The organism is Devosia sp. XK-2, from assembly GCF_037113415.1.
Classification (GTDB): domain Bacteria; phylum Pseudomonadota; class Alphaproteobacteria; order Rhizobiales; family Devosiaceae; genus Devosia.
This window is the reverse complement of record NZ_CP146608.1, coordinates 1,016,883-1,073,639: the sequence shown is the minus strand read 5'-3', so window position 1 is coordinate 1,073,639 and position 56,757 is coordinate 1,016,883. Positions and strand designations below refer to the sequence as shown.

The following is a 56,757-nucleotide window of genomic DNA, read 5'->3' as shown; positions in this document are numbered from 1 at the left end:
TGGCTGGTTGAAGATGATCCAACTTGCCGCAGCGAGGAAGAATATCTGGAAATATGAAAACGGCGCCAGAACCGTGGCCGGTGCGAGGCTGGATGCTACGGTGATGAGCTGGTGTCCGACGAAACCGAAGACGCCGATGGAGAAGAAGACGAACCAGCCATCGGGCGTGGTTGGAAACGACCAGAAAAAGGGCACCACCGGCAACAGGAAAACCGTTGCGAAAATGCCGACGTAAAACTGGCTCGTCGCCGCGCTGTCATAGCTCGAAACCTTGCGCGTCAGCAGCATGTAAAAAGCGGTACTGAGCGCCGCTGCAAGCGACAGAAGCGTGGCGGGATGGAACGCGTCCGTGCCGGGGCGCACGATCACCAGCACACCCAGAAAGCCGACCGCGATTGCGCTCCAGCGGCGCCAGCCTACCTGCTCACCCAGCAGCGGCACCGACAGCGCGCAGATCAGCAATGGCACGGTGAAGGCTATGGAGCCGGTGACAGTCAGCGGCAGATATTGCACCGCCAGGAAATTGCACCCTGTGGCGCCCAGCAAAGCGAGGGCCCGAAAGAATTGCAGCTTCAGATTGGCGGAGCGGACCATGGACCGGCCATGGCGTGGCAGATGGATGGTGGCGACCAGAACCAGGTGGATGGCGTAGCGCAGGAAAACGATCTGGACGAAGGAGATGCCGACCATGCCCAGCCATTTGGCGGAGGAGTCGATGCCGGTGAACATGAAATAGGCGGCAAGGGCCAGGCCGATGCCCAGCAAACGCTGTTCGGCGGGCGGCGCATAGGGACGAGACATTCATAGATCCAGAGGCCACGAGGATGTGCGGCCGCCGAACAAGCTGAACAAGAGCGCCGCCCAAGTCAATGACCGGGCGGCATATTCTTGTATGGAAGCCTATTAAAACGTCTCGGCTAGATGCCGCAGCTTCAGCGATCCCGTCAGGTCTGCGGCACTGACCGAAGCGCCATGGCGCGGGATGAAGGTCAGCTCCACCGGCCGGCCCGGCAGCAGGGTGATGGAATTGTCCGAGAAATAGCCGGGCACATCAACGCTGGCCGTGGCGAAGAAAGCCGGTTTATCCGACTGCACCGTCAGCACCGCCCGACCGTCGCGATCGGACCATTTGGCGTCAATGTCGGCGCCGACCAGTTCATAGGCCTTGTAGGGTTTGGGGAAATAATCGTTTTCGCCCAAGATATTGCCCTGCGCGTCCTTCCAGATGAAATAGAGGAACTCATCTTCGCCCAATTCGCCGAAGGCGATCTCGGTGACGGTGATGGCGGCATCTGGACCGACGGCCGAGTTGCCTGAGAAAACGGTACGGCTTTGACCGGTTACCTTCACCGCCAGAACTTCCAGCGCGATCGACACCGGCTTGCCCGTATCGTTGATGGCCCGCAGGGCGATCTGGTCGGGCAGCTGACCTTCGACGGGCGTGCCGCGCGAATTGGTCTGCACCGTCGTGATCTGCGGCACTGCGACGACATTGACCGGCAGGAAGAAGCGCCGCGCCATATAGTGCATCAGCTTCCATTGCCCGCCATAGTCCAGGCTCGACCAGCTTGCCACCGGCCAGATGTCGTTGATCTGCCAATAGAGCGTGCCCATGCAGCGCGGCTTGGTGGAGCGCCAATATTCGATGGCCGTCTTGATGGCGAGACCCTGCTGGATCTGGGAGAGGAACACCATCTGGTCGAAATCGCGCGGGAAGCGGAAATAGCGCGTCATGGTTTCGAGGATGCGCGCATTGCCACCGGCATTGCGCTGGTGGTTTTCCATAACCGGCGAAGACGGATTGCGATCCTTTGCCTCGGCAAAGGTTTCGATGACATTCATCGAGGTGAAGGACTGGAAGCCGAATTCGGAGGCAAAGCGCGGATTGACCGTGCGGTAAGCTTCAAAGCTCTTGGCCGAGTGCCAGACATCCCAGTAATGCAGGTCGCCGCGCGTGTCCGAGTGCCAGCCATCGGAGAAATCCATATAGCCCAGCGAGGGTGAGGACGGCCAGAAACGGCGGGCCGGGTCCTCATCCTCGACGATGCGGTGCAGCATCGAGTTCAGCCGGTCATAATTGGCGATATAGCGTTCCTTGTCGGCTTTGGTCTCGGGATACCAATCGAGGGAACCGATAACCTCGTTATCGCCGCACCAGAGCGCGATGCAGGCGTGATGGCTGAGGCGCCGCACCTGCTGGGTGATTTCGGTCTCGACGCTTTTGAGGAATGTCCGGTCCGATGGATAGCTCATGCAGGCGAACATGAAGTCGTGCCAGATCAGAATGCCCAGTTCGTCGCACAGATCGTAGAACCAGTCCGGCTCGTACTGCCCGCCGCCCCAGATGCGCAGCATGTTCATGTTCGCCGCCTTGGCGCTTTCGAGCAGGTCCCGCACCACAGCCGGCGTGGCGCGGCTGGGAATGGCATCGGCTGGGATCCAATTGGCGCCCATCATGGTAATGTCGCGGCCATTGATGCGGCATTTGAAGGAGTGGTCGATTTCGTCTTTCTCTACGACCCAGTTGAGATCGCGCAGGCCGATCTTGCGGGTGGTGATCTCTCCCTCGACATTGGTCACGAGGTCATAGAGCGGCTGCTCGCCCTGCCCCGCCGGCCACCAGATGCGGGGGCTGTGAATGGTAACGTTGCGGGTGAAGACGTTCTCGCCCTTTTGCACCACGACCTTGTCGGTGATGACCTGGCCGTCAATGCTGTGCTCGAGTTCAACCTCCCCATGAGCAAAGGCGAAAAGGCGAGTCTTTATCGAGAGTTCGACCGCGTTCTGGCCATGAGCCTGATCGACCTGGATGCTTTCCTGGCGTGCCAGGCGCGACTTCCTGAGGCTCATGGTGCCATAGACGCCGATCGGCATCAGGCAGATGCCCCAATCCCATCCCGCATGGCAGGCCGCCTTGCGGATGAAGTTCATGTGGATGCCCTCCAGACCATTGGTCTGGTAGTTTTTGGTGAACGGGATCGGGAAGGGATGCGCGTCGGCGCGCGCCTTGGCGACATCGGGGGCGATGTCGAAGTCGATACGCAGCGTGTTTTCGCCCGCATGCACCTTGCCGGTGACGTCAATGTCGTTGCGCACAAAGCTATTGTCGGTGCGGGCGATTTCCTCGCCATTGAGGAAGATCGTGGCGATGCAGTCGACCTCAGCCAGTGTCAGGGTCAGATAGCCATCGATGTCCGCGCTGGAGGCCGTGAAGCGGCGCTCGACGCTCCAGGCCGTCTCATTGACCCACATGACCATCTTTTCGTTTTCACCGAAATAGGGATCGGGGATCAGGTCTGCGGCCAATAGGGCGTGATGCACATCGCCGGGCAGAACCATGCTCGTCTCGATGCCGTGCGCCTTCGCGGTCAAGGTGAATTCCCCGCCCAGATCGAGGGCGGAATTGTGAACGGCGATGGCCATGGACGTCTCCTCCGAATTCGGCGAAAGCCGAAGCGCAATGGCCAATAGCAGCGCCTGCAATCGATTTCAATGCAACGTTGCAGGGCAAATCGCCCCTGGCGCCGTTGAAATCAGGCCCACGCGCGAGCATGCGTGACGGCCCTTGCCGGACCAGCCGCCGCCGAAAACGTTTTTACAAATAAATTAGTATTTGCCCGACTAGTCTCGCTGCACGAAACGCGAGCGCGATGTCGATGATCCGACGCATCTTCAAAATAGTGTCGACGCCGGCCGAAACGCCTGAACTCGTCCTCGCCCAGTGGCGCGCGCTCAGCGGCCAGGTGCCTCTGATGTATATCATGCTGGTGTCCAATACGCTGATCGTGGCGTGGACGCATCTGGCCGTAGCGCCGGTGGAACTGACCCTTTATATCCCCGGTGTATTGGCCACATTTTGCGCAGTGCGCATGGTCCTGTGGTGGCGCGGACGACACAGGGTCCTGGACCTGGACAAGGCGCGCATCCATCTGCGCGCAATGATCTGGATCGGCGCGGCGCTGGCCATTGGTTTTACGGCGTGGAGCTTCGCCCTGTTTCCCTATGGGGATGCCTATCTCCAATCGCAGATCGCCTTTTATATGGGCGTCACCACAATCGGCTGCATGTTCTGCCTGATGCATGTACGCGTCGCGGCCTTGGCCGTGGGTCTTTGCGTGCTTGGCCCATTCACCGTGTTCTTCATCGGATCGGGACAGGAAACGCTGGTGGCCGTCGCGATCAACATGATCATCGTGGTGGCCGTGCTGCTGATGATCCTGCTGGGCAATTCGCGCGATTTTGCCGATCTGGTCGCGTCGCGCAGCGCCATTGTGCAACGCCAGTTGGAGACGCAAAGGTTGGGCGAGGAGAACCATCGCCTGGCCACTCGCGATGCTCTGACCGGCCTGCCCAACCGCCGCAGCTTCGACCGCCATCTCAGCGACGCGCTTCTCAGGGCCGAGGCCGAAGGGCGCGAGATTGCAGTTGCGCGGATCGATCTGGATCGCTTCAAGTCGATCAACCAGATCTTTGGGCAATTGGCCGGCGACCGCGTTCTGGTAGAAGCGGCGCGGCGGCTGGACTCGTTGCGGCGGCCGGATACGCTCGTGGCCCGGCTGGAAAGCAATACATTCGGCCTGATCTTTGAAGGCCCGGTGGATCGCCAGACGCTGGCCCATGCCGGTGACGTTCTCTGCGGTGCGATGCGCCTGTCTTTCGAACAGCCCGGCGGTGTCATTCACCTGACCGCTTCGGCAGGTTTTGCCGTGTCCAAGCTTGGAGACAAGGCCGAGTGCCTGTTTGATCGCGCCGATTATGCCCTGTCGGCGGCCAAGCGGGAGGCGCGCGGCAGCGCCGTCGTCTTCTCCGAGGTACATGCCAGGGAGATCAACAGAGTGCGCCATATGGAGCACCTGTTGCATTCGGCCAATCTCGATGATGAAATCTATGTGGTGTTGCAGCCGCAATATGACGTATCGCTCGGAGCCACGACGGGCTTTGAGGTGCTGGCGCGTTGGCGCAGCCCGGAATTGGGTGAGGTCTCGCCGGGCGATTTCATTCCCATGGCCGAACGGACGGGGCGCATCAGCAAGATCACCCAATGCGTCCTGCGCCAGGCGCTGGCGATCAGCCAAATCCTGCCGCCCAGCATTCGCCTGTCGGTCAATCTTTCGGCCAACGATATCGGGTCGACCACCGCCATAGAGCAGATCGTGGCCCTGATCGACCGCAAGGCCGGGCCTTGCCGGATCGATTTCGAAATTACCGAGACGGCCGCCATGCGCGACCTTCAGCAGGCCAATCAGTCGCTCCTGACACTGCTTGGCCTGGGCGCCCGGATCGCGCTGGACGATTTCGGCACCGGACATTCCAGCCTCACCCATGTGCAGCAGCTTCCATTGCACCGGATCAAGATCGACCGCAGCTTTGTAGCCGAGGTGCCCAACGACATAGCGAGCCGCGCCATCGTCAAAACAATGATCGACCTTTGCCGCAATCTGGGCATTTCCTGCGTCTTTGAGGGCATCGAAACCGAGGAGCAATTGCGGACGCTGGTGTCGCTGGGCGGCTCGGTCATGCAGGGATATTTCTTCGGCCGCCCCATGGCCGTCGCCGAGCTGGACGACTATCTGAGGCGCGAGCGCTCGCTGAGCCGCCTGGAAGGACGCTCGGTCGGCTAAGGGGCGGAACCGAAGTTCCGCCCCTTTTTTTTGAACTATTGCGCCGCCTCCACGGACTGCTCGGCATCGAGGAAACCGCCCGACTGGCGCGCCCAGAGCTGGCTATAGATGCCACCGCTGTCGACCAGTTCGGCATGGGTCCCCTGCTCCACGATCTCGCCTTTGTCGAGCACGACGAGTCTGTCCATCATGGCGATGGTGGACAGGCGATGGGCGATGGCAATGACGGTCTTGCCCTCCATGAGCATCTGCAGCTGCCCCTGGATGGCGGCCTCAACCTCGGAATCGAGCGCCGAGGTCGCCTCGTCCAGCACGAGGATGGGCGCATTCTTGAGCAGCACCCGGGCGATCGCGATGCGCTGGCGCTGGCCGCCGGAGAGCTTGACGCCCCGCTCGCCCACATGCGCGTCGTAGCCCTTGCGGCCCTGTGGATCGGTGAGGGTCTCGATGAAGTCCGCCGCCTCGGCCTGTTCGGCGGCCTGACGCATCATCTCCTCGGTCGCGTCTGGGCGACCATAGAGGATGTTTTCACGAACCGAGCGGTGCAGCAGCGATGTATCCTGGGTCACAACGCCAATATTGGCGCGCAGACTGTCCTGCGTCACGCCGCCGATGTCGTGACCGTCGATGAGGATACGGCCATCGGCCCGGTCGTAGAAGCGCAACAGCAGGTTGACGATGGTCGATTTGCCCGCGCCCGAGCGGCCCACAAGGCCGATTTTCTCGCCCGGGCGGACATGCAGGTTCAGCCCGGAAATGACGCCGGAACTCTTGCCATAGTGGAAGGCGACATTTTCGAAGCGGATGTCGCCGTTCACCCGGGGCAAAGGCTGGGCCTCGGCCTTGTCCTGCACGACACGCGGCAACGAGATGGAATTGATGCCGTCCTTGACCGTTCCGATATTCTCAAACAGCGAGGACATCTCCCACATCACCCACTGGCTCATGCCCTGAAAGCGCATGACCAGGCCCAGCGAAACGGCTAGCGAACCGGGGGTCATGAAGCCACCCATCCAGAGCCAGATACCCACCGCTCCAACCGAAAACAGCAGAAGCGCATTGGACCAGAGCACCAGCATGTTGAGCACGGTGAACAGGCGCATCTGCCGGTAGACAGTGTCGAGGAAGCCGTCCATGGCCTCCTTGGCATAGGTCTCTTCCCGGTTGGAATGGCTGAACAGCTTGACCGTGGCGATATTGGTATAGCTGTCCACGATGCGGCCGGTCATCATGGAGCGCGCATCGGCCTGCGCCTGGGAAATCTTGCCCATGCGCGGGATGAAATAGATCATCATCGACACATAGGCCGCCAGCCAGGCGATGAAGGGGATGGCCAGGCGCCAATCGGACGAGGCCGCCAGGATCACTGCGCCGGTGAAGTAGACGACGACATAGACCAGCATGTCGAGCAGCTTCATCACCACTTCGCGCACGGCGAGGGAGGTCTGCATCAGCTTGGCGCCGATGCGGCCGGCAAATTCGTCCTGGAAATAGCTCATCGACTGCCGGATGAGATATCGGTGGGCCATCCAGCGGATGCGCTGGGGGAAATTGCCCAGCAAGGTCTGATGCATTGTGAGCGTCGAGACCAGCATGATCGCGGGCAGGACGATGACGATCATCGCCCCCATCAGCGCCAGCTTCCAGCCGTCGGTTTGAATGAACGTGGCCGGATCGGCGCCGGCAAGCCAATTCACCACATCGCCGATAAAACCGAAGACGATGATTTCGCCAATGGCCACCAGGGCCGCGGAAAACGCCATCAATGCCAGCCAGCGCTTGGCGCCGTGGCTATAGTGCAGACAGAACTCAAGCAGACCCTTGGGGGGCTCGACCGGATCGCCTTTCGGATAGGGATCGAGTCGTGATTCAAACCAGCGCAACATGTTTCAAGACCATTCTTTGTTCGCGACATCCGAACTGTTCGCCCACACCCTTGCGACCTCAACCGCGGTTGAGGTCAAGGCATATATGGCCGACGGCTCGAACCGTGCGGAAATTTTGGAACCATCGCTCGTGCAACCGAAACGTGCAGAGGAGCGACGTGCAGGCGACCTTCTAGCATCATCCTCCCCAATGCCGTCCCAATTGAAGGCAAAGAGCATGCTATGCAGCCGAGAGCCGCATAGGATACACGATAACGACGAGTCGACTGTCACCAGACAGACACAGGCCCCACCATAACCAACGTCATATTTGGACCGTTTCATGCGTATCGAGAGCGAGCAGACCGTTTACCTCAAGGACTATGCCCCCACGCCGTACCGGATCGTGTCAGTAGAGCTTGATTTCAAGATTCTCGAGGAGAGTACCCGCGTCCGGGCGCAATTGACCATCGAGCCGCGGAAAAAGACCGCGCCGGGCACGCCGCTTGTGCTTAACGGCGATGAACTCAAGCTCGATTCAGTGGCGCTGGATGGCGCGCCGCTGAAGCAGTCCGCTTATGCGAGTGATCCCAATTCGCTAACGCTGGTAGAGCCGCCGCACCGCCGCTTCGTTCTCGAAACCGAAGTGACGCTGAAGCCGGAGGCCAATACCAAGCTGATGGGGCTCTATCGCTCCGGTGGAACCTGGTGCACGCAGTGTGAGCCCGAAGGGTTCCGCCGCATTACCTATTATCTCGACCGCCCCGACATTCTGGCTCCTTTCAAAGTCCGCATGAGTGCACCCAAGGCGGTGGCGCCGGTTCTGCTGGCCAATGGCAATCTGGTGGATCAGGGCGAATTGGGCGACGGCACTCATTTTGCAGTCTGGGAAGATCCCTTCCTCAAGCCCGCCTATCTCTTCGCTCTGGTCGCAGGCGATCTGGGATCGATCAAGGACAGCTTCACCACCATGAGCGGGCGCGAGGTCGAACTGGGCATCTATTGCGCCCATGGCAAGGAAGCGGAATGCACCTATGCCATGGACAGCCTTAAGCGCTCCATGGCCTGGGACGAGCGCCGCTTTGGGCGCGAATATGATCTGGACGTGTTCAACATCGTCGCCGTTTCCGACTTCAATTTCGGGGCGATGGAGAACAAGGGTCTCAATATCTTCAATGACAGACTGGTCTTTGCCAAGCCCGAGACCGCGACGGACGCCAATTACCACGGCATTGAGCGGGTCATTGCGCACGAATATTTCCACAATTGGACCGGCAATCGCATCACCTGCCGCGACTGGTTCCAGCTCTGTCTCAAGGAAGGCCTGACCGTTTTCCGCGATCAGGAGTTCACCAGCGACGAGCGCAGCCGCCCCGTGCAGCGCATTCATGACGTGCAGAACTTGAGGACCAGCCAGTTCCCCGAGGATGGCGGCCCCCTCGCCCACCCGCCGCGCCCGGACAGTTTCCGCGAAATCAACAACTTCTATACCACCACGGTCTATGAGAAGGGTGCCGAGATTGTCCGCATGCTGGCTACGCTTTTGGGCGAAGCTGGATTCCGCAAGGCCATGGATCTCTATTTCGAGCGCCATGATGGCGATGCCACGACGATTGAAGCCTTTATCAAAGTGTTCGAGGACTCCAGCGGCCGTGATCTCAGCCAGTTTGTGACCTGGTATTTGCAGGCCGGGACGCCACAGATCGGCGTTTCCGACAATTATGACGCGGCGAGCCAGACCTATACGCTGACGCTGACGCAGAAGGTCGACCCGACCCCTGGCGAGCCAACCAAGAAGCCACTTTTGATCCCGGTCCGCTTCGGGCTGATCGGCCCCAACGGCAGCCCCATGGGTTGGAATGGGGTTTCCGGCGGTACCGTCGAAGGCGACCTGATCCTACTTGAGGGCGACAGCGCCACCCTGACCTTTACCGGCGTCGCCAATAAGCCGGTGCCTTCGCTGTTCCGGGGCTTTTCCGCGCCGGTCAAGGTCAGCACCAATCTCGGACAGGCCGAATTGCTGTTCCTTGCGCGCCATGACAGCGATCCCTTCAATCGCTGGGATGCCCTGCAAACGGCCTCCATAGCGCTGATCGCCAATGCGGCACAGGGCAAGGCCTGGTCCGATGCCGAGGTAGACGCCTTGCGCGCGGCGCTGGTCGATACGCTGGACAATCCGGACCTCGACGACGCCTTCAAGGCTCAGGCGTTGAGCATTCCCGCTGAGACCGTGGTCAGCCGAAACATCGGCAGAGATGTCGATCCAGATGCCGTATCGGAGGCCCGCAAGGCCCTAATTGCCGCATTGGTTTCGCCGGTAAGCGACAAGCTCGCTGCCGCCTATGCCGCGCTTGGTACAAATGCCCCCTATAGCCCTGATGCCGGACAGGCCGGCCGGCGCTCGCTGCGCAACGGCCTTCTGTCCTTGCTGGTGGCCGGGTCGGCGCAGGGCGCAGCGCTGGCCGCGCAACAATTCCATGATGCCACCAATATGACCGATCGATATGCGGCCATGGCCATTTCTGCGCATCATTGGACCGCGGATGCGCCCGCGCTGCTCGGCGAGTTCCGCACCCGCTTTGCCGGCGACCCGCTGGTGTTCGACAAGTGGCTCACGGCCTCGGCCCAGGCTCCCGATCACGAGGTGATAGAGCGGATGCGCGCCATTCTGGCGGCCCCAGACTTTCCAAAGACCAACCCCAATCGCCTGCGCTCGCTATTGGGCAGTTTCGTCATGAGCAATCCGACGCAGTTTGCGCGCGTAGACGGTGCCGGCTTCCGGTTCATTACCGAAGCGGTTGTCGAGATCGACAAGGTAAACCCGCAGGTGGCCTCGCGCATTCTGACCGGCTTCCGCATCCTGCCCATATTGGAAACGTCGCGCCGCGAAGCCGGCCTCGAAGCGCTGCGCGCGCTCAAGGAGCAGCACAGTCTCAGCCGCAATGTGGGTGAGATTCTGGACCGCATTCTGGCCGGCTAGGCACAATCCGGGGGACGGCAAGGCCCTCCCCCGGGGCACCTCCCATGCCGAAATCCATGCGATCGCTCTTTGGAAGATTTTTTCTTTCGGCTAAGTGATTCAGCTGACTCCGCTTTTTCCAATTCCGCCCAAAACGGCCCAGGCGACGCTCTGGACAAGCGATGCCGACCTGATTCATACCTTGTTAAGGGCAAGGTTGGTTTGGGTCTAAACCCCTTCAAAGGATGGAGAATTTTATGCGGTCGTCGGAAGCATCCGGCGCCGGCGCACTTGGATTCCGCGCTGGCTCCAGGAAAAGACCTTCAAGCGCCCCGCATCTTATCGGCACCCTTTTCGCCTGGCATTTTTCTCGCACCTCAGCTGCGGTTGCGGCTACCGCGTTCCTCGCCGCCAGCCTCTTTATCGTCTATGACGTCACCCGCACCTTTGCCGGCATGCAACATGAGCTGGCGGCGATCGGGGAAATGCTGGCGGCCGATATCGCCCTGCGCTCCCCGGCCGATGCGCAAGCGGTGCTCGATACGGCCGCCTATCGCAGCGGCGGCCTGATCAAAGCCAGCCTTGCCAGCGACGCTAAGCCCGGGCCTCTCGCCCACGCCGTCCCAGCCGGCGACCATGGCCTGCTCGGATTGGAACTGGACCAACTCGCGGCACTTTCCGGCATCACCGGGCGCGGCGCGGCGGCATTCGCGCTGGCTGGGCTCTTGACGCTAGCATCGTCGCGCCGCCGCAAAGGCATGCCGGCACCCGAGGAGCGCGAGAGCTATAGCCAATTGGCTTCGGCCATTCCCATGGGATTGGCCTGCTGGACCGGTACCGGGCAACTGATCGTCTGCAATGACCAATATCGCAGCCGTCTCGACCTCGATGACACCAGGGTCACCTATCACCAGGCCGTCAGCCGGTTGATTGCCGGCGGCTATATGAAACTGGTGCGCGAAGACCATAATCTCCGCCTGCTCGAGCTGCATTGCGGGGACGGGACATGCCTGCAAATCGACGAGCGCCCGCTGGGTGATGGCGCTTTCATGACGCTGGTCTCGGACATTACCGAGGTCAAGCGCACCGATGCCATGCTACAGGCCGTCCGCGAGGAACAAAGACTGCTGGCCCGCCGCTATCACGAAGAAAAGCTCAAGGCCGAGGCGGCAAGCCGCGCAAAGACCAATTTCCTGGCGCATCTCAGCCACGACATCCGCACGCCGCTCAACCACATTATCGGCTTTGCCGAACTGATGCAGCACGAGACCTATGGGCCGCTAGGCGACAGTCGCTATGTGGACTATGTCGAAACCATCAAATCCTCAGGTGAACATCTGCTCACCTCGTTCGCTGCCATTCTCGACCTGGCCGAACTCGAGGGCGGACGCAAGGCATTGCGGCAGGAGCCGGTGTTGCTTGATGAGGTCCTGAATGCGGTCGCGGCCCGTTTCCATGGCCAGGCCCAGCGCGCCGGCATCAGCCTGCTGACCGGACGCGAGACCGGCGCCGTCCTGCGTGGCGATCGCCTTGGGCTGATCCGCATGATCGGCAATATCATGGACAATGCACTCCGGTTCACGCAGGCTGGCGGACAGGTGACGCTGGCCGGCTACGCCGCAGACGATGGCGTGGTGATCGAAATCAGCGATACCGGCATAGGCATGGACGAGGGCCGCCTGGCCAGCCTCAGCCAACCCTTTGCACTGGGCGATGCCAGTTTTACCCGCGATGGCGTCGGCCCGGGCCTGGGTATTTCAATCGCGCGGGCCATTGCCGAACTCAGCGGCGGAAACCTGGCCATCGATTCCAGCCCGATGATCGGAACGACCGTGGCGATTTCCCTGCCGATCGAGCCGGCCGCGGTTCATCTGGCTGCCTAGAGCACCCGCGCTCGCTCATACCACTGCTCGGCCGCTGCCTGCACGGTTGCCTGCATCTGCGCGACATCCAGTTCAAGACGCACAAAATCGGGATAATTGGCCAGGTGGGCGAGCAATTCCCTGAAAGCGGGAGTCCAAGCCTCTTCCTTGAAGGGGCTGACCAAGGCCGAACTCATGACCTGCAGGATCGTCGAATAGACCGCATGGATTTCGGCCAGCCGCTGGCCCTCGGGCACGAGTTCAAGCTCGCCGAGCCGCGCCAGGACGCGGGCCGTTGTGTCCTGCGGAAGGGCAATATTGGCTCCGGCAACCAATTGCGCCGATTGAGCGATAAATTCGAGATCGACCAGCCCGCCGCTGACCAGCTTGAGGTCGAATGGGTGGCGCGGCTTGCGCTCCCGGGCCATCAGGGCTCGCATGGACACGACATCATCGATGGTTTTGGCATTGTCGCGCGGCCGAGCCATGATCCCGGCGATTTCCGCGTCGACCTTGCGGCCGAGGTCGCCAGTGGAGGCCACCACACGGGCCCGGCTGAGGGCGAGGTGCTCCCAGGTCCAGGCATTGTCCTTGTGATAGGCGCGAAAGCCCGCAAGGCTGGTGGCCAGGGGCCCCGAATTGCCCGAGGGACGCAAGCGCATATCAGCCTCGTAGAGCACACCTTCCGCCGTTGGCGCAGACACCGCCGCCACCAGTCGCTGGGTCAGGCGGGCAAAGTAGTGCGGTGTCGACAATTGCCGCTCGCCATCGGATTCGGTGTCGGGCGCGTCGTAGAGCAGGATAAAGTCCAGGTCGGAAGCGAAAGTCATTTCCCGGCTGGCCATCTTGCCAAAAGCCAGCAAGGCGACTTCTGCGCCCTGGATGCGCCCGTGACGGGTCGCAAATTCGTCCTGGACCTTGTCGAACAGCCGATGCAGCAGGGTTTCGGCCAAAGCGGTGAACTGCTCCCCTGCCCCATGCGCGCTGACTGTGCCGGATAGCAGACCTGCGGCCACCAGGAATTTCTGCTCCTGACCAATGATGCGGGCCCGGTCGATCAGTTCCTCATAGGAACGTGCGTCCGCCAGAAAGGCATCCACCTTGGCTACCAGCACATCGCGATGGGTCACGTCATTGGCAAAGGCCGGATCAATAAGGCCGTCCATGACATGGGCGCGATGAATGACGGCCTCGGCCATGCGCGGCGCCGAGGCCATGAATTGCACCAGCAAGGTGCGCAATTGGGCGTGGTTGCGCAGCAGGGCGAATAGCTGCACCCCCGCAGGCAGGCGTCCCAGGAAATCGTCCATGCGGGCCAGAGCCTCATCGGCATTGCCGGCGCGCCCCAGGGTCAGCAGCAGGGCCGGCAGCAATTCGGTCAGGTGCGCCCGGGCCGCTGAGGTCCGCGTGGCGGCATAGCTGCCATAGTGCCATTTGCGAATGGTCTCGATGGCCTTATGGGCATCGGCAAACCCCATCACCGTCAGCGTCTCAAGCGTTTCAGGATCGTCATCGCTGCCGGTGAAGACCAGATTGCCCTCACCCGATCCGAGCGTCTCGCCCTCGGTAAACAGCTCCGCATAATAGCGGGCGACGCGTTCAAGGGCCGTGCGATAGGCCGTTTCGAAGGTTTCAAGGTCGGCCTCACCCATCAGCCTGCCAATAAGGGCCACCGCCTCGGGCGTATCGGGCATGACATGGGTCTGTTCGTCGCGCAGCATTTGCAGGCGGTTCTCGATGGCGCGCAGATACCAATAGGTCTGGGTCAGCTCGTCGGCCGTCTGCTGGCTGATCCAATCTGCTTGTGCCAACGCCGCCAGGGCTTGCGCGGTGGGACGCACCCGCAGGGTCTGGTCGCGCCCGCCCGCGATCAGCTGTTGGGTCTGGGCGAAGAATTCGATCTCACGAATGCCGCCGCGGCCGAGTTTGACATTGTGCCCTTCCACCCGGATATCGCCGACCTTTTTGGATATGTTGATCTGGCGTTTCATTGCCTGGATGTCGGCAATGGTGGCGAAGTCGAGATGCTTGCGCCAGACATAGGGCGCCAAATCCTTGAGGAAGGCCTCGCCGACGGCCTTGTCGCCTGCGCAGGCCCGGGCCTTGATCCAGGCGGCGCGCTCCCAGTTTTGGCCGCGCACTTCGTAATAGGCGAGCGCGGCATCGGCGGATAGCGCCACAGGCGTCGAACCGGGATCGGGGCGCAGGCGGAGATCGGTGCGAAACACATAGCCGCCGGCCTGCCGGTCCTCCATCAGCCCCACCAGCTTCTGCACCATGCGCGAATAGATCCTGGTCGCCTCGGAGGGGTCGGCCAGTACAGGCTTTTGCGGATCGAAAAACACGACGATATCGATGTCGGAGGAATAGTTGAGTTCGCGACCGCCATGCTTGCCCAGGGCAAAGAGGGCTAGGCCGGAATTGGCGGCCCTGGCCTCGTCGGGGGGGATCGCCAAGTGACCTTTTTCGGAAGCCTGCCGCATGAGCAGGTCGAGAGCAGCTTCAAGCGCGGCATCGGCCAGATCGGACAAGGCTTCGGTGGCGCGGGCCGTTGTCCAGGCGCCGCCCGTTTCTGCTATAGCCGCCAATAGCGCGGTCCGCCCCTTGGCGCAGCGCAGGGCATGGGCGACGTTCTCCTCACCGTCTTCGCGTCCGGCTCGCCCGACTTGCGTGATCAAATCGGCAAAGGCCCGGTCGGGGCCGGCATCGAGCGCCTCGACCAGCCATGGCCCATGGGCCCGCGTCAGGTCGAGCAGATAGGGCGCTGCCTCCAGCAAGGGGCCAATAGCATCGCGCCTTGAGCGCAGGGCGGCTGCGCAGGCTTCAGGCATATCGGCCAGCAGAGCCTCGAATTGCGGCATGTCGGTGGGCGGAAGCGGGGCAAGAATTGTGCTCATAAAAGAGGCATAGCCCGGCCCCATGGCCCCGACAAGACGGCAGGTTAGCGCCTGGGGATTTCAAGCACGGCGCGCACGCCGGGCGCATTGTCATCGATGGTGAAGGTGCCCCCATGCAGCCGCGCCACGGCGTTGACCAGCGACAGGCCAAGGCCCGAGCCGGGCTCGGAGCGGCTCTTTTCGAGCCGGACAAAGCGTTCCAGCACGCGCTTGCGGTCCGGCTCGGGAATGCCCGGGCCATTGTCGGCAACGCAGATGCGGACCTTGCCGGCCTCAGCGGCCAGGTCGACGACGATCCTGCCCGGCGTCCCGTCCTCGGGGCGCGCATATTTGATGGCGTTTTCCAGAAGGTTGACCATGGCCTGGCCGACAAGCTCGCGATTGGCCTTGAGCGATATGCCGCCCTCGATATTGGTTTCGACGACGATGCCCTCGTCTTCGGCGACGGGGCCATAGAGCTCGGCAACGTCGGCCACAATATCGCTGATATTGACCTCGGACAGGGCGCCCGAGGGTGCACCGGCCTCAACCCGCGCGATCATCAGCAGGGCATTGAAAGTCTGGATCAGGCGATCGCTCTCGGCGATCACCGTCTCAAGCGCCTGCTCACGGGTTTCCACGCTGGCGGTGTCTCGCAGGGCCGCCTCCGCCTGATTGCGCAACCGGGTGAGCGGGGTCTTGAGGTCATGCGCCACATTGTCGGTGACTTCCTTGAGGCCCTGCAAAAGCTGCTCGATGCGGTCGAGCATGGCATTGAGATTGGTGGCCAGCGCATCGAATTCGTCATTGCGCTTGGTGACCGGAACCCGCTCGGAAAGATTGCCTGACATGATCTTGGTCGAGGTCTGCTGAATGGTGTCGATGCGCCGCAGCACGCGCCGGGCCGTAATGCCGCCCGCGACCAGCGAGAACAGGATGATGCCAACGACGCCGACGAGAAAGCTCTGCAGAATAATGGCCGAGTAGCCGCGGCGCTCGACTACATCGCGGCCGACGACCAGGCGCATCCCATTGCCCAATTCAATCGAGCGCACCACCGCGACACCCTCACGCTGGCGCGGCGGGCGCAGTTCATCGGCATTTGTGCCATCGCCCAGGGGGTTTGGCCGCTCGTAATCGAAGCTGTAGACACCGGGCGTGATGACGACTTCGGGCGGCACGTCGGTCACATTGCCCAGGAGGTAAAGGCCGGTTGCGTCGCCAAGGAAATAGATGCCCGGTCCAGGCTGGGTGGACAGGCGATTGACGGCAAAGGCCAGCGCGCGGATACCCTGATTGGCCTCGATACGCTGGAATTGGCGGATCTCCCGATCGATATCGTCGGTTTGCTGGCGCTGAATCTGCACGCTCGACTGCCAGCCGATAAAGGCCATGAGCAAGATGGCAAAAACGATGAAGATGGCGATGAAGGTGGCAGTCAGCCTGACGGTGGATGTTCGCCAGACCTGGGCGAAGCGGCTCACGGGCTACTCCCGGATCATATAGCCGGCGCCGCGCACAGTGTGGAGCAGCGGATTGGCATGGCCCTTGTCGATCTTGGATCTTAGGCGCGACATGTGCACGTCGATGACATTGGTCTGGGGGTCAAAGTGATAGTCCCAGACATTTTCGAGCAGCATGGTGCGGGTCACCACCTTGCCGGCATTTTTCATCAGATATTCCAAGAGGCGAAACTCGCGCGGCTGCAGCAGGATATTTTCGCCCTCGCGTTCGACCTTGCGGCTGAGGCGGTCCAGGGTCAGGCCGCCCACTGTATAGCTGGTGGCCGCTTCCGCTGGGCTGGAGCGGCGGGCGAGCACTTCGACGCGGGCCAGAAGTTCGGTGAAGGCATAGGGTTTGGTCAGGTAATCATCGCCGCCGGCGCGCAGGCCGGTGACGCGATCGTCGACCTCACCCAATGCCGAAAGGATCAGAACCGGTGTCTTGTCGTCTTCGGCGCGCAGGCTTTCGACAATGCTCAGGCCATCGCGGCGGGGCAGCATGCGATCGACGATGAGCACGTCGTAATCCATGCCCGATGCCATTGCGTAGCCGGTTTCGCCATCAGCGGCGTGGTGGGTCACATGGCCTGCTTCATCGAGGGCCTGGACGAGATAGCTCGCCGCTTCGCGATCGTCTTCGATGAGCAGGATTTTCACGGCTGACGCTCCGTATTGAAGGGGCGGCCCCAGGTCAGCCCCGGGGCCGTTGGGCATTATTCAGTATCGCCAATCGGCAAGCCGACAAAGCGAGCTTCACCGTCACGGGCGACCTTGATCAGCACCGTATTCAGGCCGCGATCCTGAACTGCCTGCACCGCGGCGTCGAAATCGGCCGGTTCGGCCACAGGCTTGTTGTCGACCTCGAGAATGACGTCGCCGGTGGCGAAACCACGCTGCGCGGCGGCACTATCTCCATCGACATTCTGCACCAGCAGACCGCCCGAACCGTCGCCATTAGGCACCAGGGTCATGCCCAGGGCCGTGGCGGCTTCAGGCAGGGCCTGGGGCGGCACGGGCTGGTCCGGCGTTGCGGCAACGGCGGCTTCGTCGAGCTGCTGGAGCTGGACCTGGATCGAGGTCTCGGCGCCATCGCGCCAGATGGTCAGGTCTACGGTCGAGTCGGGCGCCTTGCTGGCAATGGTGCGGCTGAGGTCGAGCGCATCGTCGATCTGTTCACCATCGACCTTGAGGATGATGTCGCCCGATTTCACACCGGCAGCGCCGGCAGGGCCATCTTCGGTCGGCTCACGGACAATGGCGCCGCGGGCATTGGACAGACCGACGCTGTCGGCAATGTCCTTGCTGACGTCCTGGATGGAGACACCCAGATAGCCGCGGGTCACCGTGCCATCATTGATCAACTGGTCCACGATCTGCTTGACGGTATGTGCCGGGATGGCAAAGGCGATCCCGACATTGCCGCCATTGGGCGAATAGATGGCCGTGTTGACGCCAACCACTTCACCATTGGTGTTGAAGGCCGGGCCACCGGAATTGCCGGTATTGACCGCCGCGTCGATCTGCAGGAAGTCGCCGTAATTGGAGCCGCCGATATCGCGGCCAGCGCCGGAGATGACGCCAACGGTCACAGTGCCGCCGAGGCCGAAGGGGTTACCCACGGCAACCACCCAATCGCCCACGCGGCTGGGCTCGTTCTCGAAGGTCACGAAGGGCAGATCCTGGCCTTCGATCTTGAGCACGGCCAGATCGGTACGCTGGTCGGTACCGACGATTTCGGCAACCTGCTCGGAGCCATCTTCAAAGACCACGGTAACCTTAGTGGCGTCTTCGACCACGTGGTTATTGGTTACGATGTAGCCGTCCTGGGAGATGATAAAGCCCGAGCCGGCGGCCATGAAGTGCCGCGGCGCGTTTTGGCCGCCAGGTGCACCCGGCCCGTTGGGCCCGCCGAACTGGTCGAAGAAGTCGCGGAACGGATGATCTTCGGGCAGATCGGGGAAATTGAACTCGAAGTTAAAGTCGCGGCCGCCGCGCTGGATGGTGCGGCTGGGGGATTCGGCTTCCACCAGGATCGAGACCACCGCCGGTTTGACGGCGTCCACCAGGTCGGCAAAGCCTTGCTGCACCGAGGCCTGTGGCACGACGATCTGGGCGGCGTTCTGCATCTGCGCATTGGCGGCCTGGCCGGTCAGAATCAGGGCCGAGCCGACACCGCCGGCACCAACCAGCAAGGCCAGGGCGGAAGCACCCAACCAGCGGCGCGTACGCGAAAGAATAGTCGAACGCATGGAACGTATCTCCTTCGTTAAGCTCTCAACAGCTTATGGCGATACGTATGGAACGACGCGCCTTTCTGCGAAGTTGCGCCAACATTAAGCTTTAGCAATGTTGCAGGCGGGAATGTGTCGCAACTAGGGGCGATTTTCGCCTTGATTCAGGGCCTCGAGCGCGGCGGTCTCTTCGGCGGTCAGGGCCTGCGGAGCAGACGCGGCGGGCCGGCGGCGGGCCAGGAGCAGGACCATCAGGCCAGCCAGCAATAGCAGCGGCGCGGCGGCCCAGAGCAACAGCGTGTGCGCCCCCAGGCGTGGGTTGAGCAGAACATATTCGCCATAGCGATCGACAATATATTGCTCGACCTCCTGATCGGTATCGCCCGCCAGCAAGCGCTCGCGCACCAATAGGCGCAGATCTCGGGCAAGGTCGGCATCGCTGTCGTCAATCGACTGATTCTGGCAAACCAGGCACCTAAGGCCCGCCGAAATATCGCGGGCCCGCTGCTCGAGGGCCGCATCGGGCAGAATTTCGGTCGGCCCCACCGCCATGGTGACCGGCGACAGGCAGAGGAGCAAGCAAGCCAGAAGCGCGCGCAGTTTCATTGGGCCGCCTCGGGGCGTGGCTTTCGCGCCGGCTGGGGTGCGCCCAGGCGGATGCGCCGGTCGGTCAGCGAAAGAGCCCCGGCCGCCGCCATGACCAGCGCACTAATCCAGATCAGCAGGATATAGGGCTTGTGCCAGACGCGGACGACATGGGTGTCGTCCAGGGGCTCGCCCAATTGCAGGTAAAGCTGGGACAGCCCATAGGTCTGGATAGCCGCTTCCGTAGTCGGCATGCCGCTGGCCATATAGGTTCGCCGTTCGGCCACCAGTCGGGCCACTCCACCATCCGGTGCCGTGACCGTAAAGCTGCCCGCATCGGCCAGATAATTGGGGCCGTTCATTTGCTCGAATGTGTCGAAGGCAATCTGGTATCCCGACAATTCGGCCGTCTCGCCCGGGTTGAGCGTCGTCACCAATTCGGTCTCCCAGGCCGATACGGAGACGATCCCAAGCACGGTCAGGCCCAGCCCCAGATGCGCGATAGCCGTCGACCAGATCGAGCGCGGGAGCCCTGCCAGGCGTCGCAGGCTTTCACCAAACGGAATACGGCCCATCCGGCTACGCTCGATCAGTTCGGCCACGGAACCAAAGGCCACCCAGAAGCCCAGCAGGAGCCCGAGCGGGACCAGTGAAATCGAATTTCCGGCCAGTGCGGAAATCAGGATGGCGAGAAAGACCGCCAGAGCGGCAAAGCCGATCAGCCTCTGGCCGGCCGCCACGAGGTCGGCGCGCTTCCAGGCCAGCAGCGGCCCGAATGGCAGAACCAGCAGCAATGGCGCCATCAGCGCCCCGAAGGTGAAGTTGAAAAAGGGTGCGCCCACCGAAATGGTCGTGCCGGTCAGGGCATCGAGCAGGAGCGGATAGAGTGTGCAGAACATATTCGCCATAGCGATCGACAATATATTGCTCGACCTCCTGATCGGTTATCGCCCGCCAGCAAGCGCTCGCGCACCAATAGGCGCAGATCTCGGGCAAGGTCGGCATCGCTGTCGTCAATCGACTGATTCTGGCAAACCAGGCACCTAAGGCCCGCCGAAATATCGCGGGCCCGCTGCTCGAGGGCCGCATCGGGCAGAATTTCGGTCGGCCCCACCGCCATGGTGACCGGCGACAGGCAGAGGAGCAAGCAAGCCAGAAGCGCGCGCAGTTTCATTGGGCCGCCTCGGGGCGTGGCTTTCGCGCCGGCTGGGGTGCGCCCAGGCGGATGCGCCGGTCGGTCAGCGAAAGAGCCCCGGCCGCCGCCATGACCAGCGCACTAATCCAGATCAGCAGGATATAGGGCTTGTGCCAGACGCGGACGACATGGGTGTCGTCCAGGGGCTCGCCCAATTGCAGGTAAAGCTGGGACAGCCCATAGGTCTGGATAGCCGCTTCCGTAGTCGGCATGCCGCTGGCCATATAGGTTCGCCGTTCGGCCACCAGTCGGGCCACTCCACCATCCGGTGCCGTGACCGTAAAGCTGCCCGCATCGGCCAGATAATTGGGGCCGTTCATTTGCTCGAATGTGTCGAAGGCAATCTGGTATCCCGACAATTCGGCCGTCTCGCCCGGGTTGAGCGTCGTCACCAATTCGGTCTCCCAGGCCGATACGGAGACGATCCCAAGCACGGTCAGGCCCAGCCCCAGATGCGCGATAGCCGTCGACCAGATCGAGCGCGGGAGCCCTGCCAGGCGTCGCAGGCTTTCACCAAACGGAATACGGCCCATCCGGCTACGCTCGATCAGTTCGGCCACGGAACCAAAGGCCACCCAGAAGCCCAGCAGGAGCCCGAGCGGGACCAGTGAAATCGAATTTCCGGCCAGTGCGGAAATCAGGATGGCGAGAAAGACCGCCAGAGCGGCAAAGCCGATCAGCCTCTGGCCGGCCGCCCAACACCGCGCCGACCGCCGTCGCCAGGAACAGATTATTGAGGATCAAGGCGCCTTCGCGGCTGATCGGGGCGAACAGGCCGCCCTGGCGCAGAGCAGGCGAACGCATGGCAAACAGCAGAAAGGCGCCGCCAATCAGGATCGCCAATATGGTGAGGATGACGAGGCCTCGTGTGGGGTCGCTGGCAAAGGTGTGGACGGATGTGAGAACGCCGGAGCGCACCAGGAAGGTGCCCAGAAGCGACAGGGAAAACGTGATGATCGCGAGAAAGATGGTCCAGATCTTGAGCGCATTGCGCTTTTCCATGACCAGGGCCGAATGCAGCAAGGCGGTGCCGGCCAGCCAGGGCATGAAGCTGGCATTTTCCACCGGGTCCCAGAACCACCAGCCGCCCCAGCCCAGCTCGTAATAGGCCCAATAGGAGCCCATGGCGATGCCCAGGGTCAAAAAGGTCCAGCTCAACAGCGTCCAGGGCCGCACCCAACGCGCCCAGGCCTGGTCGATGCGGCCCGATACCAGCGCGGCGATGGCGAAGGAGAAACAGATCGAAAAGCCGACATAGCCCGCATAGAGCAGCGGCGGATGAATGGCGAGGCCAATATCCTGCAGGACCGGGTTGAGATCGCCCCCTTCCAGCGGCGCTGGCGAAAGGCGCGCGAATGGGTTGGAAGTAAAGAGCGTAAATCCAGCAAAGGCGGCCGTCAGCAGACTCTGCGTACCGAGCACCAGATTGGCCAGGTCGGAGGGCAGGTTGCGGCCAAAGGCTGCAACAAGAGCACCGAACAGCACCAGTATGAGCACCCAGAGCAACACGGAACCTTCGTGATTGCCCCAGACCCCGGAAATCTTAAAAATCAGGGGTTTGAGCGAATGGGAATGCTCGGCGGCCAGAGCCAGGCTGAAATCGGAGACGACAAAGGCCTGCACTATGGCCAGGAAAGCCAGGGCCACTAGAACGAATTGCAGAATGGAGGCCTGGCTCAGTGCGGCTGTCAGCCGATCGCCGCGACGCCATAGAGTCAGGCCGCCAATGGCCGACACCGTTGCGATGGCAAACGCCAGGATCAGCGCGAAATGGCCGAGTTCGATGCTCACTGCGCACCGGCCTCCGGCCGCCATTCACCCTGGGCCTTGAGCGCTTCGACGACTTCCTTGGGCACATAGTTCTCGTCGTGTTTGGCCAGAACATTATTGGCCTCGAAGCGACCGTCTGCACCCAGGCTGCCCTCGGCAACCACCCCCTGCCCTTCGCGGAACAGGTCGGGCAGAATGCCGACATAGTGGGTGACGATATCGTGTCCGCCATCGGTCACGGTAAAGATGTTCTCTCTTCCCCTGACGCGTCCAGCTGCCCTCCTTGACCAGGCCGCCCAATCGGATGGCCTGCCCTGGCATAACGTCGCGCGCGACAACATCGCTGGGCGCATAGAAAAACACGATCTGGTCCCGCAAGGCAGTCAGAATAAGAGCCGTGGCAATGGCCAGCACAATGGCCAATCCGCCGATAACGGCAAGGCGCTTTTGTTTGCGGGTCAGGCCGCGACGGCGGGCATTGGCCGGCATGGTCATGGACGGTCTCCGTTAAGCGTCAGGCCTGCACCCAGTGCAAGCGTATCGAGTTCGCCCCGATCAAAGGCGGCGGGATAGGCGGCAATAGCGGCGTCGAATGCGCGCTGGGCGTCGTCGGTGGCGTTGAGAACGAGATAGGATCGCACCAATTGTGTCCATTCCTCGATCGTGCCGCCTTCGCTGTACAGGCGGTCTGCCAATCCGCCAACCATGCCCTTGATCATCTCCGCCTGTTGCTCGGCGGTGGCATCGACGCCGTCATTCAGCGCCACTGCCAGGCCCTGCCGTGCGGCCGGCAACCAGGGCTCGTCACCACTGGCCAGATCGATGGCCTGCTGCCAATAGGCGCTCGCATCATCATAGCTGCCCGACCGCATGAGCTCGGCCGCCAGATAAAGTCTGGACCGCGTATGGGTTTTGTCAATCTGGGCGGCGGCGCGCAGCAGGCCCATGGCTTCCTCGGAACCAGCGCCGCCGGCATCGAGCAACAGAGCTTCCGCCAGATCGGTTTGCAGATCGGCCGTAGGTCCGGACAATGCCAGCACCTGCCGGTAGGCACGCGCAGCGTCGGCAAAACGCCCCATTTCCAGATAGGCCGGCGCGATGACCTGCCAGCCCCGCAGGTCGTCCGGCGCTTCGGTCAGCCGCGCTTCTATGCGTGCCACGGCGTCTTCCAGATCGATGTTTTGCGCGGCAGCCTCCGGCCGCTCCGACAATGGCTGCACGGGCAGGTCCGGCCGCCCCAGAACCGCATAGAGCGACAGGCTCAAAACGGCTATAGCCGTTACCCCAAGGAGCAGCAGCGGACGGCCAAGGTCTTGCCCGCCCCCGTGGTTCGGCCTATTGCCGTGGCGCAGCACTTCACGGGCCAGTTCGCCGCGGGCGGCCTGGGCCTGCTCGGCATCGAGTTTGCCATTGCCTTCATCGGCGTCGATGGCCGCCAGAACCGTGCGGAAATGCTGTTTGTCGTCAGCCATTTCGTCTTTGCGCGCGTTGACCGTTCGTCCGGCCGCCGCATAAAACAGGGCAGCGCAGGCAATGGCGGTAACGGCAATGGCGATCGACCAGAAAATCATGGGCCCCAAACGCTTGTCTGCCAGACGCGGCAAGGCATGGCCCTCTATAAGCCGAATGCGGCAAAAAACCACCAAAACAGCGCGTGATAAGATGGACGCATTGCCACAGGGGCGTGTAGTCGCGGGCTTATTTGCCGCATGAGCGAGCCCGATTTCGATTTCGCGGTCTTTGGATCCACGCCGCTGGCGCAATTTCTGGCAGGCCTGCTGGCCGGCTCTCACAACAAGAAAGTCCTGCTGGCGGGAGAAAGCCGCGCCAGCTATCGGCTGCCGCGCGGCATCGATCTGTCAGTGGCGCCGATAACGCGACCCCAAAGCTGGACCATCCTCGTCGGGACAATCCCTGAAGCATCGCGGCTCATGAGCCGTATTGCCGGACGCGGCACGCTCTCCCGCGTCGATCCGATCTTTTTTGCGGAGGGGCCGCGAGAGATCGAGGCGCTTTCCCACATCAGGCATATGGCGGTGGGATTTGGCGTTGCCGCCGAGCCGGTTGCGCAATCCACGCTTGGCGGCAACCGCGCAGGCATCGTGCTGCGCGACGCATTCAGGCTCAATCGCGCCCAGATGGAAACCGGTCTGGAACCATGGCTTGCGCAAAGTCAGGTGCGGCGCCTGACGCCTCAGTCGGTCAATGTCGATAAGGACGGCCGGGTGGAACTGGCGCAGAACGGCATGGTTTTTGGCGCCCGGCAGGCCGTGCTTGCAGATGACGAGGCGATCATGGCCTGGCTGCCGCTGCGCCAGTGGCCGACGCTTTTCCGGCGCCGGCAGCATAGCAGCATCCTGACGGCGCCGACGCGACCGCTGACGTCCTCGATAATGCTCGAGCTGGATTGGGGATTGTTCCTCACTCAGCAGCCCGAAGGCGGAGTGGCAGCGTTCGGGCCGGGCGAACGGGCAGAGTTCTCCGCGCATCTGCAGGGCCTTTTGGGCGAAGACAGGCAGATCGTCCAGGCCGGGCAGACCAGCTATCCAGCCCTTGTCACCCGGGATGGCGCACCGGCCTTCGGGCGGGTGGAAGGTCACGGTGCCGATATTGTCGCCGGTACGGGATGCTATGGCGCTTTCATCGCGCCCGCGCTCGCCCGCTGGCTGGCGGGAGCCGCGTCCCGCGCCGAGGCCCATTGGTTCGAGCAGCATCTTGTCGACAGAGACAATCGAAGCACGGCGGTGGCCGAGTTCCCCGGTTTCGGGGGGGAGCAGGCCGAGTGAGACCTCAAATCAACCGCCTGCCGGAAACGGCTCCCCGAGGCTTTGCCGGCACTGCCATTGACCGCTCTCGCCCCTTGCGCTTCCGGTTGGACGGGCGGCTTGTGTCCGGGTTCGCCGGCGACACGGTGCTGAGCGCGGCCCTGGCGGCGGGCATCGATACAATTGGGTTGCACCTGGACAATCCCATCGGCCTGACCATGCGCGCCGCGCCGGCGATCAGCCATGAGAACCTAGCCGATGATCCGCAATCGGCGCTTCCCATGGCCAGAACGCCAGCGCTGGACGGCGCCGAATTCGTGACAGTCGGGGTCGAGCGCTCCAGGGGCCTTGCGCGGCTCTTCCAGCCCGGTCGCACTTTGGGACTGACACTCAGCGCCACCCAGCCGCTCACCCGCCCCTGGAAAACTACACCGGGCGGCCGGCCGCAAACAACCGACGTCCTGGTGATAGGCGGCGGTGTCGCCGGACTTTCGGCCGCTCTTGCAGCGGCCAGGGCCGGGTTGGCGGTGACGCTCGTCGAAGCGCGACCGTTTCTCGGTGGCCAATCCGGCCTGTTCGGCACCCAGGAGGGCGAAGACGCCCCCGATGAAAGCATGTCGCGCCTCAGCACGGAGGTGGCGGCAAGCGAGGCAATTACGGTGCTGACATCGACGCATGTCTTTGCCATTCGCACCGGCCTGGCCCGCATCCATCAGATTGACGTCGAGGAGGGGAAGGTCCGCGGCCGGGTCATCGACATCACGGCGGGCCACATTGTCATCGCGACGGGGTCCCTGGAGCGTCTGCCGATCTTCGGTGGCAACAGATTGCCGGGGGTCATGGGCACGCTGGATGCCTATGAACTGGCGACACGGTTTGGCGTCTGGCCGGGCCAGAACGCAATTTTCGCCACCGGCAGCAATCCGGCCTATCGCCTGGCCATGCTGACCAGCGATGCAGAAATTGGCATTGGCCGGATATTGGACAGCCGCCCCCAGGCCAATTCGCGTTTCATTGCCTTCTCGCGCGCCTATGGCATCGTGCAGTCACCGGGCACGATCGTGTCTTCGGCCGGCATGGTGAGAGCTGGCGGCACGCTGTCGGTTCACGCGCAAACCTCAGGCGCAGCGGTGCTTGTAACCGACAGGCTATTGGTTTGCGGCGGCTGGCAGCCGGACCTGACCCTTTGGCATATCGCTGGCGGCACCAGCCGGTGGCATGGCAATCCGGGCCGGCTGGAGGCAGAGGGGCAGTTGGAGGCGATCGCCCTGGCGGGCAGCGCCGCTGGATATCTTACCCGGCGCGGCTGCATTCAGAGCGGCGCCGACGCCATCGATCAATTGCTGGGTCGGACACGCCGTCCGGTCGAGGACCCGGTCGTCGATCCGCTCTATGAAACGCCCGATGGCCCCACGTCCATTGCCAATCCGGTCGCCGGAGGACCCCCCGCTTACCTCGACGGCAGTAGCGGCCTCCTACCCCGTCCCGAGCCGGCCAAGCCCCGGTTGCGGTTGCAGTTCTGGCAGCCCGCGGCCCGTGGCCTGACGCTGCTTGCGGAGGCCCCGCAGCCGCTCACGGCCAGCGAGGTCGCGGCGGGCGTCGACCTCAAGCTGATACCCGAGCCGGCTGCCGGCATTGTCGCACAGGAGCGCGTCGCCTCCATCTCCCTGGCCGCGGAAACCAGCATGCAACAAGCCGATGCCTGGGAACCCATCGGCGACAAGGAAGTGCCAGCCTATCTTACGGGACGCTTTGGCGAGGATGCGCGCCTTGTCCGCCTGGTGCCGGACGAGCCTCGCGCGCTCGACGCAGGCGCACTCATCTTCCCGAACTCAGACACGGACCATCCGGCATTGGCGGTCGGGGTCGTGCTCAGGCATACTGCGCTTGGGCCATTGGCCCTGGTGGCTGCGCACGGCGCCGCCGCCGATTATCCGCTGACGGTGAGGGACAAGGGCCAGATCGTGCGCGTCCGCACTGCCGCGATTGACGATTGATCAGGCCCGGCGTTCCGCCGTTGCGCGAGCGCGCCGCAGCGTCTCGGCATAATCGGCGTTGAAGCGCACCTCGGCCATCTTGATGGCTGCATCGAGCCGCGCGCCGGTCATGGCATCGCCCGGATTCTGGCGCAGCAGGTCCAGATTGCGCTGGATATGCAATTCAAGCGCCTGGCCGGTCTGGCTCCAGGCCTGGTCGAAAACGGCATTTAGAGCCAGCGAATCGCGACAATCGCGGACCGACGAGAGCAGATAGACCCCGTTGATCGCCCCGAGCAGCCGGTCATTGTCGATCCGGTCTGCGCCCTCGCGCGGCCGGCGCATGGCCTGGTTAAGGTCCGTGGCCACCTCTTTGAGGCGCGGCTCGACCCGGTCGGAGACCATTTTCGTGATTGTCGAGAGAACCTGGGTCGCGCGGCTTCCGCGGGCAAATTCCACATAGCCGGTCAGCGAGCGCACCAGGCGGTGAAAGCGCTCCAGACTGCGGCAGACCATATCGATGTCAGCAAGGGGGTCCGCCAAGCTGCAAATGCTTCAGCTGGTTCTGGGCATGAGCCAGAACCGCATCGAGCAGAGGCGAAAATCCATTGCGGGCGATGACCTGCTCGCCGGCATTGCCGCTGAGCTTGATGACAGCGGTGATGAGCCGCGTGGGATTGGCGATCTGGCCCATGGCGGCGTGAAAAAGCAGCGCGGCCAGCACGGGATCTTTCAGCGGCATCGACTGCAGAGCAACACCAAGGGCGGCATCGTCGCTCATCGCGTTGACCGCCTTGCCGAAGCCCTGCGCCTTTGGCAGCAGGGCGCGGGCCCTAAGGGCGGCCATAACCACGGCCACCTCGTCGCGGAAATTGTCACGCCCGGATTGAGCCCGCAGGCGGCGCAGGGCCTCATTGTCGCGGTCGACCTTCTCCACGGCCGCCTTCATGCGCGACAATATTTCCGGCATCAGCGGCTCAAGATCGGCCGCGCCGAAATTGCCATTGGCGACGCCGTCGGCGGAAATGAGGTCCGGGCAAAGGTCGCGCGCGACCCAGGTCCATATACTTGCGGCCGCTTCGGCGCTGACCGAGCCGCCAAAGGCAAACAGCACCGGCTCGTTCACCAGAACAGGGTCGATCACGCCGCAAAAGGGCCGCGGAACGCGCGCGCCAGCCTTTGCCTCAACCCTGGCAGGTGAAGGCGCGGCAGCGGCGGGGCTGGTGGCAGGTTGGCTCATAAGCATTTCGGGTCGGGAACACGATCGGTCACGACCCTATAGGGCCGTGGTAAACAATCCTTTTCCCGACGCCGAATGCGTTTGTCAGGCGGCGCCCTGGACCACGTTCCAGTTGCCGTTCACTTCGCGGCAGGCGGTGCCCTTCTTGACATAGTCCGTGCCACCCACTTTGACCGTATGGGTGAAATCGCGGCAATCGAGGTTGTTCACGCGCACATAGGGCCCGACGGCGACCGAGCCCGTTGTGCCCTTGTCGCCGGCCCATTGGCGCGGCGCACCGGGACGACCGAACTGCAGGGCATAGAACTGGGCGCTATTGGCCTCGTTGGAGTCCTTGGCGCTCATCAGGGCCAAGGCTGCGGGGTCCACAAAGCCATTGGCAATGCTGGTGGTCAGCTTTGCGGTCTGCACGGTTTGCGCGGAGGTCGGCACCAGAGGCTGCGTCACCATGGGCTGAGCGACGACCGGCGCCTGCACGACCCGTGTGGTGCCGGTGCTCGAACAGGCGGCCAAGGCCAGGGCGAAAATCGGAAGAGCAAAAAGAGAAATACGATTCATCGGTTATTTGGCCTCTGGTGCATTCAATTGGTTCTTGTTGTCGCAATGCGGCGAAAGTGCGTCAGGTTCCGGGCGGCCTGACGAGTCCACCCAGCCGGGCCGTCGGCAGCTTCAGCTCCACTAGCAATCCGCCCAGTTGCGAGCGCTTGAGCTCAAGCTCACCGCCATAGACATCGACCAGTTCCTTGACGATATCCAGTCCCAGTCCGGTTCCCGGGGTTTTCTCATCCAGCCTGACGCCGCGACGCAACACTTTTTGCGCGTCGGCCTCCGACAATCCGGGGCCATTGTCGTCGATACGCATCAGTAGTTGGGTGCCTTTGTCGCTGCGGACGCTGCTCAGCCGCACGCCCACCTGGCCATTGGACCATTTGCAGGCATTGTCGAGCAGATTGCCCGCCATTTCCTCTAGGTCGGCCTCATCGCCCCGGAACCAGGGGAGCGAAGCATCGGGCCGCTGAAAAGCGATGGTGACATCGGGGTGGATTTTGCGCATCACGCGCGTCAGGCGCAGCATGATCATGGTGGCATCGGCCTTCTTGCCGACCACTGAAGTGCGGGCTGCAAGCCGCGCCCTTTCGAGATAGGTCGAGACCATATTGCTCATTTTCTCGGTCTCGGAGGCCACCACATCGGCCAGCGCGCCCTTGCGCGCATGCGCCTCGTTGCGCAGCACTGCAATGGGTGTCTTGAGCCCATGAGCCAGATTGCCGACCTGATTGCGGGCCCGCTCGATGATCTGCACATTGGAGCGCAGCAATTCATTGACCTCTTCGGCCAGCGGGGCGATCTCGGTTGGATAGCTGCCAGACACTTCGGCGCTTTCACCCTCCCGCACGGCTTCCACCGCACCGCTGAGGCGCGCGATCGGCCGCAATGCAATGCGCGCCACGATCGCGCTCATGATCGCCAACATGACGCCTACGGCGCCCAGCACAATAAAGGTCTGCCCCCGGAAATCGGCGACCAGCTCCAGCATCTCGGTCAAATTGCCCGAAACCGTGATGCGGTAGCTGCTATCAGCCAGCCTCACCGTGCGTTCCACCATGCGCAATTGCGTGCCGAAGGGATCGTCGATCACCTCGGTGCTGCGGCCCATGGTGTCGGCCGCGGCGCCGACGCCGGGCAAATCGATACCGACCACCGATGTCGAGAGGTTGATCAGCTCCCCCTGCTCGCCACGGATGATCCAGTACCAGCCCGAGCGAGGCCGTTCGAAACGCGGATCGGCAAGGGCAATGGTCGCATCGCGCGGATCGCCGGTGTCGAGCAGCGCCCCAGCCAGGCTTTCAACGTGGAAGTCGAGCGTTTCGGTCAGCGTTGTGTCGAGCGCGCGCGAATAGAGATCGGTGAGCAGGATACCGGTGGTGACCAGCGCAAGCACCAGCCACCCGGCAGACAGCCAGAACAGCGATGCAGCGATGGACCCTTTGCGCAGCATGTCAGAGCTTTGTCATGTCAGCCGCGGGACGCTTCAAGCGGATCAATCCCCAAGGATCTGGTAGCCCAGTCCGCGCACGGTCTGGATGCAGTCATCGGGCAGCTTTTTGCGCAGACGCCCGACAAAGACTTCGATCGTATTGCTGTCGCGGTCAAAGTCCTGATCGTAAAGGTGTTCGGTCAACTCCGTGCGCGAAATCACCTTGCCCTTATGGTGCATGAGATAGCTCAATAGCCGCAATTCGTGGCTCGTCAGCTTCACCGACTGGCCATCGACCGTTACCTTGCCGCTGCGGGCATCCAGGCGCACGGCACCACAGACGATCTCATTGCTGGCATGTCCCGCCGCACGGCGCACCAGCGCCCGCACGCGGGCCAGCACTTCTTCCATATGGAATGGCTTGGCCACATAATCGTCGGCGCCGGCGTCGATGCCCTGCACCTTGTCGCTCCAGCGGTCGCGGGCCGTCAGCAGCAGCACCGGTGTTGTCTTGCCGGCCCGGCGCCATTCTTCGAGCACGGAGAGCCCATCCATCTGCGGAAGGCCGATATCGAGGATGATGGTGTCATAGGGCTCGGTGTCACCCAGGAAATGCCCCTCTTCCCCGTCGAATGCCACGTCAACGGCATAGCCGGCCTCGGTCAGGGCCTCCTTTATCTGCCGATTGAGATTGACGTCGTCTTCAACAACCAGAATACGCATGATCCGTCCCCCGCTGGACTCACCGCTATTGCGCGCTCAGCGTCAGATTTTTTGCCTGACCATCCGGGCTGAGTACACCGATAACATATACCAGCGCTCCGCCTTCGTCACACACCTGAACATTGAGGATTTCCGAGCCGGCGTCCACGCCCGCGCGTGCCAGCACCGTGTCGAGCGACGCAATCTGTCCGGAAGACACCGCTTCCTGAATCTGGCGCTTGTCGAGGCAGGCCTGGGCCTGACTCTGGCCAGTGCTTGCCAGGGCAAGTGCCAAAGCCAGGGCCAGGGCGATGGGAGCGGAAGGTTTGGGGGCGTTCGTTTTCATGAGCCGATTATTAGCGGCTGCAAACTGAATGGGACATGAATGCGGCAAAGCACCCCCGATTTCCACACATTTACCCTCAGGCTTTCCCGATATCGCCCTTGAGGCCGCGCCGCAGGAACAGAATCGCCAGGGCTTCCAGCACCAGGCTGCCGGACGAGCCGCTTTCGAGCGCCGGCAGGTCGATACCCGCCATCTGCGCCAGCCCGGCCAGCAGCATGAAGGCGGCAACGATATAAGTCTTGTAGCCTGAAAGAATGTCCATGATCCAATCTCCTGAGGTTGATGAACTGCTTTTGGGCGCTTCCGCCAGGGCGGCCGCGCGCACGGTTTCGACGCGGCCCGTCCAGCCGCGCCCAAAAATCGGGAAAGTCGAAAGCGCCTTGAGGAAACCGAGCCGGCGGTCGCACAGCGCCTCGATCAATTTGGCCGCGTCCCGCCGCGCCAAAGCACCAAGCGTCAGCGGCCCCACCCGGCCATCCACCGCCACGGCAAGAATGCTCTGCAATGCGCGAATGGCCCGGTCAGGGCCCGAATTGACCGCATAGTCGAACATGGCAAGGTCGACGCCCGGCGGCATCTCCTCGGCCCGGCACTGGTCCCAGTATCCAGCCTTATAGATGACCGCCGCTTCGGCTCTGCCCAGTTGCTTGACTTCGATTTTGGGCAGCGCCCACCATGGCGATATGTTGCGCCAGCGGGCCAGCGTCTTGCGCGTTATGCCCATATTGGTGGCCCCGCCGGGATCGGCGGGGTGGTCCACATATCCACCCTCATGTCTCAAGATCTGTGTCAGGCAGGCCTCGAAGCGCGCATCAGCCATGAAATTCTCCCAAACCGGCATGCCCGGCACCGAAGACCGGACTGACCTGCCGCACCGTGAATGCAAAATCGTTCGCCGGGCCGCCGAAATCGGCTGCCTGTTCACTCGCCCCATAAGTGACGGTGGTGCCTGCCGAGGTGAGCGTGCGGGTGGGTAGACCGGCATCGACAATGTCGATCAGCCAACTCTCCGGCAGGTGCTCGAGAGGCGCCTCGCCAATGCCCCAGCCATCGGCATCGGCCCGGCTGCGGCGCGTCCAGCGCAAAACGATGTCGCCACCAGGAAGCGTCACGCCCGAGAGGTGCACCGGCGCCATTGGCAGTGCCGGAGCGATGCCAAGAGTTACCGGCAGCACTTGACCGGCACCATCGCCCGGGCTTGTAACGCGCAGGTTCCTGGTCTCTCCGATCCAGCTCGCGTCGATCGGGATGGCACCCGTATTCTGGTCGAACACCATGATCCGCCGCCCAATCGATACCGGACCTATGGCGTGGCCGGACCCGTCGAGTCCGCGCAGCAGGTTTGTTAGCCTGTACTGACCGGGGCCGATGAGTTCGGCCGAGGCGAACCCCAGAACCTCCCACGCGCCGGCATCAGTTTCGACGATCAGCCGGTTGCTGCCGGAAAGAACCGATAGCGGTTCAATATCGGCCAGATGCCCCGACCACAGGTCGATATCGAGGCCCGGCCCGCGATCCCAGCGTCCTTCCTGACCCGGCAGCAGCAGGGACGAGAGGGTTTGTCCGAGCGCTGCGGGTCTTGCCAGCCCAGCCAGCGCCCCGTCGGTGGCATCATCGGAAACCGTCACCCGCCCGGGCCATGGTTTTGCATAGGCGCCCACGACGAGCCGGCTCCGCAGCGGATCGGACGGCGGGGGCGGCAGATGCGCGGTCGCAATTGCCGGCGCGACGGCCGCGAGCGGCATGGGTAATTGCCCGCGCGGCCGCTCGACACCGCCAGCCAGAGCGTCACCCCGCCGCAGCGCTATGGCCGATATGCGGCGAACCGCACCATCGCGAATTTCGCTGACCATAAATGGCTGCTCGGCCAGGCCGGTCAGCGTCAGTCTGTCTCCGGGCTCGATCGCCAGCCGGTCCGGGGGCAGCGCGAATTCGATCCCGTCGTCGCCGGCGGACCGCAGATCGAGCAGGCGTTCGGCAGCCCGGCGGGCGGCCGAATTGTCCAAAACGATCGGCATGCTTTGCGACAGTGTCGGACCCGGTCCTGCCCGCAGGGCTGCCGAGGTCGCTGTGAGGTAGTCGCGCTCGCGGTCGAAATGCCCTAAGGTGAGACGTGTCGGTTTTTCCGCGCCGTTGCCGCGCCGCCGCGACAGCACTGGCGCCTCGGTCTGTGCCAAAGTCTCCGGCTCGATATGGGTCACCGTGCCCGGTCCGTGGGCGATGCCCACCAGCTTGTCCTCCCGCGCCGCGAGGGTCTGCCCCGTCAGCTCCAGGATGGGTTCGATGAGATCGCGTGCCGTTCCGGTCCCTGAAACGGTCAGGCCGCCGATCAACGGTGCGGACGGCGCGGCCTCGATGGGGCAGGCATATTCAGCGGCGACAGTGGTGGCCAGTTCGTCGCTGGCCAGTGCGCCCAGTCGACCTGTCAACCAATGGCCCGTCGCATGATTGACCCCATCGGACCATATGCCCGATTGCGCCGGAAAGGCCGGAAAAGGCCGCGCATCCCAGGTCCAGCAATAGAGCCGCCCGGTATCGACCATGCCCGCGGGGTTGACGTCCGTATTGTTCCAATGGCGGTGATGCGCCCGCAAGACCTGTCGCTGGATCAGAGCGTCAGGCGTCCCATTCGAAAAGTGTGGCCGGCCGTTTTCGGCGCTTTTGGCATCGTCGAAAATATTGGGCTGATTGGCTCCCTTGTCGACCGCGCCGCACCCGACTTCGGTTAGCCATATCTTCTTTGACCCCGGCACCCAGGCCGTCGGCGTGGCGCTGCGAACGCCATCCGGGCGGTCGAAATGCTGCTGTCCCCAAAAGGCGGCGATATCCTTGTAGCGCCATATCCAGGCTTCGCCATACGCCCCGTCGGCAATCGGCGTTCTGGTCTGCGCCCGCCGGTCCGCGTCGCTGGCATAGTACCAGTCGAAGCCCTCGCCGCCGGCAATATTGGCTTCCAGATAGTTCAGCTCATAGCCGGTTCCGGCCAGCGCCAGGTCAAGATGGGCCTCGCCATCGCGCCAATCGGCCAGCGGCACGTAGCAGTCGATACCAATGGCATCGATATTGGCCGATGCCCAAAGCGGATCGAGATGGAAGAATTTCGCGCCGTCCTTCTGACAACCCGAATATTCGCTCCAGTCGGCCGCATAGGTCAGCTTTGTCCCCGGCCCGACAATCGCGCGCACATCTGCGGCCAGGTCCACCAGCGCCTCGACGAATGGAAAGCTGTTGCCCGCTCCCTGCACACTGGTCAGCGCCACCATTTCCGACCCGATCAGCATGGCATCGACGCCACCGGCCACTGCCGCCAATTGGGCATAGTGCAGCACCATCTCTCGGTAGCCGGGCACAAAGGCGGCAGTCTGTGCGCCGGCGGCGGCCGTGCCATCGGGCGAACCGGGCCGGCCCGGCGCCGGTGAACAGGTCAGCCGTCCGCGCCAGGGATAGGCCCCCTGTTCGCTGCCGCCATAGGGATCGGCAAGGCCATTGCCCGGTGCGATGTCCATCAGCACGAAGGGATAGAGCGTCACCTTGAGACCGCGCGCCTTGAGATCGGCAATGGCGGCCCGTACCGATGCATCGGATGGCGTGCCGCCATAGGCTGGCCCGCCGTCATGGCTGGTCACCACCTGGGCCGTGGCGCGGGTGATACCACCCACGCTCCATTCCGTGCCCTCGATCGTGCGATCTGCCCCTTCGACGCGCGGCGCTATTGTGCAGGATCCGCAGCGCAGATCGTCGCCAAACCAGCTCACCACCAGCGCAACATGTTCGAGATTGGGGCAGAGCGCCTGCAGCTCGTCGAGCGACCAGCTCCAATTGCTGGTTCCGGCGATCAGATGCGCATTTTCGCTGGTGCCCGCCCCCGGTCCCACCACGCGCACGCGCGGCGTCGGATCATAGCCGAATTCGGTCGCCCCCGGAATGATGGTGACCGCGCGGATGGCCGGCTCCAGATCGCCCACCACGCGGCATAATTCGGCCGAAAGCTGGGGAATGCGGTTGCCGAACCGGCTCAGGGGCAGGTTCTCCACCACCAGATAGCAGAGCCCGCGATAGGCAGGCGCCTTGCCCGGGCCCTGAACGGCCTCGATCAGGCTGTCCGGCGTCTGGTCTTCATCCCCATGATAAAAGCGCAGATTAAGCCCGCGCGTATCGAGCAATTGCCCATCCGCCCAAATCCGCCCCAAACGCGCCACCTCGCCCTCACAGAAGGCGATGGCAAAGCTGGCGAGGATTTCCTCGCTCTCTTCCGGCGCGGGTGACAGGCCCTTGGACCCGGCGGTTTCGCTGACATGGCGTATCAGCTCGCGCGCCCAGATGATGTTGCCCGAAAGGCGCCCCCAGCCATAAAGCCGCGGCACCGCCAGGCCTTCGCTCGACGCCCCCAGCCGGACGTCGAATAGCGGCCCCTCGGCCGCCTGGTCCCGCTGGCCGAACAGCAGCCCATCAACGGCACTGCCCGCCAAGGCGCCAAGCGCCCGCCCAACGGTCGCGCCGATAGGACCGCCCAGCAGCCCACCGGCAAACTGACCGGCAACCGATAGTGCCAGTGTGGCCATGTCTTTGTTCCTTTTTTCGAACCATCAACACCCGTTGCGCCGCCCACGGGCTCCACCCGAGGGCCCGCCGACGCAAGCACTGGTAATTTGGTTGGGGTGCGAAGTGGCCCTCGGATCAAGTCCGAGGGCGGCGCGGTTCAATCTGCCGCATCGGTGCTACTGCCCGGAAACCAATAGAACCCGCTCACCCGGCTCAGCCATGCCGCCGTCAGATTGGCCTCGACCACGCCCAGATGTTCCTGCGCGTGGATGAACCTGTCCGGCGCGACCAGAATGCCGCAATGGCGCGGCTCGGCGGCCCCGCCGAGGCGAAACAGCACGATCTGTCCCGCCTCGCCCGGACCGGCTGCAGGCATCAGAAATCGCTCGGCCGCCAGGCGCAGGCTTGCGTCGTGCCCCTGGCCACGCCAATTGGCGCGATAGGCCGGCACAATGGCCGGCTCATCGCCATATAGTTTACGCCAGACGCCGCGCAGCAATCCCAAGCAGTCGCAGCCCGCCCCCAGCGTCGAGGCCCGGTGCCGATAGGGCGTGCCCAGCCAGGCCCGAGCTGCGTCGACAATTTGATCCTGCATCACGGCACCACCGCCCGTCCGTCCATGTCATAGCCGGCGCGCGGATGGCGCAGCACAAAGTCGCTGCCCGGAATATGCGGAAAACCGCGAAAATTGACGGCATTGGCGAATTTGGACTTGCAGGTCGCAAACCGGCGGTCGCATCCCACATGCACGTCCAGACTGTCCCCGATGGCGCACCATTCGCCCACGCGCTGGCCAAAGCCGAGCACGTCGCCATCTGCGTCGCGGCGGTGCGTCAGCACGGGATCGCTCAGACCCGACCGCTTTCCACTCGTCCAGCGCGCGGTGCCAAAGGCAAACCACCCCTCCTCGAAACCCGAAAGTCCGCTGACGCGCAGTTGAAAGTCGTCAATCTTGCCGACCACCATCGCTTCGCCTTTGTGCCCGAGCGCATCGAGATCGATCCCGCAACGCTGGTCGCCGACCATGGCGTCACACAGCCCCTGGAACATACGTCCTCTGGTCACGTTCAGGCCCTGTTGGGGCGAGCGCAGTTCAGCCCGGAACAGGCCATCCTCGCGCACGATCTCACCGATCGTGTCGACCCTCAGACGCACGCGCTGCCCCGGCTCTGCCCAATTGAGAAGCCAGGTTTCCACCCGCGCACCATCATAGCGCCCGAGCAGAATGTCCTCTTCGGCAATCGCGTCACTATAGAGAATGCCGAGCACCTCCCCGGTCTCCACCTGCTGACCCAGTCGTGACGGCACTTCGCCGCCGTCCAGCCCGTGCATGGGGCGGCATTCGGTGCCTTCGACGATGAGCGCCAGGTCATGGTCGGTAAAGCCCAGCACGATCCCATCGCTGCGCAGCACCCGCCAGCAATGGGCGGTGGTGGTCTCCCCTTGGTCCAGATGCGCGGCCAGCGCCTCTGGCAGCGTCCTCATGGCAGGATCTCCACCAATGGAATATTTGGCACTTCGGCTCCATCGAAGCCGTTGAGCTCAATATCAAGCCGCTCGGTATCAAAGCGCACCGGCACATCGAACAGAAAGCCAGCCGAAACGCTGGCGCCTGCTTCCGGGGCGCTGTCAAAGCTGATCTGACCGGTGGTCCCGTCCACGCTCCATCCGCTCAGCGCCTCCACACCATCGACCGCGACGCGGACGCTGCCCGCGACCGGCTTGGCAATGGGCCGCAGATAGGGGATCGAACGTGCCCCCATAGGTCTTGCTCAGTTGAAAGACCGTTTGAACGCCATCGCCGGTGCCGAGCACCTGGTCAGCCGGTTGCGGCAACGCGCTCCCCGAAGAATGGTCCAGCCCATCGCGCCACAAAAAACCATGCAGACGGCCGCGCCTTTCCTCAAAAAAGGCCAGCACGGCCTGCATGTCGGCCCGAGACTTGACGCCATAGCCGGCATTGTAGCGCCGCCGCGAATGCGCCCAGCGCCCATTGCGCGCTTCGCCGCCCCCGGCCAGCGTCACAATATCCGTCTTTCGCTCCGGCCCGCCCCGCGCCCCAAGCGCAATATCGAGCGGGAAACGAACATTGTGAAAAGCCATCTATTCGATCTCCATTGTCGCACCACGGCGCACAGAATCCGCGGCCTGCAGGCCCGCATCGCCAGAACATCAAGTGCTGCGGGAGCCCCGCCGCACCGCTCGCAACAACATCGCGCTCACTTCCGCTTCGCTGGCGGCAAAGCTGCGCGCGTCGCTCGCGGTCACATTGAAGGTGACATTGACCACTCCGCCGCCACCACCGGTCACGCCCAACCGCCCATCGGGCCCGCGCTGCAGGGGCATGATCGCTTCCGGCCCTGCCTCGCCAGCCAGACCCAACCCCTGCCCAAGCGGGAAATAGCTTGGCGCGGCTATCACGCCGCCCTTGGCGAATGGGGCCACCGTTGGATTGGTCGCGGTGAACAGGTTTTCAACCAGCCCGCCGACCAGCGTTCCCAGCGGTTTGAATGCAGCTTTAAGAGCAATGTCGGCAAAGGCATTGGCGATGTCGCTCAGGACAGAGCGAAACGACTTCCCGTCTGTCACCGCCCCGCGAAAAGCCCGGCTGACCGCGCTGGCGACACCTTGAGCCAGGTCGCTGATCCGCCCCAGCTCATCATTGACGTCACTCAGCTCGTCTCGAAACGTATTGCCAAAAAGGTCACCGGCCATCGGGAAATTGCTCCATCAATCCATCGAGTTCGCGCCGTTCCAGCGGCCCGGCCCGATCGCCCATCACTGCGCCCCAGGCGCTGGCCAGCTCGCGTGGCGTCATCGCCCAGAAATCGCGCGGCGGCAGGCGCAACACGCCCAGCCCAAAGCCCATTGCCTGTTTCCAGGGAAAGGGCCTCATTCGGTCTCTCCAAATGTCGCCTTGAGCAGGCGCACAGCGATTTCCGCCGCACCGCGCAAGCCGCCTTCCACGCTCATGCGAGCCAGATCGTCGTCGCTCACGGCATTACCGCCGCCTCGCAGACCGGCGCCCAGAATGGCCGTCAGGTCCTTGGCCGAGACCCGCCCCGCGCCAAACCGCTCCGCCAATCCGGCCAGATCCCCCGCCCCCAGCCGCGCTTCCAACTCCGCCAGCGCCCCCAGCGTCAGGCAAAGCGTTCTCGTCTCGCCACCGATCTCGGCCGCGATTTCACCACGATGAATATTCGTCATTGTTGCCCTCTAAATCGCCGCGAACGTCACTTCGCCCGCGCTTTCCAGCGCCAGATCGAAGGTCACCTCCCCCGCGTGGTCGGCGGAAAATTCCAGCGCCACGATCTGAAAGGGCCCTTCCACGGTGCCGAAATGCGGCAGGATGAGCTGCCAGTTGCGGATTGTGCCGGCAAAGAACAGGCTGCGGATTGTAGCGTCCGAACTTTGGTCCTTGAACACACCAGCACCCGAAACCGAGGCCCGCTTCACGCCACCTCCGGCCAGCAGCTCGCGCCAACGCCCGGCGCTTTCCTGATCCGTGGTGTCGACGCTGGCCGCATTGAAGTTGAGGCTGCGGGTACGAAGTCCCGCCACTGTGAGAAAACTCCCCGACCCGGTCTGGTCGAGCTTTAAAAGCATGTCCTTGCCGCTTTGCGCTGCCATGGCATGTCTCCACTATTCGCTGAAAAACCGCAAAGTCACCGCTGCCCGGGCCTGGCCGGTGGCCGTATCCACGCCCGTTTCGGTGCGTATATGTTCGCCATGGGTCACCGTCAGTCCGGCTGGCACGATCCCCGCCAGCGCCACGGCAATGACCCGTTCGGCAATATCAAGCGCAGCGCGCCGACTGGGCTGGTCGCTCCAGCAATGCAGTAGCAATCGGTGCTCCTGGCCCGGCGACGCATCGCCATCATGTTGACGCATGTCGTGCCGGTCGATCACCACATAGGGCACTGGCCGGTCGCGGGGCGGTGCGTCGAATACGCCCCCTGCCCCGATCAGCGCGGTCAGTGTTGCATCGGCGTCCAGCACGGTCACCAGTGCCGCCTGCAAACTCGCAATCGGGTGCATGGTCTACCCCGTAAAACTGGTTTCGCTGCAGGCGCAGCTGAGATAGGCCCGCCGCCCATTGAGGTCGGCCATGCTCACCACATCGAGATTCCGGCCGCGATAGACGATCCGGTCACCCGGGGAGACATCATTGCGGAAGCGCAGGACCACGCTATGAGAGATGGCGACCACCCGCCCATCGGCATTGGTGCCCTGGCGGCCCGAAAGGCTACGCACCCGGGCCCAGAGATGGGTCACCGGCACATAGAGGCGCTCATGCCCACCGACGCCATCGCTTGAGGTTTCGCGACGCTTGAGTTGGACGCGGTCGGTCAGCGTGCCGATGGCCGGGATCTTCTCCCCGCTCATAGCCGCACCCGCTTATAGCCGGCCACAGCCCGGTTAAAACCCGGGGGCACGATAGCGCCCGAGCCGGCAACAATCACCGCGTCGCGATGCTCATACCAATGGGCGACCAAGCCCAACAATGCCTGCCTCAGGTCGGCAGGCACATCGCCCGGCGCGGTGCCATAGCCGGCGACATAATCAATTTCGAGCCCCTGGCGCTCCTGCAGTGCGGGCATACCGACCACGACGCGGGGCACAATCAGCCGATCGGGCTCGCTCAGAAACTGCGCCAGCGCGATGTCGTGGCTGCCGCCATTGTCGTCGGTCGCGGTAATAGCCGTCACCGAAATCAGTGGCGAAACCGGCAGCTTCGCGGTCCCGCCTTCGGGCCAGTCATCGAGCACGACCCGCCAGCTCTGAGCCAGCAGCGCCTTGCCGGTCACGCCTTCAATATGTAGCCGTGCCGCTCCGATCAGCGTGGTGATCAGTCCGTCTTCCGTCGTGTCATCGACCTTGAGAAAAGCCTTGGCCTCGGCAAGCGAAACCGGCTCCTCGGCGGGCCCCGCCAGGAGATATGCAGTCATGTTGTACTTCCCGATATTGTATGGGGCACGGCGCGAAGTGAGGGTCGTCAGCCTGAGTCAGGTGAAGGGGAGGCCCGAGCACCGGAGCGGAGCGTACTATGAGTACGTGAGCACCGGAGCGCAGGCCCTCCCCTTCAGATGAGCAGGATCACGGCTCTCACGACACGCCGAATTTCAGCAGCTTGATCGCGTCATAATCGGCGATCCCGCCGCCAACCCTCTTCGTCGTGTAGAACAGCACATAGGGTTTCGAGCTGAACGGGTCGCGCAGCACCGAGACGCCCTGACGATCCACGATCAGATAACCTCGTCGGAAGTCGCCAAAGGCCAGTGAGAACGAGTTGGCGCCGATATTGGGCATGTCCTCGGCCTCGACCAGCGGGAAGCCCATGAAGCTGGCGCGCCCGTCGGCCGCCGCTGCCGGTTGCCAGAGGTAATTGCCGTCAGCGTCGTTGAGTTTGCGCAATGCCCCTTGCGTCTTGCGGTTCATCACCCAGGTCGCGTTCTGGCGGTAGCCGGCCTTCAGCGCATAGACCAAGTCAATCAGCACGTCGCTGGCATTGCTCGCTGGCAGCGCCCCGGAAACGCCGGTGGCGAGATAACCCAGATTGCCCCAGCTCCAGCTCGCCTCGGCCACCTTGGTGGCGTTAAGGAAGCCATTGGGCTTGTTGCTGCCGTCACCGGTCACGAAAGCCGTGGTTTCCTGCGCCGCAAAGGCCGCATTGACCTCGTCGGCAATCCACTGGCCAACATCCACCGCCGCATCGTCGAGAAAGGCCGAGGTGGCCGCTGGCATGGCATAGAGTTCGGTCGTCGGGTAACTCAGCTCCGCCAGGGTCTGGCTATTGGTGGTGGGACGTGCCGCCGCCTCGCCTACCCAGCCGGTTGCCGGGCCGGATACCGTAATCGGCCGCTTATAGACCGAGCCCGACACCTGCCGCACACCGGCAATGGCGCGAATGGGCGAGATATGGGTCATCAGCCGCGTGATCTCAGTCTCGACTTCGGCCGGCACCACATAGCCGCCATCGGCATTGACGCCGATCTGCAGCGCCTTTTCCTCGCCATGCTTCACATAGGCCGAAAAGGCTTCCTTGTATTCGCCGTCGGGCAGGCTGCCGCCCTTGCCCTCAATGGCCGGGCGCCCGCGTTCGGCGCTCAGGCGATCCATGGCAGCCTTGTGCCCGTCAATGACGCGGTTGAGCCGCTCAAGCTTGCCCTCGATCAGGCCGTCGGCCGTACCGCGCTTTTCGATCTCCTTCAGACGCTGGTCATTGGTGGCCTTGAATTCCTCGAATGCAGAGGAGAATTCGGCGAAGAGCGCGGCAATATCGCCCCCTGCGCCGGCCTTGGTTTCAAGGCCGTCGTCGATCCGATCCATGTCGGTTTCCTTCTATCGGTTGCGGATAGTTTTCGTGGCGGCGGCAATGGCCGCGCCGGCGGTGAGGGGGGCGGCGATGCGCGCGTCCTCCATCATCGGAAAGGTGACGATCGAAACCTCATAGAGGTCGATCTCATGCAGCAGGCGGTTGCCGTCCCGGCGGCTGGCCTTGACCGTGCGGAAGCCGATGGACAATCCATCGAGCGCCCGGTTCTCAATGAGCCGCCGCAGCGCATCCGAACGCGGTACGCCCGGCACCAGCCGCCCACTGACGAACAGGCCGTGACCGTCCTCGCCCATGCTCTCCCAGGTACCCACCGGCTCCTTGGGGTCATGCTGGAACAACAGCCGTATCCGGCCACGCCGCTTGGCGAGGCTTTTCGCAAAGGCCCCCGGCAGGACGATATCGCCGCCACTGTCGAGCCTATTGAACACGCTCGCATAGCCGGCAAACCGCCCTTCCGCGTCTATGGGAATGGCACTCATCCGCGCTTCGTCCCACTCGAACGCGGCCGGGGTGCCGCCCGTTGCTTGTCGGCCAGCGTGCCGGCCAGGTTCCAGGCAAATTGCCGGAACGTCTGCTGCGCGCCCTCGCGATTCTGTTTATCCGTCATGGGCTTAGTCCTCCTTCCGGAAAAGCCGATTCAACTGTGCGATCTCCTGCACGAAGTCGTTGAAGTGTTGATTCACCTTCGCCATCTCCCTCAGGCTCCACACGAGCAAGGCACTCGAACCGCTTGCCCAGAGGAAGAGAGCGAGATGAGCCAGGTCGCCGCGCTCGATGACGGTTTTTGTCAGCTCGTCCATCCGTTCAATCCCGATCCGTTCCCATGCCCACCAGCTCCCGCTTCTCCGCATCGCTTAGGAAGTCGGCAGACCCCACGCGCGCCCAGAGCGCCGCTCGGTCCTCGGCCAGCGCCTCGACACCCTCGAAGTCCGGAACGACTTCTGCCCCTTCAAAGGCCGGTCCCAACCACTCGCTCAGTTCCTGGCTCACCCGCACCACCAGCGGCACCAGGGTCTGCCGCCACAGCGCCCGATTGGCTTCGGCCAGGTTCGCGTAAGTGTTGTCGCCCGGAATGCCGAGCAGCAAGGGCGGGACGCCGAAGGCCAGGGCAATGTCCCGCGCCGCCGCGTGCCGGGCTTCGATGAAGTCCATGTCGCGCGGGCTGAGGGCAATGGTTTTCCAGTCGAGCCCGCCATCGAGCACCATGGGCCTGCCGGCATTGGCGGCGCCGGAAAACTGGGCTTCCATCTCCTCTTTCAAGCGGTTGAACTGCTCCTCGGTCAGGCTCCCTGCCCCTGCCGAATAGACCAGCGCCCCACTCGGCCGCGCCGCATTGTCGAGCAGTGCCTTGTTCCACTGGGCCGAGGCATTGTGGATGTCCAGACTGGTCTGCGCCGCCTCCAGCGGCCCCATGCCATAGTGGTCGTCGAGCGGATGGAACAGCGCCATATGCAGCACGCCGGGAACGGGCAGCGGCTCCTGCGAAATCCGCGTCGCCCTGCCCCCGGCCTTATAGTCATAGGCCACCGGCCAGCCATCGCGCCCGGCGACCACGCTCATCCGGTCCGGCCGCAACACGAACAAAGTCCGCACCGCGCCATCAACGATTCCGGCCTGCAGATAGGCATTGCCGGCCGTTTGGAGATACGCATAGACGGCCTCGAGCATTTCGGCGCCCGATTGCCGCCCATTGGGCCTTTGCAGCAGCGCTTGCAGCGGATGCTCGCTCACAGTCCGGCCATCGGCCTTGACCACCAACGGCACCCGGTTCGCCGCCTCGGCAATCAACCGCACGCAGCGATAGACCACGGGATTACGCATGAAACCCTGATTGACCAGGCTCGCATAGCCCCGCCCGCTCCACTGTGCAGGCCCCAACTGGCTCAGCGTCAGCATGGTATGCCCGGCAAAACTCTTGGTTTCGCTGGGCATGTTCGTCCGTCCGCCAAACAGGCGGTTCAGGAAGTTGGGCATCTTTTGTTCCCTCGGATACGGAGAAGTCCTTTCCGGAGCAGTCCGGATTTCGACATCCCCCAGAATCGTTCAGCCTTCGGGCCAGCAATCCCCAATGAGGTGGTTCCCAAATGGCCAAGAAATCCCCGTGGCATTCGGTCAAGGCCGATGTTCACCACAACAATTCCAACTGCAATACGGGCAACAATATCGAGGCCGAAAACTGGCGTTCGGGTACCGGCGGAAAGCCTCTTTGTGCCGAATGCGCCCGTTTGAGTTAGCGCGTTACGACTGATCGCCCGCTAGAGGCCGCGGACCCGTGGCCTTGTCTCATTCAGCACCAATTCCGTCAGCGCCCAAACGAGCGCATCGACGCGGTCGGGCGAGTGCCCTTCGGCTTTCCCGTCCGGCCCGAAAGCGCAAAGCTCATCTTCGAGCGCTGTCAGCCCGGACACATGGGACACCAGTCCGCGCGCATAGAGCGCCGCCACCGGCTCGGCGCGCACCCATTTACCGCGACTGGCCCGTACTGTGCGCACCGGCACTGCACCATCGACTTGTGCCAGCACCTGCCGCACCAGATCGCCGCCCTGGTTGACCTCAACGACGATGCAATCGGCCTCATGGGCATGAAACGCCGCCACCGCTCGCGCCGCCCACATGTCCGGGCGCACACCCCTGAGCGTTGCATCTTCCAGCACCACGGCGCCTTCGCCTGCCCGTCCCGCCACGACAATGCCGCAGGCGTCCGAGCGCTCTGTACCCGTCACCGGCGGATCGACGGCGACAACGATCCTCTCCATTGCTGCGTCCCCGGGCGGGTGGAACATGCGCCGCTGCCAAAGGGCATCGGGCCGGTCCTCGATCATCTCACCATCGAGTTCCTGCCGGCCCAGCACGGAATCCTTGTAGCGCGCCACCACCGCGGCCATAAAGGCGTCCGCCAGGTGCTTGTTCACCTTGGTCTCGGCGCTGGTGATCACGGTCTGCTTGTCGGCCATCAGGCGCTTCGTCAGCTTGGTGCTGCGCGGCGTGGTCGTCACCAATTGGCGGGGCCGTGTGCCCAGCCGCAGCCCGAATTGCAGCATGTCGAAGGCCGCCTCGGCCTTTTTCCATTTGCCGGTCTCATCGCACCAGGCTGCCGCAAATTGCGGCCCACGAAAGCGTTCAGGCTCCGAGGCCGGCAGTACATGGGCTTCCACGCCATTGGGCCAGCTCAGCACATTGCCGCTGAATTTGGGCCGGTTATCGGGCGGACAGACCCTCAATATGCCGCTCTCGCCGCGCACCATCACCGCTTCGGCCTCGGTCATGGTTTCACCCACTAGGGCAATGGGACCAATGCCCTGATCGACCAGCATGCGCACCCATTCAGCGCCTGCTCTTGTCTTGCCGGCGCCGCGCCCACCCAACAACAGCCAGGTGGTCCAGTCCCCGGCCGGCGGCAATTGATGCGGCATGGCCCAGACGGGCCAGTTAAAGGCGATGTCACATAGTTCGCTGTCTTCAATGCCCGCTGCCCAATCGAGCAGGACAGACCGCATTGTCACCATTGGGTCAGATCATTCCCTTGGTAATGGCGTTGATGCGCTCTTCAAGCTTGCGGCGCAATTCGCTGGCCTCACCAGGGTTCCGGGAACTGCCAGCGGGTCTTGCCTCGGCCCGCTCCAGGGCAATCAGTTTGTCCAGATCGCGCACCAGGTCGCTCAGCACCTTGCTTTCGGCGCGATTGCCGTTGTCCATTTCCGCCTCCACCATATCCATCTGCCGCTCGAGCAGCCCCATGAGGCGCCCCACCAGCAATTGCCGGTCCAGCGCCTCGCGACTGCCCGGCCGCACCCACTTATTGGCTCGCGCGCGCCGATCGAGTTGCCCGCGATGCAGCTTGTAGCGATGGGCGATGCCGTTGCAGGTCATCTGGCCCGCCTCATAGTCCGCCCTGACCGAAGCCCAGGGCACGACGTCGCCGGCGCGGTTCCGCTCCGGGTCATATCCATCCATGTCAGGAACTTTCATCCGGGCCGCTTCAGCGCGGCCGCATCGACCCAATTCGTCGACTATGCCTGAACACTACCAGACCGGCGTCACGCGGGGATATCTTGCATAAGTTCTGGAACGATGAGCACGCCGCACCATCGCTTTTCTGAGAAGCCGGGGAAGACAAAGCTCGCAGAGGCGGGCCCCGGCTGGCCCTATTCAATCGTTCCTGCGGCCTTGAGCGCAGCCTTGTCGCTCTTGGCGCTCATCGCGGCGGTGCCCCGTTCCACCGCATCCTTGATCATGCCCTTGGCCGCACTTTCCAGTTCCGGCCGGCAGCGGGCCAGGGTCTTTAGCCCGGCAATCATGCGCAGCATCACCTCGATACTGCCCGCGCCGTCGCGGGCAATCGGCCGGAAGGCATCGGCCATCAGGTCATTGGCACTGAGCGGGGCAACCAGCACGCGCTCATATTTGAGCTCGCTGTCTTCGTCGGGCCGCTCGGTCAGGACGCGCACAAGCGTGCTGACAACGGCAATAGCCGTGCCCGGATCGTTGAAGCCCGGCGAGAGGGCCTTGCCCGCAATTTCGGAAAGCACGATCAGCCCGAATCGCGGATCGCTGTCGAAGGTGCGTGCCGAACCCACGGTGAAAGCGCCCGCCAGCTTCTCCGCCAATGCCTCGTCGACCGATCCTGCCACCAGAACCAGTGGACGGTCCGGCGCTGCATAGGCGCCGGGCCGCGAAGTGATGGTGATCAATAGGTCATTGTCCTCGGCATGGTCCTGCAGCCGCCCGATATCGATATGCTGCACATAGCCGGTCTTGCGCGAAAAAACGGGGTGCCCCGATGGCTCGCCCGCCAGTTCCCGGCACCCGAGCAGGCCCTTGCCCGGCACGGTCCGAAAAGCTTTTTCCGCCGCTTCTCCGGCTCGGCTCACGGTCTCGGCAACCCTGCCAATGGCCGACATCTGGCCGATCCAGCGGATCAGCGCTGCCACCACCAGCACGACCACCGCCAATGTCACCACAAACAGCAGCAGCCGCCCCGCTTCGCTGTAAATACCGGCCGACAGCCCGATTATGCCCACGACTGAAAACAGGAAAGCGCCGATAAAGACCGATATCGAGGTCTGTGCGCGCCGGTCTCCAACAATCAGCGGCACCGCCCTTGGCGAGGTTTGGGACGAAGCGCTGGATAGCGCACTGACAATGGTGGAGAGCGCGAATACCGCCACGGTCAGCAGGCTCGAGGCCAGAACCGTGAGAATGGACTCGACCGCTTCGGACGACAGCGTGAAGGGCAGGCTATCGGGTATCAGGCGGGCCATGCCGAAGGCGACCAACAGGGTCATCACGGCCGCGAGCGAAAATGCCGCGGGCAGAAACCACATTCTCTGGGCGATCTGCCGGAACTTGAACGCAATCTGGCTCAATGGATTCTCCCTTGCCAGAGGAGCAAATCCTCATGGCTCGATTTGGTTGCGCCCGGCCCGCCCACGCGCCCCTGCCCCATTAGGCCCCAAAAATCCGTTTGGCCTCAAGGGCGAGGCCCAACCCGACACTGCCCAGCACATCGGTCCGCACCACTTGCGCCTCGGGCAGAAGCGCCCGCAACCGTCCATAAACCGCCGGCACCAGGGTCGACCCGCCCGTCAGGATCAGGCTATCGATCTCCTTCGCCGAGAGGCCCGCCAGCCGCAGGGTTTGGGCAATAGTCTGTTCCAGCCGCCCGATTGAGGCGGCCAGAGCCTCGGCGAGCTGCGCGCCGGTCATGAGGGTTTCGATCCGGCGGTCGCGTACCGCAAAATCGAACCGCACCGCGTCGCCATCCGACAGCGCAATCTTGGCGTCTTCCACCGCACCGATCAGCCGATGGCCGAGCCGGTCCTCCACCAGCATGACAAAGGTTTCGACTTTCTCGGCCTCCCGCGCCTCGCGGATGGTCGAGCGCAAGTCGCGCTGCGCCTTGGCGTCATAAAGCCGGTTGATGCGATGCCATGTGGAAAGGTCCACATAGGGTGCGACCGGCAGGTGCCGCTTGCCGTCAATGGTGCGTGATCCAAGCCCCAGTTCCGGCATGACCCGGCTCATCGCCAGCAGGCGGTCGAAATCGGTGCCGCCGATATGCACACCCGCCGTTGCCAGGATGTCGTCGCTGCGATCCGCACGCCCAGCCCGTTCCGGCGCCACCCGGACCAGCGAGAAGTCAGACGTGCCGCCGCCCAGGTCGACGATCAGGGCGATGCGCTCCCTGTCCACCTGTCGCTCATAATCGAGCGCCGCAGCGATGGGTTCGAACTGGAATTCAACATGGGCAAAGCCTTGGCGGCGCACTGCCTGTTCAAGCTGGCGCTGTGCTTCGGCATCGGCGACCGGGTCGTCATCGACAAACTGCACTGGCCGTCCGACCACCACCGCGTCCAGTTCCAGGCCAGTGGCCGCTTCGCCGCGCGCCTTCAACTCGGCGACGAAAATCCCCACTATGTCATCGAATCGATAGACACGGGCGCCCAAACGGACGCCGTCATCGAACAACTTCGTGCCCAAAACACTCTTGATCGAGCGAAGCAAGCGCCCATCGGCGCCCGAGATATACTCGCTCAGCGCCGCGCGCCCGAAATGGATGGTTCGGTCTTCGGCGCCAAAGAACAGCACGCTGGGCAAGGTGAGCTGCTCCCCTTCCAGTGGCAGCAGGTGCGGGGCGCCATCGGCCGCAATGCGCCCCAGCGTGGAATTGGACGTGCCGAAATCGAGGCCGCAGGAAAGGGTCATGGTGCCATCCTTCGCAAGAAACGTGGAAAAGCATGACCGGGACCGGAAAGGTCACCCCTCGGTCAGGATCATGCTCTGGCAATCAGACGCGGCGACAAGGCCGTCCGGGGGGGACGTAATCGCACTCCGCCTGCGCGGGGACGGGCGTTTTAGGGAAACGGGCGCCTCAATGCAACCGGATCGTCGCTACGACGAAGCGCGTTTGGAAGGGAGGTCGAGTTTAAACGGTGCTACGCCGCCTGGCGCCGCTTGTCGTCGCGTCCACGCAGGTCGACAATTTCCAGCCGGGCCAGACCCCGTCGCTGGGCCTTCTTGACGGCCTGATTGGCGGCATTGAGCACGGCGCGATCCAGCTTGCCCTGCGGGTTCACCACGGCGATGCCGGTGCTCAGGGTCACAAGGCCGGCATGGCTTTCGCGATTGGGCACGCCCTGCCGGCGGATCGCGGCGGCAATCTTGCTGGCCAGGTCACGCGCCATCAGCGCGGGCATGTCGGGTAGGATCAATACAAAGCCGGCCTGGCCGTTGCGCAGGCAGGTATCGGTTTCGCGCGGGAGCAGGCTGGCCAGCGTCATTTCGACGGTTTCGATCCCTTCCTCAACCGCCTCGTGGCCATAGGTGGAAAAATAGCCGGCATAGCCGTCGATTTCGAGAGCCAGCACGCACAGCGACACATTGCGCTCGGCGCAATAGGCCCAGCCGCGCCGCAATTCCTCGTCAATGCGCTGTGCCAGGCGCGATTTCTTGTTCGGATTGCGGGCAATGGCCGCCTGTCCATAGGGTGGCTCGCGCACCTCGGCGCCACGGGCCAGCGCCGCGCGAATGCGCGCCCAAAGGCCGTCACTGCCGCTTGTGGTCACTCTGTTCATCAAGCCTGTCCTGGGCCATTGCCGGGTCGTCCAATCTGGCCACAACTATGGTTAACAGCAGGTAACCATCTCTTGCTAAAGACTTTCCGGCGGCTCCCATTCGGGCCAAACGACGGCATGCTCCTCCCATTCCTCCGGATCGATCTCGGTTTCGAGGAAGGTCCGTCCTTTGACCGAAACGCCCACATCCACCACCGTCTGCGGGTCGCCGGACACCAGCGGATGCCACCAGGCCAGCCCCTTGCCCTCGGCCAGACGCCGATAGGCGCAGGTGGTGGGTATCCAGGGAATTTCGCGCACATTTTGTGGCGTCAGCTTAATGCAGTCTGGCACGATTTCCTTGCGGCGGGGATAATTGGTGCAGGCACAGGTGTCCCCGTCGAGCAGCTTGCAGCGCACATCGGAGGTTATGAGCGTGCCGGTATCCTCGTCTTCGAGCTTGATCAGGCAGCAGCGCCCGCAGCCATCGCACAGCGCCTCCCATTCGACAGGGGACATTTGCTCGAGCGTTTTGTCTTCCCAGAAGGCCATGTTTACCGTTTGCCGTTCATGCTGTTGCGGGTTTGCGCTTGCAGCTAACGCAATGCAATCATATTCCAGCGATTGTGTTGCCTTGTCCGGCCATTGCGGACAATCCTCCCCGTAGAGGGGCGTTGGGGTTCACCGTGCAGGATCCGTTCTATACCAAGGAAAAGAAACGCAGGCCAAAAGCCAGCATGCTGGCCGCCGATGCTTGGCTCGATTCCTCACTCTACGAATTCTGGCAGGCGCTTGGGCGCGGCTATACGCGCTTTCAGGATTTCATGTCACGCTTTCATGTTTCGGGCATAAAGCGGTTCTTGGTCGAAATTCTGTCCGATGCGCTGAGCTTTGGCGCCATTGGTTGTGTGCTGATGACGGCGCTCGCCCTGCCCGCCTTCGACATTATCGACCGCGGCGCCTTCAATAAGGCCGAAGATTATTCCGTCGTCTTCCTCGACCGCTTCGGTAATGAGATCGGCCGGCGCGGCATCCGGTCCGACGACAGCGTCGCGCTCGACCAGATGCCCGATTACCTGATCAAGGCCACGCTCGCCACCGAGGACAGGCGATTTTACGAGCATTTCGGCATCGATGTGGTCGGCACGTTGCGCGCCCTGGCTAGCAATGCGCAGGGGGAGCGCAGCACCCAGGGTGGTTCCTCGATTACCCAGCAGCTCGCCAAGAACCTGTTCCTGTCCTCCGAGCGCACCATCGAGCGCAAGATCGTCGAGGCCTTTCTGTCGGTCTGGCTGGAATGGAACTATTCCAAGGACCAAATTCTCAAGCTCTATTTCGATCGCGCCTATATGGGCGGCGGCAATTACGGGGTGACCGCGGCGTCCGAATTCTATTTCGGCAAGCGCGTGCAGGACATCAATCTGGCCGAAGCCGCCATGCTGGCCGGCATGTTCAAGGCGCCGGGCAATTACGCGCCCCATGTCGATCTCGCTGCCGCGCGCGGCCGCGCCAATCTGGTGCTGACCAATCTGGTGGCCGCCGGTTTCCTTACCGAGGGTCAGGTCACCGCCGCCCGCCGCCATCCGGCCGCCGCTATCGACCGTACCAACGATATCAACTCGCCGAACTATTTCCTCGATTGGGCCTTCGAAGAAGCCAAGGCCATTATCGAAACCACCAATGCGCCCGGCAACAATTTCATCGTTCGCACCACCATCGACACCACCCTTCAGGCCTATGCCGAAGAGGCGATCACCTCGGTCATCCGTGAACAGGGCGAGCAATATCGTGTCGAACAGGGCGCCATGGTCGTCACCGACACCCAGGGTGCCATCCGGGCCATGGTTGGAGGCACTGACTATGCCAAGAGCCAGTTCAACCGTGCCATCGTGTCCAATCGCCAGCCAGGCTCTTCCTTCAAGCCCTTCGTCTATGCGGAGGCCTTCGAGCAACTCGGGCTGACCCCCAACGATACCATTACCGACCGGCCGGTCTGCATCGGTAATTGGTGCCCGCAGAATTATGGCCGTTCGTATCGCGGGCAGACCACCTTGCTCAGCGCCTTTGCCGCCTCCATCAACACCGTCCCGGTTACACTTTCGATCAAGACCGGTCGCGAACCTATTGCCGCGCTCAGCCACCGCATGGGTCTGCGCCAGGATTACGAAGTAACCCGCTCGCTGGCTCTGGGCGTGGCGCCGGTCTCGGTCATCGACATGACCAGCTCCTATGCGGTCTTTGCCAATCATGGCTACAAAACGCAGGCTTATGGCCTCACGCGCATGACCACCCTCAATGACCAATTGGTCTGGGAGCGCGACCCGGAGGAAGGTCATGTCCGCGTTCTCTCCGAGCAGACCGTGGCCAATATGAACCTGATGATGCGCACCGTCGTGACCGGCGGCACCGGGCGCCGCGCCGCCATTGAGGGTGTGCCGACCCTTGGCAAGACCGGCACCACCACATCCTATCGCGACGCATGGTTTTGCGGCTTTACCGGCAATTATGTTGCCGCGGTCTGGTTCGGTAATGATGATTACCGCCCCACCAATAATCTCACCGGCGGCACCCTGCCCACTATTGCCTGGCAGAAATTCATGGCGTTCGCCCATACCAATATCGAGATTAAGCCGGTCTTCGGCGTCGATTTCGAGCCCCCTCAGACCATCGTCGCCGATACCGATCCCGCGGAAGTCGAAGACATCGCCGAACGCCCACCCAGCCTCAAGCCGGCAGCGGCCCGCAAGCTGCTCGATCTGGCTGGGCGGCTGGAAGCGGCCGGAGCGGCTGTCGCGCCCATGCACGACACTGCGCAGGCGACGGTTGCCGGCAGCAGCGCGTTCTAATCAATCCGGCATTCGCCGATAGGTGCCGGTGAACGTCACATTGTGCCCGCCACACATCATGTTGTCCTCCGCAACGATGACCTCGCCGCGCAATTGCAGGGCGATCACGCAGTCATATTCTTCTGCCGCCCGCACGGGGATGGGGCCGTTCGGTCCCACGGCGAATTCCAGTCGACCGTCGGCCCGCACCCAGTCCTCCGGGACATGGGCGGAAATCTCCCCGACATTGATAGCGCCGCGTTCGACACGCTCAGGGTCTTGGGCGCCCCAACTGGCGAATCCCTCCACAAAAAGGCCTCCGCGTTCATCCAGCGCAATGTATATGTCCTGTTCAACGCTGGCCGACCAATCCCCCACCCAAAGCGAGAGGTCTACGGCTGAAACCTTCTCCTTTCCGGTGGCGGCGCCTGTCGCGGCGGCAATTGCAATGACCAGACCCAGGCTCGCGCCAAACTTCCCCTTCATCAGGCTCTCCTCCCAAACCGGTGCATAAATACCTTCCGCATAAAGCGCTGCATTGCTACAAGCCTAAAGGTCCCTAAACGCATCTGGCCCAGCCAAATATGCCCAAAATGCAGAGAAGCTGACCCTTGCGTTTTGTCCTGCGCCTCCTCATGTCCATCGCCGTCGCCCTCGCTGTCGGCTTCGGCCTGAGCTATTACGCGCTCACCGATGGGCGGCTTTTTGGCGCGGTGTCGGTAGGGCCATGGACGGCATGGCCCGAAATCGGCTCACCAGCGCCCAATCCCTATGCCCGTGCCCATATTACACGCGAGGCCGCATTGCAGCTTGGGCGCAGTGAGGGGCTGCAATTCATTGCCACCACCGATAGCGATAATGCGCCGCTCGATCTGGCTTGTTCCTACCTCATAGCCGGCCATGTGCCCGTATCGACATTCTGGACGCTGTCGGCGGTCGATCCCAATTGGGTCAATATTGCCACTCCCGGCGGAGATGCCGCATTGCGTTCGAGCGATATTGTGCGGCAGCCGGACGGCGCCATGAACATCCATGTGGGCACTAGGCTAAGGCCGCAAAACTGGCTGGAACTGGCCGGCAGTGGTCCGTTTCAATTCGTCCTGACGCTCTATGACACGACGGCCTTGTCCGGCTTCGCGTCGTCCGATACGGCCATGCCCTCCATTACCCTGGAGGACTGCGCATGATCCGTACGCTGCTCTGGCTGATTGGCGGATTGCTCCTCGGTGGCATTATTCACATCGCCACCATCCTCGCCCTCCCCCTTTTGGCGGAGGAGACTGCCTGGTCGCGCGTGAGCACCTTTGAGGCGAAAAACCGCATGGTGGTGCTCGACGCCATGACGCAGGGCGCGCCCAATCCGCTGCATCTGGACCCCGAGTTGAGCTACGGGCTTTGCCAGATCGACCTGTCCGATGGTCCCGCCTATCTCAATGGCGTCTTGCCTGACGCATTCTGGTCCGTCGCCGTTTATGATCAGAACGGCATCGTTATCTATTCCACCACCAATCGCGATGGCATCGGCCAGACCGTGGACATGGGCGTCTTCAATCCGGCGCAGACGCGTCTCCTGGCCCAGCAGGAGATCGATATCACCGAAGGCCTGCTGATTGTGGAGGCAGCGAGCAATGACCTGTTCGTTCTCGTCCGCCTCTCGGCTCCACATGCGGCCATGCGCGCCCGGTTCGAGGCCGAACTCTCTGAAATCAGCTGTGGGCCACGGGCATGACCATTGATCGCTTCGAACTGCGTCGCAGGAGCGACGATCTGGTCTATGTCTTTGTGCGCGCGGCTGAACCGGGTGGCCGTAGCGGGTTCCGGCGTGCGGACGGCGATTACTGGATCGTCTTCGAGCCCGATCTGGGCTGGGTTGCCTGGAACGACGAAAGCCAGGACGTCGCTGGCCGTCCCTGGAACACACTGCCGACCGACCAGCCGCTTGACGCCCCGCCCGAGGGCGAATGGGTCAGCAAGAAGGGGGCCAAATCTTACGTCTATGATCTGGTCTACATTTAGCGCATGACGCCTGAAAGTTTCGCCGCTGCCCTGACCCGAATCGTTATCCACTACCTCGACGAAATCGCTTCGCCGCGCGAGCATCTGTCGCTGCTTCGCTGGCAGATGGAGCAAGATCACCGTCTCGATCTGCGCACGACCTTTCCCGGCCATGTCACCACCAGCGCTATTGTTCTTTCGCCCGACCACCGTCAGACCCTGCTGATCGATCACATCACGGTTGGCCGCTGGCTGCAGCCGGGCGGGCACTATGAGCCGGCCGAGCATTTCCACCAATCGGCCCAGCGCGAGGCGGAGGAGGAAACCGGTATTAGCGGCCTTGCGCTTCATCCCTGGCATGCGGGCGGCGACCTGCCCTTCGTCATCGACAGCCATGACGTTCCGGGCAAACCGGCCCGCAACGAGCCGCCTCACATCCACCACGACCTGCAATATTTGTTTGTCGCCGACCCGGCCAGCCCGCTGATCGCCCAGCGCGAAGAGGTGCATGCCGCCCAATGGCGCGACGCGGCCATGCTTCAGGACTTCGCCCCAAAAGCGGCGACCCGCCTCAGCGCGATGACACCCCTGGTTTAGTCCATCTGGTCGTCCAGAAACGGCCGCATGGCCGAAGCATGGAGCGCGGCAAATTCAAGCCGCCTGATCCACTGTAATGCATCTTCGTCGCCGCTATCGGCCGGGGCTCCGAATGCCTCGATCGTGCGATAGGACAGGGCGTCGGATGCCGTGTAGCCGAGCCGAAGGCCGGCTCGGCGGGCCAGCAATGGCCACTCGACATCATTGGCCAGCGTATCGACCCGGCTCTGGCTGACGACAAGATCGGCCGCCGCTGGCGATAGGCGACGAACCGCAAACATCAGGTCCCAATGCTCGCCCGTCAGAAGTGCATAGGCGTGATTGACCAGGTTCTCTGTCTCCCGCAGGCGCCGAGGTCCCTCGGCCAGCGCGGCTGCAGATCGCCCGACCACCAGCATATCTACGTCCGGATCCACCGCCAGCACGCGCTTGAGGTCGTCAAGGCCATGTTCGACCCAGCGCATCAGATGGTCGAAATCCACGTAGAGCACATGCCGTCCATCGGCGGCGAAGGCGACAGCATCGCGACGAAACCGGCCGATATTGGCCTCGGCCGCTGCGTGGGTCATCACGCGCCCCCCCAGGTCCCGCACCGCCGAAAGCACTTCGGGGCGGGTCGCGTCAGACACGTTAACGGCAATGGAGGGGAACAAGGCCCGCAATTGCGGGTCCAGACGGGCAACCGTTTCGGCCGTTCGTCCTACCGGATCGTGCAAGGTCGCGCCCAGTACAACGTCCATGGTCCCTATGCCTCTTTTTCAGAACACGCCCGCGGCGGCGTTTATCGCCCTGCCTTGTCGTCCACCGGCAGAAGCGCGTCCACGAAGCCAGGTTCCGCATATTGAATACTCCCATCCGGCAGCCCCAGAATGCGGTCAATCGCAATGCCCTGCCAGCGCAGGGCGCTGTCCAGTTCCGCATTGGCCCTCTGACGATCTGATTGGTTCCTGGCAGCCAGGGCCCCGGCCACGGCGTCCTGCAGCATGCTGCCAAGCGCCAGGATCGCCTGCGCGGCCTGGCGCGCATTGGGCACATTGAAGCTGCCGTCCTGCCGTCCCTCTTCGATTATCGCGGAGAGCAGTGGCAGAACGATGCGGATATTGGCGCGGTTGATCCGATCGTAGAGCACGATGTTCTCTGCCCGCAGCACGGTGTTGAAGGCCGCGATGATGCCCTTGGCATTTTCTTTCTTGAACCGGCGCATTGCCCGAAGCGACTGATCGAGCCGCTCAAATGCGTTCAGGCCGGGTATCGCCATCACGTCTTGGATGAGCGCTATGGAAACGGATGCCAGCCGCTCGCTCATGGCTTCGAGCACATCCTCCTTGGACGCGAAATGATGATAGAATCCGCCTTTGGAGACGCCCGCGGCCAGCATCAGGTCCTGTACCGTGGTTGCATCAAAGCCCTTGCTGAAAAACAGCGCCTGGGCGCG

Annotated in this window: 52 protein-coding genes and 4 pseudogenes (2 of these 56 running past the window's edge); 11 read left to right on the top strand and 45 right to left on the bottom strand. The window is 63.0% G+C overall.

Going from position 1 to position 56,757, the window contains the following annotated elements:
• Positions 1-801, bottom strand: the 5' portion of a protein-coding gene (locus V8Z65_RS05180; RefSeq protein WP_338722994.1) for a DMT family transporter. The gene continues 114 nt to the left of window position 1, outside the view; 801 of the gene's 915 nt are visible here — the first part of the coding sequence; its start codon is at positions 799-801; its stop codon lies off the left edge, out of view.
• A gap of 102 nt (positions 802-903) precedes the next feature.
• Positions 904-3,423 carry a glycoside hydrolase family 2 protein gene (locus V8Z65_RS05175; RefSeq protein ID WP_338722993.1) on the bottom strand — a complete coding sequence of 840 codons (2,520 nt, stop codon included), beginning with the start codon at positions 3,421-3,423 and terminating at the stop codon, positions 904-906.
• A gap of 233 nt (positions 3,424-3,656) precedes the next feature.
• Here V8Z65_RS05175 and V8Z65_RS05170 point away from each other — a divergent pair, with 233 nt between their 5' ends.
• A complete protein-coding gene (locus V8Z65_RS05170; RefSeq protein WP_338722992.1) occupies positions 3,657-5,621 on the top strand; it encodes an EAL domain-containing protein in 1,965 nt (654 codons plus the stop codon).
• 35 nt (positions 5,622-5,656) lie between these two features.
• On the opposite strand, the gene V8Z65_RS05165 is transcribed toward V8Z65_RS05170, so the two are convergent.
• A complete protein-coding gene (locus V8Z65_RS05165; RefSeq protein ID WP_338722990.1) occupies positions 5,657-7,507 on the bottom strand; it encodes an ABC transporter ATP-binding protein in 1,851 nt (616 codons plus the stop codon).
• A gap of 322 nt (positions 7,508-7,829) precedes the next feature.
• On the opposite strand from V8Z65_RS05165, the gene pepN reads away from it, so the two are divergent.
• Together pepN and V8Z65_RS05155 are read left to right on the top strand one after the other, a co-directional pair.
• Entirely contained in the window at positions 7,830-10,466 is a 2,637-nt protein-coding gene (gene pepN, locus V8Z65_RS05160) for an aminopeptidase N (protein WP_338722989.1), read from the top strand.
• Positions 10,467-10,702: 236 nt separating this feature from the next.
• A complete protein-coding gene (locus V8Z65_RS05155; RefSeq protein ID WP_338722988.1) occupies positions 10,703-12,328 on the top strand; it encodes an ATP-binding protein in 1,626 nt (541 codons plus the stop codon).
• Here the strand turns inward: V8Z65_RS05155 and V8Z65_RS05150 are convergent.
• The 10 genes and pseudogenes from V8Z65_RS05150 to ccmI all read right to left on the bottom strand — a co-directional run bounded on the left by V8Z65_RS05150 (position 12,325) and on the right by ccmI (position 24,070).
• Positions 12,325-15,204 carry a bifunctional [glutamine synthetase] adenylyltransferase/[glutamine synthetase]-adenylyl-L-tyrosine phosphorylase gene (locus V8Z65_RS05150; protein ID WP_338722987.1) on the bottom strand — a complete coding sequence of 960 codons (2,880 nt, stop codon included), beginning with the start codon at positions 15,202-15,204 and terminating at the stop codon, positions 12,325-12,327. The two genes, V8Z65_RS05155 and V8Z65_RS05150, sit on opposite strands and share 4 nt — an antisense overlap.
• A gap of 44 nt (positions 15,205-15,248) precedes the next feature.
• Positions 15,249-16,667: a HAMP domain-containing sensor histidine kinase gene (locus V8Z65_RS05145; protein ID WP_338722986.1), complete on the bottom strand. Its 1,419-nt coding sequence runs from the start codon at positions 16,665-16,667 to the stop codon at positions 15,249-15,251.
• 3 nt (positions 16,668-16,670) lie between these two features.
• The gene (locus V8Z65_RS05140; RefSeq protein WP_338722985.1) at positions 16,671-17,342 is read right to left on the bottom strand and encodes a response regulator transcription factor; all 672 of its coding nucleotides are present in this window, start codon (positions 17,340-17,342) and stop codon (positions 16,671-16,673) included.
• A 56-nt stretch (positions 17,343-17,398) separates the two neighbouring features.
• Positions 17,399-18,934, bottom strand: a complete 1,536-nt coding sequence (locus V8Z65_RS05135; protein WP_338722984.1) for a Do family serine endopeptidase — start codon at positions 18,932-18,934, stop codon at positions 17,399-17,401.
• A 123-nt stretch (positions 18,935-19,057) separates the two neighbouring features.
• A complete protein-coding gene (locus V8Z65_RS05130) occupies positions 19,058-19,522 on the bottom strand; it encodes a cytochrome c-type biogenesis protein (RefSeq protein WP_338722982.1) in 465 nt (154 codons plus the stop codon).
• Entirely contained in the window at positions 19,519-20,400 is an 882-nt protein-coding gene (locus tag V8Z65_RS05125; protein WP_338722981.1) for a cytochrome c-type biogenesis CcmF C-terminal domain-containing protein, read from the bottom strand. The genes V8Z65_RS05130 and V8Z65_RS05125 overlap by 4 nt, the downstream gene beginning before the upstream one ends.
• Positions 20,393-20,675 (bottom strand): annotated as a pseudogene (locus V8Z65_RS05120) (cytochrome c-type biogenesis protein); the annotation flags it as partial. The pseudogene V8Z65_RS05120 and the gene V8Z65_RS05125, both read right to left, overlap by 8 nt.
• A pseudogene (locus V8Z65_RS05115) lies at positions 20,672-22,487 on the bottom strand (heme lyase CcmF/NrfE family subunit). The pseudogenes V8Z65_RS05120 and V8Z65_RS05115, both read right to left, overlap by 4 nt.
• A pseudogene (gene ccmE / locus V8Z65_RS05110) lies at positions 22,484-22,928 on the bottom strand (cytochrome c maturation protein CcmE). The pseudogenes V8Z65_RS05115 and ccmE overlap by 4 nt, the downstream one beginning before the upstream one ends.
• 29 nt (positions 22,929-22,957) lie before the next feature.
• Positions 22,958-24,070, bottom strand: a complete 1,113-nt coding sequence (ccmI, locus tag V8Z65_RS05105) for a c-type cytochrome biogenesis protein CcmI (protein WP_338722980.1) — start codon at positions 24,068-24,070, stop codon at positions 22,958-22,960.
• A 105-nt stretch (positions 24,071-24,175) separates the two neighbouring features.
• On the opposite strand from ccmI, the gene V8Z65_RS05100 reads away from it, so the two are divergent.
• Entirely contained in the window at positions 24,176-25,252 is a 1,077-nt protein-coding gene (locus V8Z65_RS05100; protein ID WP_338722979.1) for a hypothetical protein, read from the top strand.
• Positions 25,249-27,228, top strand: coding sequence for an FAD-dependent oxidoreductase (locus tag V8Z65_RS05095; protein ID WP_338722978.1), 1,980 nt, complete (start codon positions 25,249-25,251; stop codon positions 27,226-27,228). The genes V8Z65_RS05100 and V8Z65_RS05095 overlap by 4 nt, the downstream gene beginning before the upstream one ends.
• Here the strand turns inward: V8Z65_RS05095 and V8Z65_RS05090 are convergent, their stop codons facing one another.
• The 23 genes and pseudogenes from V8Z65_RS05090 to V8Z65_RS04980 form a co-directional block, all read right to left on the bottom strand.
• Positions 27,229-27,750: a hypothetical protein gene (locus V8Z65_RS05090; RefSeq protein ID WP_338722977.1), complete on the bottom strand. Its 522-nt coding sequence runs from the start codon at positions 27,748-27,750 to the stop codon at positions 27,229-27,231.
• Positions 27,731-28,447 (bottom strand): hypothetical protein, encoded by a 717-nt coding sequence (locus V8Z65_RS05085; protein WP_338722976.1) that lies wholly within the window; start codon positions 28,445-28,447, stop codon positions 27,731-27,733. Before V8Z65_RS05085 ends, V8Z65_RS05090 begins: the two co-directional genes overlap by 20 nt.
• 84 nt (positions 28,448-28,531) lie before the next feature.
• Positions 28,532-29,005, bottom strand: coding sequence for a hypothetical protein (locus V8Z65_RS05080; RefSeq protein ID WP_338722975.1), 474 nt, complete (start codon positions 29,003-29,005; stop codon positions 28,532-28,534).
• Positions 29,006-29,066: 61 nt separating this feature from the next.
• Positions 29,067-30,446 carry a HAMP domain-containing sensor histidine kinase gene (locus V8Z65_RS05075; protein ID WP_338722974.1) on the bottom strand — a complete coding sequence of 460 codons (1,380 nt, stop codon included), beginning with the start codon at positions 30,444-30,446 and terminating at the stop codon, positions 29,067-29,069.
• 42 nt (positions 30,447-30,488) lie between these two features.
• Positions 30,489-31,148: a response regulator transcription factor gene (locus V8Z65_RS05070; protein ID WP_338722972.1), complete on the bottom strand. Its 660-nt coding sequence runs from the start codon at positions 31,146-31,148 to the stop codon at positions 30,489-30,491.
• Between the two features lie 25 nt (positions 31,149-31,173).
• Complete coding sequence (locus V8Z65_RS05065; protein WP_338722971.1) at positions 31,174-31,473, bottom strand: hypothetical protein; 300 nt, start codon at positions 31,471-31,473, stop codon at positions 31,174-31,176.
• A 76-nt stretch (positions 31,474-31,549) separates the two neighbouring features.
• Positions 31,550-32,293, bottom strand: coding sequence for a glycoside hydrolase family 108 protein (locus V8Z65_RS05060; protein WP_338722970.1), 744 nt, complete (start codon positions 32,291-32,293; stop codon positions 31,550-31,552).
• Positions 32,286-36,035, bottom strand: coding sequence for a glycoside hydrolase/phage tail family protein (locus V8Z65_RS05055; protein ID WP_338722969.1), 3,750 nt, complete (start codon positions 36,033-36,035; stop codon positions 32,286-32,288). The genes V8Z65_RS05060 and V8Z65_RS05055 overlap by 8 nt, the downstream gene beginning before the upstream one ends.
• 137 nt (positions 36,036-36,172) lie before the next feature.
• Positions 36,173-36,610 (bottom strand): hypothetical protein, encoded by a 438-nt coding sequence (locus V8Z65_RS05050; RefSeq protein ID WP_338722968.1) that lies wholly within the window; start codon positions 36,608-36,610, stop codon positions 36,173-36,175.
• The gene (locus V8Z65_RS05045; protein WP_338722966.1) at positions 36,610-37,500 is read right to left on the bottom strand and encodes a DUF2163 domain-containing protein; all 891 of its coding nucleotides are present in this window, start codon (positions 37,498-37,500) and stop codon (positions 36,610-36,612) included. The genes V8Z65_RS05050 and V8Z65_RS05045 overlap by 1 nt, the downstream gene beginning before the upstream one ends.
• A pseudogene (locus V8Z65_RS05040) lies at positions 37,497-38,118 on the bottom strand (DUF2460 domain-containing protein). Before V8Z65_RS05040 ends, V8Z65_RS05045 begins: the two are co-directional and overlap by 4 nt.
• Positions 38,119-38,187: 69 nt before the next feature.
• A complete protein-coding gene (locus V8Z65_RS05035) occupies positions 38,188-38,730 on the bottom strand; it encodes a phage tail tape measure protein (RefSeq protein WP_338722965.1) in 543 nt (180 codons plus the stop codon).
• Entirely contained in the window at positions 38,720-38,911 is a 192-nt protein-coding gene (locus V8Z65_RS05030; protein ID WP_338722964.1) for a rcc01693 family protein, read from the bottom strand. The genes V8Z65_RS05035 and V8Z65_RS05030 overlap by 11 nt, the downstream gene beginning before the upstream one ends.
• The gene (locus tag V8Z65_RS05025; RefSeq protein ID WP_338722963.1) at positions 38,908-39,222 is read right to left on the bottom strand and encodes a gene transfer agent family protein; all 315 of its coding nucleotides are present in this window, start codon (positions 39,220-39,222) and stop codon (positions 38,908-38,910) included. The genes V8Z65_RS05030 and V8Z65_RS05025 overlap by 4 nt, the downstream gene beginning before the upstream one ends.
• 9 nt (positions 39,223-39,231) lie before the next feature.
• The gene (locus V8Z65_RS05020) at positions 39,232-39,645 is read right to left on the bottom strand and encodes a phage major tail protein, TP901-1 family (RefSeq protein ID WP_338722962.1); all 414 of its coding nucleotides are present in this window, start codon (positions 39,643-39,645) and stop codon (positions 39,232-39,234) included.
• 12 nt (positions 39,646-39,657) lie between these two features.
• Positions 39,658-40,053: a DUF3168 domain-containing protein gene (locus tag V8Z65_RS05015; RefSeq protein ID WP_338722960.1), complete on the bottom strand. Its 396-nt coding sequence runs from the start codon at positions 40,051-40,053 to the stop codon at positions 39,658-39,660.
• 3 nt (positions 40,054-40,056) lie between these two features.
• Complete coding sequence (locus tag V8Z65_RS05010; RefSeq protein ID WP_338722959.1) at positions 40,057-40,401, bottom strand: phage head closure protein; 345 nt, start codon at positions 40,399-40,401, stop codon at positions 40,057-40,059.
• Entirely contained in the window at positions 40,398-40,964 is a 567-nt protein-coding gene (locus tag V8Z65_RS05005) for a phage head-tail connector protein (RefSeq protein WP_338722958.1), read from the bottom strand. The genes V8Z65_RS05010 and V8Z65_RS05005 overlap by 4 nt, the downstream gene beginning before the upstream one ends.
• Positions 40,965-41,121: 157 nt before the next feature.
• Complete coding sequence (locus V8Z65_RS05000; protein WP_338722957.1) at positions 41,122-42,345, bottom strand: phage major capsid protein; 1,224 nt, start codon at positions 42,343-42,345, stop codon at positions 41,122-41,124.
• 12 nt (positions 42,346-42,357) lie between these two features.
• A complete protein-coding gene (locus V8Z65_RS04995) occupies positions 42,358-42,831 on the bottom strand; it encodes an HK97 family phage prohead protease (RefSeq protein ID WP_338722956.1) in 474 nt (157 codons plus the stop codon).
• Positions 42,828-42,959, bottom strand: coding sequence for a hypothetical protein (locus V8Z65_RS04990; RefSeq protein WP_338722955.1), 132 nt, complete (start codon positions 42,957-42,959; stop codon positions 42,828-42,830). The genes V8Z65_RS04995 and V8Z65_RS04990 overlap by 4 nt, the downstream gene beginning before the upstream one ends.
• Positions 42,960-42,963: 4 nt before the next feature.
• A complete protein-coding gene (locus V8Z65_RS04985) occupies positions 42,964-43,152 on the bottom strand; it encodes a hypothetical protein (protein ID WP_338722953.1) in 189 nt (62 codons plus the stop codon).
• 4 nt (positions 43,153-43,156) lie between these two features.
• Positions 43,157-44,326 (bottom strand): phage portal protein, encoded by a 1,170-nt coding sequence (locus V8Z65_RS04980; RefSeq protein WP_338722952.1) that lies wholly within the window; start codon positions 44,324-44,326, stop codon positions 43,157-43,159.
• Between the two features lie 110 nt (positions 44,327-44,436).
• Here V8Z65_RS04980 and V8Z65_RS04975 point away from each other — a divergent pair, with 110 nt between their 5' ends.
• Positions 44,437-44,586 (top strand): hypothetical protein, encoded by a 150-nt coding sequence (locus V8Z65_RS04975; RefSeq protein WP_338722950.1) that lies wholly within the window; start codon positions 44,437-44,439, stop codon positions 44,584-44,586.
• A gap of 21 nt (positions 44,587-44,607) precedes the next feature.
• Here the strand turns inward: V8Z65_RS04975 and V8Z65_RS04970 are convergent, their stop codons facing one another.
• The 6 genes from V8Z65_RS04970 to V8Z65_RS04945 all read right to left on the bottom strand — a co-directional run bounded on the left by V8Z65_RS04970 (position 44,608) and on the right by V8Z65_RS04945 (position 50,457).
• Positions 44,608-45,849, bottom strand: a complete 1,242-nt coding sequence (locus V8Z65_RS04970; protein WP_338722949.1) for a terminase family protein — start codon at positions 45,847-45,849, stop codon at positions 44,608-44,610.
• A 13-nt stretch (positions 45,850-45,862) separates the two neighbouring features.
• Positions 45,863-46,306 carry a hypothetical protein gene (locus tag V8Z65_RS04965; RefSeq protein WP_338722948.1) on the bottom strand — a complete coding sequence of 148 codons (444 nt, stop codon included), beginning with the start codon at positions 46,304-46,306 and terminating at the stop codon, positions 45,863-45,865.
• 191 nt (positions 46,307-46,497) lie between these two features.
• The gene (locus tag V8Z65_RS04960; RefSeq protein WP_338722947.1) at positions 46,498-47,718 is read right to left on the bottom strand and encodes a DUF2254 domain-containing protein; all 1,221 of its coding nucleotides are present in this window, start codon (positions 47,716-47,718) and stop codon (positions 46,498-46,500) included.
• Between the two features lie 79 nt (positions 47,719-47,797).
• Positions 47,798-49,057, bottom strand: a complete 1,260-nt coding sequence (locus tag V8Z65_RS04955; RefSeq protein WP_338722946.1) for an Hsp70 family protein — start codon at positions 49,055-49,057, stop codon at positions 47,798-47,800.
• Positions 49,058-49,287: 230 nt separating this feature from the next.
• The gene (locus V8Z65_RS04950) at positions 49,288-49,926 is read right to left on the bottom strand and encodes a diguanylate cyclase (protein WP_338722945.1); all 639 of its coding nucleotides are present in this window, start codon (positions 49,924-49,926) and stop codon (positions 49,288-49,290) included.
• Between the two features lie 75 nt (positions 49,927-50,001).
• The gene (locus V8Z65_RS04945; protein WP_338722944.1) at positions 50,002-50,457 is read right to left on the bottom strand and encodes a YcgN family cysteine cluster protein; all 456 of its coding nucleotides are present in this window, start codon (positions 50,455-50,457) and stop codon (positions 50,002-50,004) included.
• A 134-nt stretch (positions 50,458-50,591) separates the two neighbouring features.
• On the opposite strand from V8Z65_RS04945, the gene V8Z65_RS04940 reads away from it, so the two are divergent.
• The gene (locus V8Z65_RS04940; protein WP_338722943.1) at positions 50,592-52,751 is read left to right on the top strand and encodes a PBP1A family penicillin-binding protein; all 2,160 of its coding nucleotides are present in this window, start codon (positions 50,592-50,594) and stop codon (positions 52,749-52,751) included.
• On the opposite strand, the gene V8Z65_RS04935 is transcribed toward V8Z65_RS04940, so the two are convergent.
• Positions 52,752-53,216 carry a hypothetical protein gene (locus V8Z65_RS04935; protein ID WP_338722941.1) on the bottom strand — a complete coding sequence of 155 codons (465 nt, stop codon included), beginning with the start codon at positions 53,214-53,216 and terminating at the stop codon, positions 52,752-52,754.
• 125 nt (positions 53,217-53,341) lie between these two features.
• Between V8Z65_RS04935 and V8Z65_RS04930 the strand changes: the two genes are divergently transcribed.
• The 4 genes from V8Z65_RS04930 to V8Z65_RS04915 are packed head-to-tail and all read left to right on the top strand — an operon-like array spanning position 53,342 to position 55,322.
• Positions 53,342-53,917, top strand: coding sequence for a DUF1214 domain-containing protein (locus V8Z65_RS04930; RefSeq protein ID WP_338722939.1), 576 nt, complete (start codon positions 53,342-53,344; stop codon positions 53,915-53,917).
• The gene (locus tag V8Z65_RS04925; protein ID WP_338722938.1) at positions 53,914-54,459 is read left to right on the top strand and encodes a DUF1254 domain-containing protein; all 546 of its coding nucleotides are present in this window, start codon (positions 53,914-53,916) and stop codon (positions 54,457-54,459) included. Before V8Z65_RS04930 ends, V8Z65_RS04925 begins: the two co-directional genes overlap by 4 nt.
• The gene (locus tag V8Z65_RS04920) at positions 54,456-54,746 is read left to right on the top strand and encodes a hypothetical protein (protein WP_338722936.1); all 291 of its coding nucleotides are present in this window, start codon (positions 54,456-54,458) and stop codon (positions 54,744-54,746) included. The genes V8Z65_RS04925 and V8Z65_RS04920 overlap by 4 nt, the downstream gene beginning before the upstream one ends.
• Positions 54,747-54,749: 3 nt before the next feature.
• Positions 54,750-55,322, top strand: coding sequence for an NUDIX domain-containing protein (locus tag V8Z65_RS04915; protein ID WP_338722935.1), 573 nt, complete (start codon positions 54,750-54,752; stop codon positions 55,320-55,322).
• On the opposite strand, the gene V8Z65_RS04910 is transcribed toward V8Z65_RS04915, so the two are convergent.
• Together V8Z65_RS04910 and V8Z65_RS04905 are read right to left on the bottom strand one after the other, a co-directional pair.
• Positions 55,319-56,062, bottom strand: coding sequence for a hypothetical protein (locus V8Z65_RS04910; RefSeq protein ID WP_338722934.1), 744 nt, complete (start codon positions 56,060-56,062; stop codon positions 55,319-55,321). The two genes, V8Z65_RS04915 and V8Z65_RS04910, sit on opposite strands and share 4 nt — an antisense overlap.
• 41 nt (positions 56,063-56,103) lie before the next feature.
• On the bottom strand, positions 56,104-56,757 hold the 3' portion of the coding sequence (locus V8Z65_RS04905) for a TetR/AcrR family transcriptional regulator (protein WP_338722933.1). The gene runs 51 nt beyond the window's last position; only the last 654 of its 705 coding nucleotides appear in the window; the start codon falls outside the window, past its right edge — the gene reads right to left on this strand; it ends in the stop codon at positions 56,104-56,106.

Excerpts from the sequence above, each read along its gene's own strand:
- V8Z65_RS05175 (WP_338722993.1), bottom strand. The coding sequence starts at position 3,423 with ATGGCCATCGCCGTTCACAATTCCGCCCTCGATCTGGGCGGGGAATTC.
- V8Z65_RS05170 (WP_338722992.1), top strand. The coding sequence starts at position 3,657 with ATGATCCGACGCATCTTCAAAATAGTGTCGACGCCGGCCGAAACGCCT.
- V8Z65_RS05165 (WP_338722990.1), bottom strand. The coding sequence starts at position 7,507 with ATGTTGCGCTGGTTTGAATCACGACTCGATCCCTATCCGAAAGGCGAT.
- pepN (WP_338722989.1), top strand. The coding sequence starts at position 7,830 with ATGCGTATCGAGAGCGAGCAGACCGTTTACCTCAAGGACTATGCCCCC.
- V8Z65_RS05155 (WP_338722988.1), top strand. The coding sequence starts at position 10,703 with ATGCGGTCGTCGGAAGCATCCGGCGCCGGCGCACTTGGATTCCGCGCT.
- V8Z65_RS05150 (WP_338722987.1), bottom strand. The coding sequence starts at position 15,204 with ATGAGCACAATTCTTGCCCCGCTTCCGCCCACCGACATGCCGCAATTC.
- V8Z65_RS05135 (WP_338722984.1), bottom strand. The coding sequence starts at position 18,934 with ATGCGTTCGACTATTCTTTCGCGTACGCGCCGCTGGTTGGGTGCTTCC.
- V8Z65_RS05130 (WP_338722982.1), bottom strand. The coding sequence starts at position 19,522 with ATGAAACTGCGCGCGCTTCTGGCTTGCTTGCTCCTCTGCCTGTCGCCG.
- V8Z65_RS05125 (WP_338722981.1), bottom strand. The coding sequence starts at position 20,400 with ATGTTCTGCACACTCTATCCGCTCCTGCTCGATGCCCTGACCGGCACG.
- V8Z65_RS05100 (WP_338722979.1), top strand. The coding sequence starts at position 24,176 with ATGAGCGAGCCCGATTTCGATTTCGCGGTCTTTGGATCCACGCCGCTG.
- V8Z65_RS05085 (WP_338722976.1), bottom strand. The coding sequence starts at position 28,447 with ATGAGCCAACCTGCCACCAGCCCCGCCGCTGCCGCGCCTTCACCTGCC.
- V8Z65_RS05080 (WP_338722975.1), bottom strand. The coding sequence starts at position 29,005 with ATGAATCGTATTTCTCTTTTTGCTCTTCCGATTTTCGCCCTGGCCTTG.
- V8Z65_RS05075 (WP_338722974.1), bottom strand. The coding sequence starts at position 30,446 with ATGCTGCGCAAAGGGTCCATCGCTGCATCGCTGTTCTGGCTGTCTGCC.
- V8Z65_RS05070 (WP_338722972.1), bottom strand. The coding sequence starts at position 31,148 with ATGCGTATTCTGGTTGTTGAAGACGACGTCAATCTCAATCGGCAGATA.
- V8Z65_RS05065 (WP_338722971.1), bottom strand. The coding sequence starts at position 31,473 with ATGAAAACGAACGCCCCCAAACCTTCCGCTCCCATCGCCCTGGCCCTG.
- V8Z65_RS05060 (WP_338722970.1), bottom strand. The coding sequence starts at position 32,293 with ATGGCTGATGCGCGCTTCGAGGCCTGCCTGACACAGATCTTGAGACAT.
- V8Z65_RS05055 (WP_338722969.1), bottom strand. The coding sequence starts at position 36,035 with ATGGCCACACTGGCACTATCGGTTGCCGGTCAGTTTGCCGGTGGGCTG.
- V8Z65_RS05050 (WP_338722968.1), bottom strand. The coding sequence starts at position 36,610 with ATGCAGGATCAAATTGTCGACGCAGCTCGGGCCTGGCTGGGCACGCCC.
- V8Z65_RS05045 (WP_338722966.1), bottom strand. The coding sequence starts at position 37,500 with ATGAGGACGCTGCCAGAGGCGCTGGCCGCGCATCTGGACCAAGGGGAG.
- V8Z65_RS05035 (WP_338722965.1), bottom strand. The coding sequence starts at position 38,730 with ATGGCCGGTGACCTTTTTGGCAATACGTTTCGAGACGAGCTGAGTGAC.
- V8Z65_RS05030 (WP_338722964.1), bottom strand. The coding sequence starts at position 38,911 with ATGAGGCCCTTTCCCTGGAAACAGGCAATGGGCTTTGGGCTGGGCGTG.
- V8Z65_RS05025 (WP_338722963.1), bottom strand. The coding sequence starts at position 39,222 with ATGACGAATATTCATCGTGGTGAAATCGCGGCCGAGATCGGTGGCGAG.
- V8Z65_RS05020 (WP_338722962.1), bottom strand. The coding sequence starts at position 39,645 with ATGGCAGCGCAAAGCGGCAAGGACATGCTTTTAAAGCTCGACCAGACC.
- V8Z65_RS05015 (WP_338722960.1), bottom strand. The coding sequence starts at position 40,053 with ATGCACCCGATTGCGAGTTTGCAGGCGGCACTGGTGACCGTGCTGGAC.
- V8Z65_RS05010 (WP_338722959.1), bottom strand. The coding sequence starts at position 40,401 with ATGAGCGGGGAGAAGATCCCGGCCATCGGCACGCTGACCGACCGCGTC.
- V8Z65_RS05005 (WP_338722958.1), bottom strand. The coding sequence starts at position 40,964 with ATGACTGCATATCTCCTGGCGGGGCCCGCCGAGGAGCCGGTTTCGCTT.
- V8Z65_RS05000 (WP_338722957.1), bottom strand. The coding sequence starts at position 42,345 with ATGGATCGGATCGACGACGGCCTTGAAACCAAGGCCGGCGCAGGGGGC.
- V8Z65_RS04995 (WP_338722956.1), bottom strand. The coding sequence starts at position 42,831 with ATGAGTGCCATTCCCATAGACGCGGAAGGGCGGTTTGCCGGCTATGCG.
- V8Z65_RS04990 (WP_338722955.1), bottom strand. The coding sequence starts at position 42,959 with ATGACGGATAAACAGAATCGCGAGGGCGCGCAGCAGACGTTCCGGCAA.
- V8Z65_RS04985 (WP_338722953.1), bottom strand. The coding sequence starts at position 43,152 with ATGGACGAGCTGACAAAAACCGTCATCGAGCGCGGCGACCTGGCTCAT.
- V8Z65_RS04980 (WP_338722952.1), bottom strand. The coding sequence starts at position 44,326 with ATGCCCAACTTCCTGAACCGCCTGTTTGGCGGACGGACGAACATGCCC.
- V8Z65_RS04975 (WP_338722950.1), top strand. The coding sequence starts at position 44,437 with ATGGCCAAGAAATCCCCGTGGCATTCGGTCAAGGCCGATGTTCACCAC.
- V8Z65_RS04970 (WP_338722949.1), bottom strand. The coding sequence starts at position 45,849 with ATGCGGTCTGTCCTGCTCGATTGGGCAGCGGGCATTGAAGACAGCGAA.
- V8Z65_RS04965 (WP_338722948.1), bottom strand. The coding sequence starts at position 46,306 with ATGGATGGATATGACCCGGAGCGGAACCGCGCCGGCGACGTCGTGCCC.
- V8Z65_RS04955 (WP_338722946.1), bottom strand. The coding sequence starts at position 49,057 with ATGACCCTTTCCTGCGGCCTCGATTTCGGCACGTCCAATTCCACGCTG.
- V8Z65_RS04950 (WP_338722945.1), bottom strand. The coding sequence starts at position 49,926 with ATGAACAGAGTGACCACAAGCGGCAGTGACGGCCTTTGGGCGCGCATT.
- V8Z65_RS04945 (WP_338722944.1), bottom strand. The coding sequence starts at position 50,457 with ATGGCCTTCTGGGAAGACAAAACGCTCGAGCAAATGTCCCCTGTCGAA.
- V8Z65_RS04935 (WP_338722941.1), bottom strand. The coding sequence starts at position 53,216 with ATGAAGGGGAAGTTTGGCGCGAGCCTGGGTCTGGTCATTGCAATTGCC.
- V8Z65_RS04925 (WP_338722938.1), top strand. The coding sequence starts at position 53,914 with ATGATCCGTACGCTGCTCTGGCTGATTGGCGGATTGCTCCTCGGTGGC.
- V8Z65_RS04920 (WP_338722936.1), top strand. The coding sequence starts at position 54,456 with ATGACCATTGATCGCTTCGAACTGCGTCGCAGGAGCGACGATCTGGTC.
- V8Z65_RS04915 (WP_338722935.1), top strand. The coding sequence starts at position 54,750 with ATGACGCCTGAAAGTTTCGCCGCTGCCCTGACCCGAATCGTTATCCAC.
- V8Z65_RS04910 (WP_338722934.1), bottom strand. The coding sequence starts at position 56,062 with ATGGACGTTGTACTGGGCGCGACCTTGCACGATCCGGTAGGACGAACG.